52 protein-coding genes (1 of these 52 cut by a window edge) are annotated in these 57178 nt (G+C 63.4%); 29 read left to right on the top strand and 23 right to left on the bottom strand.

Annotated elements, in window-relative coordinates; all coding sequences use genetic code 11:
- Nucleotides 1-52, top strand: the final stretch of a protein-coding gene (locus tag GGQ67_RS00260; protein ID WP_183898186.1) for an ABC transporter permease. Its footprint begins 836 nt before the window's first position; 52 of the gene's 888 nt are visible here — the last part of the coding sequence; its start codon lies beyond the left edge, outside the window; its stop codon occupies nucleotides 50-52.
- Nucleotides 45-1130: a quaternary amine ABC transporter ATP-binding protein gene (locus tag GGQ67_RS00255; protein WP_183898185.1), complete on the top strand. Its 1086-nt coding sequence runs from the start codon at nucleotides 45-47 to the stop codon at nucleotides 1128-1130. The genes GGQ67_RS00260 and GGQ67_RS00255 overlap by 8 nt, the downstream gene beginning before the upstream one ends.
- Nucleotides 1131-1216: 86 nt before the next feature.
- Here GGQ67_RS00255 and GGQ67_RS00250 read toward each other — a convergent pair whose 3' ends face one another.
- Nucleotides 1217-2392 carry a hypothetical protein gene (locus tag GGQ67_RS00250; protein ID WP_210279487.1) on the bottom strand — a complete coding sequence of 392 codons (1176 nt, stop codon included), beginning with the start codon at nucleotides 2390-2392 and terminating at the stop codon, nucleotides 1217-1219.
- Between the two features lie 400 nt (nucleotides 2393-2792).
- Between GGQ67_RS00250 and GGQ67_RS00245 the strand changes: the two genes are divergently transcribed.
- Entirely contained in the window at nucleotides 2793-3866 is a 1074-nt protein-coding gene (locus GGQ67_RS00245; protein ID WP_183898184.1) for an ROK family transcriptional regulator, read from the top strand.
- Nucleotides 3867-3871: 5 nt separating this feature from the next.
- Here GGQ67_RS00245 and GGQ67_RS00240 read toward each other — a convergent pair whose 3' ends face one another.
- From GGQ67_RS00240 to GGQ67_RS00215, 6 genes are all read right to left on the bottom strand, one after another.
- Nucleotides 3872-5116, bottom strand: a complete 1245-nt coding sequence (locus GGQ67_RS00240) for an ROK family transcriptional regulator (RefSeq protein ID WP_183898183.1) — start codon at nucleotides 5114-5116, stop codon at nucleotides 3872-3874.
- 131 nt (nucleotides 5117-5247) lie between these two features.
- Nucleotides 5248-8268: an alpha-mannosidase gene (locus tag GGQ67_RS00235; protein WP_183898182.1), complete on the bottom strand. Its 3021-nt coding sequence runs from the start codon at nucleotides 8266-8268 to the stop codon at nucleotides 5248-5250.
- Between the two features lie 27 nt (nucleotides 8269-8295).
- Entirely contained in the window at nucleotides 8296-9138 is an 843-nt protein-coding gene (locus GGQ67_RS00230) for a carbohydrate ABC transporter permease (protein WP_183898181.1), read from the bottom strand.
- Entirely contained in the window at nucleotides 9135-10067 is a 933-nt protein-coding gene (locus GGQ67_RS00225; protein WP_183898180.1) for a carbohydrate ABC transporter permease, read from the bottom strand. The genes GGQ67_RS00230 and GGQ67_RS00225 overlap by 4 nt, the downstream gene beginning before the upstream one ends.
- Nucleotides 10068-10152: 85 nt before the next feature.
- A complete protein-coding gene (locus GGQ67_RS00220) occupies nucleotides 10153-11436 on the bottom strand; it encodes an extracellular solute-binding protein (protein ID WP_183898835.1) in 1284 nt (427 codons plus the stop codon).
- 481 nt (nucleotides 11437-11917) lie between these two features.
- Nucleotides 11918-13246: an aminotransferase-like domain-containing protein gene (locus GGQ67_RS00215; protein WP_183898179.1), complete on the bottom strand. Its 1329-nt coding sequence runs from the start codon at nucleotides 13244-13246 to the stop codon at nucleotides 11918-11920.
- Between the two features lie 102 nt (nucleotides 13247-13348).
- Between GGQ67_RS00215 and GGQ67_RS00210 the strand changes: the two genes are divergently transcribed.
- From GGQ67_RS00210 to GGQ67_RS00190, 5 genes are all read left to right on the top strand, one after another.
- Nucleotides 13349-14323, top strand: coding sequence for a type 2 periplasmic-binding domain-containing protein (locus tag GGQ67_RS00210; RefSeq protein WP_183898178.1), 975 nt, complete (start codon nucleotides 13349-13351; stop codon nucleotides 14321-14323).
- A 40-nt stretch (nucleotides 14324-14363) separates the two neighbouring features.
- Nucleotides 14364-15254, top strand: a complete 891-nt coding sequence (locus tag GGQ67_RS00205) for an ABC transporter substrate-binding protein (RefSeq protein WP_183898177.1) — start codon at nucleotides 14364-14366, stop codon at nucleotides 15252-15254.
- Nucleotides 15251-16183, top strand: coding sequence for an amino acid ABC transporter permease (locus GGQ67_RS00200; RefSeq protein WP_183898176.1), 933 nt, complete (start codon nucleotides 15251-15253; stop codon nucleotides 16181-16183). The genes GGQ67_RS00205 and GGQ67_RS00200 overlap by 4 nt, the downstream gene beginning before the upstream one ends.
- Complete coding sequence (locus tag GGQ67_RS00195; protein WP_281393471.1) at nucleotides 16180-16959, top strand: amino acid ABC transporter ATP-binding protein; 780 nt, start codon at nucleotides 16180-16182, stop codon at nucleotides 16957-16959. The genes GGQ67_RS00200 and GGQ67_RS00195 overlap by 4 nt, the downstream gene beginning before the upstream one ends.
- 105 nt (nucleotides 16960-17064) lie before the next feature.
- Entirely contained in the window at nucleotides 17065-18246 is a 1182-nt protein-coding gene (locus GGQ67_RS00190) for a M20 aminoacylase family protein (protein WP_183898175.1), read from the top strand.
- Between the two features lie 111 nt (nucleotides 18247-18357).
- Here GGQ67_RS00190 and GGQ67_RS00185 read toward each other — a convergent pair whose 3' ends face one another.
- From GGQ67_RS00185 to GGQ67_RS00165, 5 genes are all read right to left on the bottom strand, one after another.
- Complete coding sequence (locus GGQ67_RS00185; protein ID WP_183898174.1) at nucleotides 18358-18807, bottom strand: helix-turn-helix domain-containing protein; 450 nt, start codon at nucleotides 18805-18807, stop codon at nucleotides 18358-18360.
- 167 nt (nucleotides 18808-18974) lie between these two features.
- On the bottom strand, nucleotides 18975-19259 hold the full coding sequence (locus tag GGQ67_RS00180) for a membrane lipoprotein lipid attachment site-containing protein (RefSeq protein ID WP_183898173.1): 285 nt from the start codon (nucleotides 19257-19259) through the stop codon (nucleotides 18975-18977).
- A gap of 137 nt (nucleotides 19260-19396) precedes the next feature.
- Entirely contained in the window at nucleotides 19397-20557 is a 1161-nt protein-coding gene (locus tag GGQ67_RS00175; protein WP_183898172.1) for a fumarylacetoacetate hydrolase family protein, read from the bottom strand.
- Between the two features lie 196 nt (nucleotides 20558-20753).
- Nucleotides 20754-22598, bottom strand: a complete 1845-nt coding sequence (locus tag GGQ67_RS00170) for an IlvD/Edd family dehydratase (protein WP_210279486.1) — start codon at nucleotides 22596-22598, stop codon at nucleotides 20754-20756.
- Between the two features lie 135 nt (nucleotides 22599-22733).
- Nucleotides 22734-23645 (bottom strand): helix-turn-helix domain-containing protein, encoded by a 912-nt coding sequence (locus GGQ67_RS00165; protein ID WP_183898171.1) that lies wholly within the window; start codon nucleotides 23643-23645, stop codon nucleotides 22734-22736.
- 86 nt (nucleotides 23646-23731) lie between these two features.
- Between GGQ67_RS00165 and GGQ67_RS00160 the strand changes: the two genes are divergently transcribed.
- From GGQ67_RS00160 to GGQ67_RS00140, 5 genes are all read left to right on the top strand, one after another.
- Entirely contained in the window at nucleotides 23732-25006 is a 1275-nt protein-coding gene (locus GGQ67_RS00160) for an ABC transporter substrate-binding protein (protein ID WP_183898170.1), read from the top strand.
- A gap of 67 nt (nucleotides 25007-25073) precedes the next feature.
- Nucleotides 25074-25934: a carbohydrate ABC transporter permease gene (locus GGQ67_RS00155; RefSeq protein WP_183898169.1), complete on the top strand. Its 861-nt coding sequence runs from the start codon at nucleotides 25074-25076 to the stop codon at nucleotides 25932-25934.
- The gene (locus GGQ67_RS00150; protein WP_018901638.1) at nucleotides 25931-26767 is read left to right on the top strand and encodes a carbohydrate ABC transporter permease; all 837 of its coding nucleotides are present in this window, start codon (nucleotides 25931-25933) and stop codon (nucleotides 26765-26767) included. Before GGQ67_RS00155 ends, GGQ67_RS00150 begins: the two co-directional genes overlap by 4 nt.
- A 14-nt stretch (nucleotides 26768-26781) precedes the next feature.
- Entirely contained in the window at nucleotides 26782-27867 is a 1086-nt protein-coding gene (locus tag GGQ67_RS00145; protein WP_183898168.1) for an ABC transporter ATP-binding protein, read from the top strand.
- A gap of 54 nt (nucleotides 27868-27921) precedes the next feature.
- Nucleotides 27922-29925 carry an aldo/keto reductase gene (locus GGQ67_RS00140; RefSeq protein ID WP_183898167.1) on the top strand — a complete coding sequence of 668 codons (2004 nt, stop codon included), beginning with the start codon at nucleotides 27922-27924 and terminating at the stop codon, nucleotides 29923-29925.
- A 66-nt stretch (nucleotides 29926-29991) separates the two neighbouring features.
- On the opposite strand, the gene GGQ67_RS00135 is transcribed toward GGQ67_RS00140, so the two are convergent.
- Entirely contained in the window at nucleotides 29992-30297 is a 306-nt protein-coding gene (locus tag GGQ67_RS00135) for a hypothetical protein (RefSeq protein ID WP_183898166.1), read from the bottom strand.
- A 354-nt stretch (nucleotides 30298-30651) separates the two neighbouring features.
- Between GGQ67_RS00135 and GGQ67_RS25450 the strand changes: the two genes are divergently transcribed.
- Nucleotides 30652-31824 (top strand): beta strand repeat-containing protein, encoded by a 1173-nt coding sequence (locus GGQ67_RS25450; protein ID WP_183898165.1) that lies wholly within the window; start codon nucleotides 30652-30654, stop codon nucleotides 31822-31824.
- Nucleotides 31825-31876: 52 nt separating this feature from the next.
- Here the strand turns inward: GGQ67_RS25450 and GGQ67_RS00125 are convergent, their stop codons facing one another.
- Nucleotides 31877-32578, bottom strand: a complete 702-nt coding sequence (locus GGQ67_RS00125) for a GntR family transcriptional regulator (protein ID WP_183898164.1) — start codon at nucleotides 32576-32578, stop codon at nucleotides 31877-31879.
- 121 nt (nucleotides 32579-32699) lie between these two features.
- Between GGQ67_RS00125 and GGQ67_RS00120 the strand changes: the two genes are divergently transcribed.
- The 12 genes from GGQ67_RS00120 to GGQ67_RS00065 all read left to right on the top strand — a co-directional run bounded on the left by GGQ67_RS00120 (nucleotide 32700) and on the right by GGQ67_RS00065 (nucleotide 43639).
- Nucleotides 32700-34214 (top strand): aldehyde dehydrogenase family protein, encoded by a 1515-nt coding sequence (locus GGQ67_RS00120; protein ID WP_183898163.1) that lies wholly within the window; start codon nucleotides 32700-32702, stop codon nucleotides 34212-34214.
- Nucleotides 34215-34365: 151 nt separating this feature from the next.
- Nucleotides 34366-35316 carry a sugar ABC transporter substrate-binding protein gene (locus GGQ67_RS00115; RefSeq protein ID WP_112820326.1) on the top strand — a complete coding sequence of 317 codons (951 nt, stop codon included), beginning with the start codon at nucleotides 34366-34368 and terminating at the stop codon, nucleotides 35314-35316.
- Between the two features lie 69 nt (nucleotides 35317-35385).
- Nucleotides 35386-36405 carry an ABC transporter permease subunit gene (locus GGQ67_RS00110; RefSeq protein WP_183898162.1) on the top strand — a complete coding sequence of 340 codons (1020 nt, stop codon included), beginning with the start codon at nucleotides 35386-35388 and terminating at the stop codon, nucleotides 36403-36405.
- Complete coding sequence (locus GGQ67_RS00105; protein WP_183898832.1) at nucleotides 36405-37142, top strand: ATP-binding cassette domain-containing protein; 738 nt, start codon at nucleotides 36405-36407, stop codon at nucleotides 37140-37142. Before GGQ67_RS00110 ends, GGQ67_RS00105 begins: the two co-directional genes overlap by 1 nt.
- Nucleotides 37143-37179: 37 nt before the next feature.
- Nucleotides 37180-38016, top strand: coding sequence for a 5-dehydro-4-deoxy-D-glucuronate isomerase (gene kduI, locus GGQ67_RS00100; RefSeq protein WP_210279509.1), 837 nt, complete (start codon nucleotides 37180-37182; stop codon nucleotides 38014-38016).
- A complete protein-coding gene (gene kduD / locus GGQ67_RS00095; RefSeq protein WP_183898160.1) occupies nucleotides 38013-38768 on the top strand; it encodes a 2-dehydro-3-deoxy-D-gluconate 5-dehydrogenase KduD in 756 nt (251 codons plus the stop codon). Before kduI ends, kduD begins: the two co-directional genes overlap by 4 nt.
- Before the next feature lie 3 nt (nucleotides 38769-38771).
- Entirely contained in the window at nucleotides 38772-39107 is a 336-nt protein-coding gene (locus tag GGQ67_RS00090; RefSeq protein ID WP_425503742.1) for a cupin domain-containing protein, read from the top strand.
- 196 nt (nucleotides 39108-39303) lie between these two features.
- Nucleotides 39304-40335, top strand: coding sequence for a Gfo/Idh/MocA family protein (locus GGQ67_RS00085; RefSeq protein WP_183898158.1), 1032 nt, complete (start codon nucleotides 39304-39306; stop codon nucleotides 40333-40335).
- 1 nt (nucleotide 40336) lies between these two features.
- Nucleotides 40337-41416, top strand: coding sequence for a Gfo/Idh/MocA family protein (locus tag GGQ67_RS00080; RefSeq protein WP_183898157.1), 1080 nt, complete (start codon nucleotides 40337-40339; stop codon nucleotides 41414-41416).
- 141 nt (nucleotides 41417-41557) lie between these two features.
- Nucleotides 41558-41824: a DUF2934 domain-containing protein gene (locus GGQ67_RS00075; RefSeq protein WP_183898156.1), complete on the top strand. Its 267-nt coding sequence runs from the start codon at nucleotides 41558-41560 to the stop codon at nucleotides 41822-41824.
- Nucleotides 41825-42100: 276 nt separating this feature from the next.
- Nucleotides 42101-43021: a diguanylate cyclase domain-containing protein gene (locus GGQ67_RS00070; RefSeq protein ID WP_246400050.1), complete on the top strand. Its 921-nt coding sequence runs from the start codon at nucleotides 42101-42103 to the stop codon at nucleotides 43019-43021.
- A gap of 87 nt (nucleotides 43022-43108) precedes the next feature.
- Nucleotides 43109-43639 (top strand): carboxymuconolactone decarboxylase family protein, encoded by a 531-nt coding sequence (locus tag GGQ67_RS00065; RefSeq protein WP_183898154.1) that lies wholly within the window; start codon nucleotides 43109-43111, stop codon nucleotides 43637-43639.
- A 24-nt stretch (nucleotides 43640-43663) separates the two neighbouring features.
- Here the strand turns inward: GGQ67_RS00065 and GGQ67_RS00060 are convergent, their stop codons facing one another.
- From GGQ67_RS00060 to GGQ67_RS00040, 5 genes are all read right to left on the bottom strand, one after another.
- Nucleotides 43664-45130 carry an FAD/NAD(P)-binding protein gene (locus GGQ67_RS00060; RefSeq protein WP_343056433.1) on the bottom strand — a complete coding sequence of 489 codons (1467 nt, stop codon included), beginning with the start codon at nucleotides 45128-45130 and terminating at the stop codon, nucleotides 43664-43666.
- A 130-nt stretch (nucleotides 45131-45260) separates the two neighbouring features.
- Entirely contained in the window at nucleotides 45261-46115 is an 855-nt protein-coding gene (locus GGQ67_RS00055; RefSeq protein WP_183898153.1) for an ABC transporter permease subunit, read from the bottom strand.
- Nucleotides 46112-46903: a taurine ABC transporter ATP-binding protein gene (locus GGQ67_RS00050; RefSeq protein ID WP_183898152.1), complete on the bottom strand. Its 792-nt coding sequence runs from the start codon at nucleotides 46901-46903 to the stop codon at nucleotides 46112-46114. The genes GGQ67_RS00055 and GGQ67_RS00050 overlap by 4 nt, the downstream gene beginning before the upstream one ends.
- 65 nt (nucleotides 46904-46968) lie before the next feature.
- A complete protein-coding gene (tauA, locus tag GGQ67_RS00045; RefSeq protein WP_183898151.1) occupies nucleotides 46969-47982 on the bottom strand; it encodes a taurine ABC transporter substrate-binding protein in 1014 nt (337 codons plus the stop codon).
- Nucleotides 47983-48159: 177 nt separating this feature from the next.
- Entirely contained in the window at nucleotides 48160-48744 is a 585-nt protein-coding gene (locus tag GGQ67_RS00040) for a HutD/Ves family protein (protein ID WP_183898150.1), read from the bottom strand.
- A gap of 77 nt (nucleotides 48745-48821) precedes the next feature.
- Here GGQ67_RS00040 and GGQ67_RS00035 point away from each other — a divergent pair, with 77 nt between their 5' ends.
- A complete protein-coding gene (locus GGQ67_RS00035; RefSeq protein ID WP_183898892.1) occupies nucleotides 48822-49016 on the top strand; it encodes a hypothetical protein in 195 nt (64 codons plus the stop codon).
- A 91-nt stretch (nucleotides 49017-49107) separates the two neighbouring features.
- Here GGQ67_RS00035 and hutU read toward each other — a convergent pair whose 3' ends face one another.
- The 4 genes from hutU to hutI form a co-directional block, all read right to left on the bottom strand.
- Entirely contained in the window at nucleotides 49108-50796 is a 1689-nt protein-coding gene (hutU, locus tag GGQ67_RS00030; RefSeq protein ID WP_183898149.1) for a urocanate hydratase, read from the bottom strand.
- 57 nt (nucleotides 50797-50853) lie between these two features.
- Nucleotides 50854-51654 carry an N-formylglutamate deformylase gene (hutG, locus tag GGQ67_RS00025; protein WP_183898148.1) on the bottom strand — a complete coding sequence of 267 codons (801 nt, stop codon included), beginning with the start codon at nucleotides 51652-51654 and terminating at the stop codon, nucleotides 50854-50856.
- Nucleotides 51655-51853: 199 nt separating this feature from the next.
- The gene (gene hutH, locus GGQ67_RS00020; RefSeq protein WP_183898147.1) at nucleotides 51854-53389 is read right to left on the bottom strand and encodes a histidine ammonia-lyase; all 1536 of its coding nucleotides are present in this window, start codon (nucleotides 53387-53389) and stop codon (nucleotides 51854-51856) included.
- Nucleotides 53386-54648 (bottom strand): imidazolonepropionase, encoded by a 1263-nt coding sequence (gene hutI / locus GGQ67_RS00015; RefSeq protein WP_183898146.1) that lies wholly within the window; start codon nucleotides 54646-54648, stop codon nucleotides 53386-53388. Before hutI ends, hutH begins: the two co-directional genes overlap by 4 nt.
- A 121-nt stretch (nucleotides 54649-54769) precedes the next feature.
- On the opposite strand from hutI, the gene GGQ67_RS00010 reads away from it, so the two are divergent.
- Both GGQ67_RS00010 and hutC read left to right on the top strand, forming a co-directional pair.
- Nucleotides 54770-56131 carry a formimidoylglutamate deiminase gene (locus tag GGQ67_RS00010; RefSeq protein ID WP_183898145.1) on the top strand — a complete coding sequence of 454 codons (1362 nt, stop codon included), beginning with the start codon at nucleotides 54770-54772 and terminating at the stop codon, nucleotides 56129-56131.
- A 57-nt stretch (nucleotides 56132-56188) separates the two neighbouring features.
- Entirely contained in the window at nucleotides 56189-56908 is a 720-nt protein-coding gene (gene hutC / locus GGQ67_RS00005) for a histidine utilization transcriptional repressor HutC (RefSeq protein ID WP_183898144.1), read from the top strand.
- Nucleotides 56909-57178: the final 270 nt, after the last annotated feature.

Here is a 57178-nt window from a genome sequence, read left to right as displayed (position 1 = left end):
CCAGGCCTACGGTCTGCGTCTGCAGAAGCACCGGGAGGTCGTCCATGGCTAGCCAGTCGATCAATATCCGCAGCCTTTACAAGATCTTCGGCCCTCGCGCGCGCGATTTCGTCGAACCCGTCATGCGCGGGATGTCGAAGACCGAGCTCAACCGGGAACACGGTCATGTCCTCGGCCTGAAGGACATCAACATCACCATCCCCGGTGGCGGCATCACGGTCATCATGGGTCTGTCAGGCTCGGGCAAATCCACGCTGATCCGCCACATCAACCGCCTGATCGATCCGACCGCGGGCGAGGTTCGCTATGGCGACGTCGATGTCTGTCGCATGGACAAGGAGCAGCTGCGCCAGTTCCGCCAGAAGAAGACCGCCATGGTCTTCCAGAAATTCGGCCTGCTGCCGCATCGAAACGTGTTGCAGAACACTGTCTACGGCCTTGAAATTCAAGGCGTCGGGAAGGACGAGCGCGAGGAACGCGCGCAGCACTGGATCAAGCGCGTCGGCCTCGAAGGCTTCTCCAATCACTATCCCAATCAGCTGTCGGGTGGGATGCAGCAGCGCGTCGGCCTTGCCCGCGCGCTGACCAACGATGCCGAGATCCTGCTCATGGACGAGGCCTATTCGGCGCTTGATCCGTTGATCCGCGTCGACATGCAGACCGTGCTGCTCGACCTGCAGAAGGAGCTGAAGAAGACCGTGGTCTTCATCACCCACGACCTAGACGAGGCATTGCGGCTTGGCGACCGGATCGCCATCCTCAGGGACGGCGAGGTGATACAGCAGGGCACTTCGGCCGATATCGTGCTGAGACCCGCCGACGAGTACATCACCGCCTTCGTCAAGGAAGTGAACCGCGCAAGGGTCATCCAGGTCGATGCCGTCATGGCGCCGCCAACAGCATCGGCCAAGTCCGCCCTGCGCATTCCCGCCGGCACGACCGTCGAGGAAGCCCTGCGGCAGCTATCGGCCGCGAACGCGACAATGGCCGCCGTCGTGTCCGGCGATGGACAGGAGATCGGCAGCGTCAGCATGGGCGAACTGATCCGCTGCCTCGTCGGTCAGGAGCCGGGCACATCGCAGCAGGCCTCGCCGGCGGCCGTGGCCGAGGCGATGTCGGCGATCCCGTGATCGGCGGCGAAGCAGTGTCGCACTGACTTGAAGGGTGCGCGGTCGGCGAAAGCCACGGCCGCGCATTTCTCTTTCAGCCCAATCGCTTAGGTGCGCGCGATCCAGTCCTGGTTGAAATCGGCGAAGGATGCGGCGGGGAGCGGCCCGGCGGTCATCAGCGTGAAGTCGAACGCGGAACGCAGATCGGAGCCCAGCACGTATTGGCGGTGCACGCGCAGGAGGTCTCGGCGGATCTTGCGATAGTGTTCCTTCGTCAGCATGTGGCGCATGCGGATCGTGGCGATCGACGCCTGCGGCGCGTCGGCGTGTCCGCACAGTGCCACGACTCGTGACTTGTAGAAATGGATGACGTCGGTCAGACAGTGGATCTCCAGCCAGAATATCTGGCTGTTCCGCGCGATCGCGCCAACTCTTGCCCGCAGGCTCCTGGCGGATCGCAACAGGGCACATTGCAGAATGGCGCCGCCGAGCGTTACGAAGACCACCCGCTTGTCGGCGAAAAGCTCGGGCTCATCCTCCACCAGCATGCCGACGACATGGCAGGCGACGCTCGATCCCATGCTGTGCGAGGTGATCACATACTCGTCCGCATCCTCGCGCAACGCGTCCCGCACGCGCGCCTTGCACCGGTCTAGCCATCGAACGATGGCGGGATCGTCGAGCTTTGCCAGTGCGACAGCCAGATCCCAGTCCGCGAAGAGATGCAGCGTGTGGAATCTGGCGGCGAAGGTAAGGAAGACGAAGCGGAAGAAGACAACGGCGAGCAACACGCTCCAGAGCAAGTTCCAGCGCTGAAGGCCGAGAAGAGAAGGAGCGGCTGCGATCGTGGCGCTGAGCGCCAGCGCCAGCAGGACCAGCGCGAATGGAAATACGAAGAACAATCCGAAGCGCCAGGCATGCCGGAAATAGCCGACAAGCCCGCCCTGGACGATGACGCGGGCGGCGCTCGCGTATCCCGACGCGAGGCGCTGTATCAGAGCCTTGTCGCTATATCTGCGCACGAGTTCGTTGTGGTCGAAAACGAAGACGCGGGTCGACGTCGTTTCCTTCTCCGCGCCGCAGCTGACGTCGAATGGACCGCCCTCCCTGAAGGCGCCGACATTCACGTCGAGGCTCCACGCCTTGGCGCTCTGCCTGGCGGACCTTGCGTAGCGAGCGTGGTGGGCTTTCGAATCGAGTGGCTCGAAACCGGGAAAATGCAGAACGACACGTTTTTCCACGGGAGGGGTGGCCACGGGGTTGATGGCGGTTTTTTGATTCAATGTTTATGACCCTGGCGGAAAATCGGAATGCGACGACCGGCCTCTTGTCGGTGGGCCATGTCGCTCTTACGGGCGATGACGGACGGTAGACCACTGACATCCTCGGGGGCGCGCCAGTCCAGTCGCGAGGACTGAAACAGAAAACCCTAAAAAATGAGTGGTTGTTTCGAAGCTCATCTACGAGCCGACCATGGAAACAACAAGGCCTTTCACCATTCTTTTCATCAAACGCGGAGACTTTCCGCGACAAGGTCGACATTTTTCCGGTATCGCGTTGCATATCGGCGACGGCTTTCTTGCTGCTCATGGAAAATTGCGCGATATTTCAAGGGATTGGATTGCGCACAAGAGGGAGGCTGTCGGTGACCCGCGCCACGACCATGGTTCAAGGATCTCGCGGTTGAAGACGGCGCGGCGGCTTTCCGTTTCCGGCACGCCGAGGGCGCGCGGCCCGTCGGACGGACGTCCCGGCATAAGCCCTGTCGATATCGCCGATCACAACTCCCGAGCGACGCTCGGCCTTCTGCGCCGCTTCGGCCCGCTGACGCGGCAGGAGTTGTCGCGACGCCTCGGGCTCACGGAACCTGCGATCGCCGGGATAGTCCAGCGCCTGGCGACTTCAGGGCTTGTTACCGGCCGTAAGCGTGCCAGCGCGACGCGCTACGCGGCGCTGGAGTTCACGCTCTGTCCCGAGGCCGCTTCCTCGCTTGGTATCCGGATCACCCCGGAGGGAGGGGAGATCGTCGTCATCGACCTCTCCTGCACGATCCGCGCACGCATCGGCTTCACCGATGTCGACGAGATCGGCGAGGCGATCACAAGCATTCGGCATGCCGTGTCGGGCAGGCTTGCCGGCTGCGGCGTCGCGCTTGCGCCCGGGACCGTCATCGATCGCGCCGCGCTTGCAGACAGCATCGGCCAGACGGGCGGGCCGCTTTATGTTCTCGACGACAGCGAAGCCGCGATCGGCGCGGAGCGCGCGCTCGGCATCGGCGACCCGGAAGGCGGGCTGGTGACCATCCTGATCGACGAGACGGTTCGTGCCGGGCTTCTCATCGGTGGCCGGCCGTTTCGCGGTATTCATGGGCTTGCCGGCCAGATCGGCGACATGCGGTCGGGCGTGGATGGCGCGACGCTGAACGAGGTTGCGACGCTGCCCTCGCTTGAACGCCACATTGCGGCCGCAAGCGCCTCGCCGGATGCCTGGATCACGGTTGCCGCTCGCCACCTTCACGAAGCGGTTCTGGCGATCTCCGGCTTCATCGCGCCGGGCGCGATCCTTATCGGCGGATCGCTGCCCGATGGCATCCTGGCGTCGGTGATATCGAGCATGGCGCGGGAGCGGGAAGAGAAAATCCGCGATCTGGTGATCGCTCCCTGGATACCGGTGGTACAGCCGGCGACGCATCCGAAAGACGGCGTGGTGCTGGGCGCCGCCCTTCGACCTTTCAACGACACGCTGTTTCCCGCCTGACGGCGTTATCCGACCGCGACCTCTTGCGTTGCCGCGGGCCATCGTCCCGGCCCGTTCGCGAGGCCACCGATCGGATTGCGGAACCGCTGCGCCGGTTCGGCCGACGGCAGCCCGAGACGATGCGCGAGCGGAATCGCAGCGGCGCCGAGTGCCGCCGCATCCTCCGAGCCAGCCGCGCGATGCAGCGACGGCGCGTTGGCGCCGAGACGGCCAATCTCGTCATGGACATAAAGCAGCAGCTCGTCGATAACACGCACGGGAAAGCGACCACCGATGAGAACGCCCTCGGGATCGACGATCATGCCGATATGAACGACCGCCTGGGCGATCTTGACGCTGACCTTCCGCAGCCATGCGCTGACAAGCGCCCGCCCGCTTGCATCGAGCGTCAGCAGGTCGGCCGGCGTGGAAGCCTCGACGCCATTGCGCTTCAGGTGATCAAGCAGGATGAACAGCGAGAACATCTCGCCGAGCGGCTGCGTGCTGCCGGCGAACGGGCCGTCGTCGAACAGCACTGGCAGCCAGCCGATTTCGCCGCCGATCCCGCTGGCGCCCTTGTGGCGGATGCCATCGATGACAAGGCTGCCGCCCAGACAGGCATTCGCGAGGATGTAGAAGAAGCTGCCGATCTCGGTGCCGAGCCCGTATTCGATTTCGCCTAGAGCCGCCGCGTTGGCGTCGTTGTCGATGAACACGGGGTGGTCGGAGATCGCCTCCAGCGCGCCGCGCACATCATAGGCGCTCCAGCGCCGGTATTCCGTGGGAAAGCCGATGACGGGCACTTCGCCGAGCCAGTCGGGGATGGCGAGGCCGATCCCGGCCAGCCGGCTTTCCTCGATAACCTTGCGCCGCCGGAAGGAGGAGAGCGCGTCGGCCATCAGCGCCGCGAAATCATCCGGCAACAGAAACCGCGCCTCGTGATGAATGCGGCCGCGCACCGTACCGACAGCGTCGACGGCGACGATGGTGAGGTGATCGCGGTCGATATTGGCGCCGATCGAAAACACGCCTTCTGGATCGATTTCGAGCTCGATCGCCGGCTGCCCGCGCAACCCGTGCCGGCGGCGCGCCTCCATGACAAGACCCTCGTCGAGCAGGCGCTCGACAATGCGTGTCACGGCCTGCTTGGTCAGCCGCGATCGCGCCGCCAGTTCGCTGCGCGAAATCGGCCCGCCGCGATGGATCGCGCTCAGGATCATGGCCCGGTTGGCCGCCGCCGCCTGCTCAGGATTGGAACCCGAAACCTGCAACTTCCGTCTTCTCCCTGGGGCGCTGGACCTGTTGAATCGCTACAAGATCTATCGAGACTAAGTCATTGTGTCGTAAACGGAAAGAGCCCAGCCACTCGGTGACCGGGCTCCGACGATCCACTTGACGTCGCTTAGCGCGAAATGCGCCAGCTCTTGACCTGGAACGGCATCAATCCATCGACCGGCACGTCGCGCATCGGCTCTTCGAGAATGCTCACCGTTCCCTCGTTGCGCCATCCCTGCGGCAGCGTCAGACCGAAGGCGCCGCGGCGGCCGGCGGGCTCGTAGACGCGCAGGATCAGGCCATCGCCATCCTCGCACGGCTTGATCGCCGACAGCGCCGCGTCGATACCCTCGGTCTTGATCGGCTGCCACGCCCCGACGGCGCGGTCGGAGACGGCCATCGCCAGCAGCGGCTGGTTGAGGTCGTCGGCCTCCTCGCGCACGCCGCCCTCATGCCAGGAGCCCTCATGCGGCATCAGCGAGTAGGTGAAGCTCTGCAGCCCCTCATCGGCCAGCGGGTCGGGATAGATGGGCGAGCGCAGCAGCGAGAGACCGAGAACGTTGCCCCGGATGCTATGCCCATACTTGGCGTCGTTGAGGATCGCGACGCCGAAACCCGGCTCCGAGAGATCGGCGAAGCGATGCGCCGGCGCCTCGAACATCGCGGCGTCCCAGGAGGTGTTCGAGTGGGTGGGCCGCTCGACGACGCCATAGGCGCATTCGCAGGTGGCGCGCGCGTTGCGCACGGCAACATCAGTCAACGTCCGCAAGAAGGCCCGGCGGTCGTGCCAGTCGAGCTCGGTCTGGATGTCCAGCCGGCGGGCATTGGCGCCGAGCGACAGGATCTGGGTGATGCGCGAATGGCGCCAGGTGCGGACGATCTTGATCGCGGCCCGATGGGCGGTATTTTCGATCAGCTCGATGCTGTCGAGCGCGGTGATCTCCTCGCCTCGCGCGGCATAATCCTCCTCGACGTCCCAGGCGTCCCAGTTGCGCGGCTTGTCCGCCGGATAGACGAACAGCCGGTTGCCGGCGCCTTCCAGCGCCTCGCGGCCGCTCGGCTTGTGCAGGATGCTCGAAATCGAACCGTCTTTCGCCAGCGTCACCTTCAGCGTTTCGTTCTCGAGGTGGCTGCTGCTGGCTGAAAGGCCCGGCCGGGCCTTCAGCGAGGCAATGTCGATGACGGCGATGGCGAGCGGCGCGATGCTGTCGCGTGACGAGACGTGGCTGCCATCGGCCAGCGTCAGCCGCATGGGCCGTTCGTCAAGCGACGGATTGACCACCAGTACATTGCTGCCGCTTCCCGATGGCAGCTGTTTGGCGATGGCCGCGAGGGCGCTCGCCTGCGCCGCCTGGCCGTCGGCGATCACGCCGTCGAGCTCGTTGGCGCTGTCGGCATAGACTTCGGCGATCGAGGAGCCCGGCAGGATGTCGTGGAACTCGTTCTTCAGCACGACGCGCCATTCGTTCTCCAGCGAAGCAGGTTTCTCGCCGCCCATCAGATACGCCAGCCCGGCGAGTGTTTCCGCCGTGATCAGGCTGCGTTCGGCCTTGCGGTGCAGGCGCTTGACGACGCTCTGGCTGGTCAGAGTCGCGCGGTGCAGCTCGAGATAGATCTCGCCCTGCCAGGTGGTGAGCTCCTTTTCTGCGGCACTCTTGTGCGCGCCCTCGAAGAAATCGTGCACCTTCGTCCAGCGCGCGGCGGGCAATGCCGGGAAGGCGCGCAGCTGTTCCTCGCGGGCGATCATCTCCGGCGTCACGCCGCCGCCGCCATCGCCATAGCCGACGGCCAGAAGCGTCGTTTCGTGCTTGTCCTTCTGCTGGAAGTTCCGCCAGGTGGGCACGAAGCAATCCGGCTGCACAAAGCCGTTATAGCCGTGCATCGGATTGTCGAAGGTGTGGGTCAGCACCCGGCTGCCGTCGAGGCCTTCCCACCAGAAGAGGTCGGCCGGGAATTTGTTGGTCTCCGACCAGTTCACCTTGATCGTGAAGAAGCTCTTCATCCCGCCCTGGCGTAGAAGCTGGGGCAGGGCGCCGGAGAAGCCGAAGCAATCGGGCAGCCAGCACACGGTGTGGCGAACGCCGAATGTCTTTTCGAAGTAGCGCTGACCGTAGAGGATCTGGCGGCTGAGGCTTTCGCCGGTCGGCATGTTGGTGTCGGGCTCGACCCACATGCCGCCGAGCGTTTCCCATTGCCCTTCCTTCACGCGCTCGACGATGCGCTTCAGGAGTTCGGGATCGTCCTCGGCGATCTGGTTGTAGTAATGCGCCGTCGACTGGTTGAAGCGGAAGTCGGAGGACTGCTCCATCAGCGAGAGCGCCGTGTGGAAGGTGCGGCGCATCTTGCGGCGGGTCTCGCGGTAGGGCCACAGCCATGCGAGGTCGATATGCGCGTGACCGGTCAGCGCGATCTCGCCCTGCGGCGGGAAGCGCTCGCGCAGCTGCTTCAGTTCCTTGATCAACGTGTCGTAGGCCGCGACCACGCTGGCGCGCTGTCCCTGGTTGAGACTCTCGGGGGCGGTTTCGAGCTCGGGCAGCCGCCAGATCTTCTGCTGCCCGACCGATGGCGACATGCGCGCGATATAGGCTGCCGTCGATGACGGCCAGTCGAGACCGCGCATGGCCGCCTCGGCGATATCGATCAGATGCGGAATGACTTCGTGTCCCTCCAGCGTATCGACCGCCTCCGAGATCTGACGCAAGAGCAGCCACAGCCGGTCGACCGGCCCATCCAGCCACAAGAGGTTTGCCCGCTCGAGCCTGGGCGCGCGGACGGGCTCGCCGAACGGCAGGCGCGCGACCGTCTCCGAGGAGATTTTGATCCGGGGCGACGTCAGGCGGAATTCCTGGTGATAGGGATCAAGGCCAAGGCGCGTTTCGTTGCCGGCCTCGTCGGTGATGGTGATCAGGCTTTCGCCGCCGAGATTGAGGCTGAGACGCGTCTCCTCGACCGGCCAATGTTCCGGCACGCGCGCCGAGGCGGCGAAGCTCACCGTGCCATCCTTGCGCGGCCATGCGGCGCCGATCGCGATCGGTTCGCCGTCGAAGGTCCAATCGCTGATCTGGACGGTTTCACGGGCGCGCCAGTGTTCGAGTTCCGACATGCGGACGCGGATGCGGTCGAGGCGTTGGGCAAGCGTAAGCGACATGATCATATCCTGAGGTTTGAAAAGACATCAGCCCTTGACGGCACCGGCCGTCATGGCGCCGAGAATGAGGCGTTGGAGCGAAAGAAATGCGACGATGGCGGGGACGACCGACACGAGGCAGGCGGCCGCCAGAAGCTGGATGGAGCTGTCGTTCTGGGTACCGGCATACTGGAAGATGCCGACGCCGATCGGCATCAACGCTTCCTTGCTAATCAGCAGGAACGGCACGAGGAATTGCGACCAGCCGGCGATGACGGAGATGATGAAGGCGGACGCGATCCCCGGCGTCGCCAGCGGCAGAATGATCCGCCAGAAGACGCCGAAATGGCTGCAGCCATCGATCAGCGCCGCCTCGTCGAGGCTGCGCGGGATGCCGTCTATGAAGCCCTTCAAAATCCATGTGACCATCGGCACGGCAAGCGCGATATAGACCATCGTCGCGCCGAAATGGCTGTCGGTGAGGCCGATCTTGGCCATGTAGCGGTAGAGCGGCACCATGATGACGAGTGGCGAGATCATCTGGAAGGCAAGCAGCACCATCATCCACGGTCCCTTGCCGCGAAAGGGAAAGCGCGAGAAGGCATAGGCCGCCGGCAATGCCACGATCAGGCAGCCGATCGCGCTCGCGGATGACAGAAGGAGCGCGTTCCAGAGATAGCCCGCGAACTTGTCGGAGGAGAGAATCGCGATGAAATTATCCAGAGTCGGCGATTTGGGGATCAGCCTGGAGACACCGAGAAAAACCTCCTTGCGGGTGCGCAGTGCCAGCGACAGCAGCCAGACCAGCGGCCAGGCGAAGAAGAGGAAGGTGATCAGCAGGAAGAGATAGCTGAAGAAATCGCCGATGCGTTCCTGTCTCGAATTGATCATTGGGGTTCTCCCTTCGGCAGGAAGCGGGCGTAGACGAGCGCCAGGCCGAGGCTGATGACGAGCATCAGGATCGACAGAACCGCGCCTGCCGCCAGGTCGTAATTCCTGAAAACCACGTTGAAGGTATAGAGCGACAGCACCTCCGTCGCCCGGCCCGGGCCGCCGCCGGTCAGCGAGATGATCGCATCGAAGGTGTTCAGCGTCTGGATGGTGATCAGGATCATGTTGACTAGGATCGCCGCGCGCAACTGCGGCAGGGTGATGTAGATCATCCGCTGCCAGGGATTGGCGCCGTCCATTTCGGCGGCTTCGTAGAGCTCCGGGTCGATCGCCTTGATGGCGGCGTACATGACGACCATCGAAAAAGCCGTTCCGCGCCAGACGTTGGAGATGACGACCGACCACATGACCATGTTCGGATCCGACAGCCACTGAACGGGCGAGGCGCCGAGCATCCTGAGCAGGCTGTTGAGGCCGCCGAAGGGCGCTTCGTTGAACAGCATCTTCCAGATGATGCCGCCGGCTATCCCGGGTACCACCCAGGCGACCAGCGCCGTGGTGCGCACGATGGTCGAGCCGAACAGGCCCCGTTTTTCGCTGCGCACGACGACCTGTGCGATGAACAGGCCCAGCACCTGTTGGGCAACGACGCTGGAGGCGGTGAAGACAAGCGTCACCCAGAGGATCTGCAGCAATTCCGGCTTGGAGAGCGTGTTGGCGATCGTCCGCAGCGTGTATTCCTCGTCGTTGCCGACGATCGATATGTTGGTGAAGGCAAGGCGGAAGACGTCGATCAGCGGGTAGAGATAGAAGATCCCGAGAACCAGGATCAGCGGCATCAGCCAGGGCGCGGGCGAGGGGTAGAATTTTCGCGCCGCAAGCCTGCTTCCGGTAGGCGCAGTCTCGGCGGCAATGCTGAGATTGGTCATCGATCCGTCCGGTCATCTGTCATTGACGATGGCATTCCGTCATCGGTGGCGCGGGTGAGGTTGCCCCGCGCCACCGATCATCAGCTCAGCTCCGTTTGAAGGCGGTGAGCGAGGCGGTAAAGGCTTCATCGACGGCGGCTTCCGTCGCCTGGGTGCCGGTCAGCACCTTGCCCATCATGATCTGGATCTGGTTCGATATCTCGGGATAGACGGCGGCCCCCGGCCGCGCCTGTCCCACCTTGAGCGCCTCGGCGAAGGTCTTGTTCGCCGGCGTCGAGAACACCTCGTACTTCTCGTAGAGATCGGCGCGCGTCGGCAGCTGTTCCTGCAGCGCGTTGGCCGGGCCCATGTAGATTTCGCGGGCGAGGTCGGCGCAGGCCTTCACCTTGGCGGCATCCTTGCTGAAGGCGGCGACAGTCCAGCCGCCGGTGCCGGTCGAGCGCTCATTGGCGGTCGGGCCGGGGAGCGGCGAGAAGGTCCACTTCGCGAATTCCTCCTCGTCGAGCGCGGTCTTCAACTGCGCGTACTGCCAGTTGCCGCCGACGAACAGCGCCGTCGTTCCGGCGGCCGCGGCGGCATTGAAGTCGTCATAGCTGCCGAGCGTCGCGACGCGCTTGGGTGCCGCACCCGATTCCACCAGATCACGGTAGTAGTTCACGGCCTTGATGAACTTTTCGCGGTTGTCGCCTTCGCCGAAGATCGGCTTGCCCTGATCGTCGACCAGCTTGCCGCCCTGACCCCAGAAGTTGGCGAGCCAGTCGAAGGTCGTGCCTTCGTAGCGACTGCCGTTGAAAAGGATACCCTCCATGCCCTCGTCTACCGAACGCAGCGCCGCCTTCTTCAGGTCGTCCCAGGTCTGCGGCGCGTCGGGCACGATTTCCTTGTTGCGGTAGAGGACGCGCAGGTCGGTCGACCACCACCAGGCATAGATGTTGCCGTCGTCGCCGGTAATGCCCTCGCGGATGAAGGGAAACAGCTGGCCGATCTCTTCCTTGCTGAAGTACGGCGAGAAGGATTGCAGCACGCCGGATTTCTTGAAGAGCGGCAGCACGAAGGAATCGACCGCGGCGCAATCGGGCGCCGACCCGGACTTCGCCTGCTCGAGCATGCGGGCCTGCTCCTGTCCGATATCACCCGACATCATCTGCAGCTCGATCTGCCAGTCCGGACGCTTGGCGATGAAGTCGTTGAAGAGCTTGCTGTAGCCCTCGGCATAAGCAGGCTCGTTGTTGCGCGGTCCGTCGGTGGTCATGCGGAAAATCAGCTTGTTGGGCGCATCGGCCTTGCCGACGATGTCGCCCGTGATCAGGTCCTGAGCCGCCGCGACAACAGGCGCGGCCAGGAACGAACCCGCCAGAAGGGCGAGCATGATTGCCTTGTTCTTCACCAGTCTTTCCTCCCGATTCAGGATCCCATCCGAGCCGCTGCCTCCACAACAGCGGATCTCCTCCGATCCGCCGACTAGATTAAGTCACTTTTCTTTTGTGTCAAGCAGGTGGCAATGTGCGCGAGGGTGCACGCGTGGCGACAATGAGGGCATGCGCGGTTTGGGGCCTTGCATTTGCCGCCGCGGAAAAGCATTTTCCGATGAAGTGAAAGCCATCGTGAGGAAGTCTAATGCGCGCGGTTCACAGGTTCGTATCAGCCGGAGCAGTGATAATTCTGGCCGTGCTGGCGTCCGCATGCACGACCGGCGCCAACTACAACGCGGCGGACAACTACTATAATCCTCGAACGTCGGTGAACCCGGCTTGCGCCGATGGGTTCAGGCCGACCAACAACTGGACGTGCAGCTACTGACTTTCACGCCAGGCGATGGTCGGTCACACGGGTATCGCTGCGTCTGCCGATCAATCGTGCGACGCCGCAAGTGCGATCGAATCCGCAACCTCGATGCAGCGATCGGACAAGGTGGCGGTCGCCACGCGAAGGTAGTTTCCCGGCAGCAGGGAGAATTTCGTGCCGGGATGCACGGCGATCCTGCGTGCTGCAAGCGTCACCATCGCGAAGGGCTCCGAGGAGACCGGCACCCAGGCCGACAGGCCGGCGCCATGGGCCGCGTCTATGTTTCGATCGCGCAACGCCTGCACCAGGTCATGTCGCCGCTGCGCATATATCGCGCGCGCTGTCCGCACCGTCTCCTGCGTGGCCGGGTCGCGGATCAGCCAGGCGCCCGCCGCCTGCAGGATGCGGCTCGTCCAGCCGGCGCTGAAGCTGCGGAACGACTGGATCTGCTCGACGATCGGCCGCGAGCTGGAAAGGACGGCCAGGCGCAAATCCGGGCCATGGGTCTTTGACAGCGAGAAGATGTGGATCACCCGGTCAGGGAAGATATCGCCCATCGATTGTCTCGGCGCATCGGAAATGTCGCCCACACCGTCGTCCTCCACGATCAGCGTGTCGGCATCGCGCAGCACCTCGGCCAGGCTTTGCATGCGCGAGGCAGTCACGGTCTGGCCGGTGACCGAATGGATGCGTGGCTGAAAGACGAAGGCGACCGGGCGATAGGCCATCGCCTGGCGCAACGACGAGGGCAGCGGGCCCTCATGGTCGCACTCGACCGGGATGACACGCGCGCCGCGATCCTCGAGGATATCGAGCAGGCGCATCGCCGTGGGATTTTCGATCGCGACCGCGGCACCGGGCATGACAAGCGCGTTCATCAGCGTGTAGACGGCGTTGTAGCCGCCGTTGGTGGCGAGAAACGCCTCGGGCTCATAGGGCCATGTTTCTCTTACCGCCGTTTCGAGTTCGGGCAGAATGCGGTTGCGCTCATAGCTGTTCAGGTTTTCGGCGGATGCGCCATAGGCCATCGCACGCTCGAGCCTCGGCAGAAGCGTAACGTCGGGAACGGCGGCCGTCAGGTTCAGCACGTCCTCGCCATAGTTACCGGAACTCGCCAGCCGCTCGGGCTTGGCGACGAAGCGGTCGCCGCTCACCCATGTTCCGTTGCGCCCGCGACCGCTGATGATCTTCTGGCGCCGCAACTCGCTCCACGCTTCGGAGATCGTGGCCGGGCTGATGCCGAGCGCGAATGCCAGGTCGCGAATGGCCGGCAGCTTGGTGCCGACCGGGAGCGCTCCGCCCCTGATCAGTGCGCTGGTCTCGAGCGCGATGCCGCGAATTGTCCGATCGGTTATTTTTTGGGCAAACCAGGATGCGTCCCGACTATCGCTCATTTTTTACACCATATTTAATGTTCAATAACGTAATAACATTTGATCAGTATTATTTGAACATTTAACGATGCGCCATACAAGAAATTTTGAGAGTGAATGCAGATGCCGATCACACTTCGCCTTGCCCTTCGCGACTGGGACTACATGACCCCTCTCATTCTCGGCGACGTCTCGTCGTCGAAGCTCGACGTCAAGGTCGAGCGCATCGGCACCCTGGTCTCGCATGTCGGCAAGAGCGACACCTGTGACGCGGCCGAAATGTCCTTCAGTCGCTATACCCAGCTGCGTTACGATGGCGATCACAGCGTCGTCGGCATTCCGAACTTCATCATGCGCGGCTTTCGCCATCGCTGCATCATAACCATGAAGGACAGCCCGATCACTGAGCTGTCGCAGCTTGCAGGCAAGCGCATCGGCGTCACCGGCTGGCGTGATTCCGGCAACACCTGGACGCGTGCCGCCCTGCGCCGCGAAGGCGTTCAGGTGGAGGACGCGATGTGGTATGCTGGCCGCCTGACGGAAGCGCATCCTGTTGTCGATCGGCTCGACGGCTTCGGTCGCCCCGGCCGGATCGAGGCCGCCCCCGGCGAACGCCCGATGGTCGATCTGCTGCGCGAAGGCCAGCTCGACGCGATCTTCACGCCGTTCATGCCGGACGGCTATTTTGCCAATGGTTCACCTTTCCGGCAGGTTCTCGCCGATTTCCGTAGCGCCGAGCGTCGATATTTCGACGAGGTGGGATATGTACCCGGCATGCACCTCATCGGCATCAAGGCGGAGATCGTGGAAGAGAACCCCTGGATTATCGCCGAGCTGAGCCAGCTGATCGAGGAATCGCAGCGGATGTGGCTGAGCAAGCGCCGCAAATATGCCGATACGTCGCCGTGGATGTTCGACGAGCTTCTGAAGACCTCCCTCGAACTCCCTGCGAACTGGGATGAAAACGGTCTCGCCGCCAACGAGAAGATGATCGCCGATTTCTCGGCCGAGCTGCACGCCCAGGGCATTCTTGCCCGCGAAATGACGCCGCTCGAGCTTTTCCCGTTCGATACCGACGGCAGCCGTACCACCGCCTAAACGCATGCAACCACGACAGCATCAATAAAGGGGAATGAACATGTTGCTGAAGAAAATGACCTACCTCGTTCTGGCAAGCGCCGTGGCCTCCAGTGCCGCGATGGCTCAGGATGCGGCCGTGCCAAAGCCGGCGCTCAATGCCGAACTGAATGCAAGACTGCCGGATGCGATCAAGGCATCCGGCAAGATGATCTCCGTCAACAACGGTTCGTTCCCTCCCTACGAAATCGTCACCGGCACGGAAATGACCGGTGCCAGCGCCGATCTCACCGAAGCACTCGGCGCCGTCCTTGGCGTCAAGATCGAGCATGAGACGGTTGGCGGCCTGCCGGCGCTGCTCGCCGGTGTCAATTCCGGCCGCTACCAGTTCGCCTTCGGCCCCGTTGGCGACTACAAGGACCGCGAAGCATCCAACGACTTCGTCGACTGGGTGCAGGAATTCGTCGTCTTCGCGACCCAGAAGGGCAACCCGAAGGGCATCACCTCGCTCGACACCGCCTGCGGCCAGCGCATCTCGGTCATGGCCGGCGGTTCCGCCGAGCGGGTGATCAAGACCCAGTCCGACAAGTGCAAGGCCGACGGCAAGGGCCCGGTCGAAGTCCAGTCCTACACCGATCAGCCAAGCTCCATCCTCGCCGTGCGCTCCAAGCGCGCCGACGCCTTCTTCTCCTCGCAGGCGCCGCTCACCTATTTCGTCAGCCAGGCCAACGGACAGCTGGAACTGACCGGCGTCGGCCAGAAGAACGGCTTCGAGGACATCTTCCAGGGCGCCGTCGTTCCCAAGGGCTCGCCGCTCGGCCCTATCCTGATCGACGCCATCAAGGTCCTGATCGCCGACGGCAGCTATGCCGCCATCATGAAAAAGTGGGGCCTTGAGAACAACATGATCAAGGAACCCGGCCTCAATCTCGGCGGGCAGCTTCCCAAATGAGCACCAACACCACGACCAATGCACCGCCTTCGGGCGGTGCTGAGTTCCGCGACGTCGTCACCGCGCACACGCCGTTCAGAACGGGACGCCTCGTTCTCTGGGCGGTCATCGCCATCGTCGTCATCGATTTCGTCTGGATCGTCGCCAACAACGAGAATTTCGGTTGGCCGGTCGTAGCCCAATACTTCTTCGATCCGACCGTCATCAGCGGCCTCTATGTCAGCCTTGGCCTGACTGTCATCGCCATGATACTCGGTGTCGCGCTCGGCCTGATCATCGCGATCATGCGGATGTCGAAGGACCGGTTGGCGAGCGGCTTCGCCTCGCTGTTCATCTGGTTCTTCCGCGGCACGCCGCTGCTTGTCCAGCTGATCTTCTGGTACAACATGTCGACGTTGTTTCCGCAGCTGTCGATCGCCATCCCCTTCGGCCCCTCGCTCATCAGCTGGGACACCAACGCGGTGATCACGCCGATGACGGCCGCCATCGTCGGCCTGGCGCTCAACGAAGCGGCCTACATGGCCGAGATCATTCGCGGCGGCTTGCTGTCCGTCGATCGCGGCCAGGCGGAAACGGCCGAAGCCTTCGGCATGACCAAGGGCAGGGCGCTGTGGCGGATCATCATTCCGCAGGCCATGCGCTCGATCGTCCCGCCGACAGGCAACCAGCTGATCAGCATGATCAAGGCGACCTCGCTCGTCAGCGTCATCGCCATGGCCGATCTGCTCTATTCCGTGCAGTCGATCTATAACCGCACCTTCGAGATCATCCCGATGCTGCTGGTCGCCGTCATCTGGTACCTGCTCATCACCTCGGTGCTCAATATCGGCCAGAGCTACATCGAAGCCTATTACGGCCGTAGCGAGCGCCGCAATGGCGCAACGGCCAAGCCGGCCGCCGTCGCCGCCGCAGAGGAGGCAAGCCATTGACCGCCGTCTCCAATACCAAGCCGCTGGTCCAGGCGCGCAATGTCCACAAGTCCTTCGATCATCTCGAAGTTCTGAAGGGCATCGACCTCGACATCATGCCCGGCGAAGTCGTCGTCGTTCTCGGCCCGTCGGGTTCTGGCAAGTCGACCTTCCTGCGCTGTATCAACCACCTCGAATCCATCCAGAAGGGCTATATCGAGGTGGATGGCGAGCAGATCGGCTACCGGGTGCGCAAGGACCGGCTGGAGCGACTTTCGCCCAACGGCATCGCCCGCCAGCGCCGCAAGATCGGCATGGTATTCCAGCAGTTCAATCTCTACCCGCACATGACGGTGCTGCAGAACATCATCGAGGCGCCGGTCGGCGTCCACGGTGAGAACCGCAAGGCCGCGATCGAAAACGCGAAGCAGCTTCTGCAACGTGTCGGCCTGTCGGAGAAGGCGGATGCCTATCCCCGCCAGCTCTCCGGCGGGCAGCAGCAGCGCGTGGCGATCGCCCGAGCGCTGGCGATCAAGCCGAAGCTGATGCTCTTCGACGAACCGACCTCGGCACTCGATCCGGAGCTCGTCGGCGAGGTGCTCTCGACCATGCGCGATCTCGCCAAGCAGGGCCTGACGATGGTCGTCGTCACCCACGAAATCGGCTTCGCCCGCGAAGCGGCTGACCGGGTGGTGTTCATGGACGGCGGCGTCGTGGTCGAGCAGGGCAAGCCCGAGGATGTGATCGGCAATCCGCAGCATCCGCGCACGCAGGCCTTCCTGTCGCGCTTTCTCTGACGTCCGGCTCGTCCGGCCGAGTGCCGCTCGTGATGCAATCGAAGACCCGGCCGGCCCTGTCGTGGGGCCGGCAGCGGACCACGCATGCAAAGAATTGGAACGGACATGACCATCGACAACGATTTCGCCCGCCTTTCGGATTTCGAGCCCATGGACGCCGAACTGCGCGCCATCCGCCAGCATCTTCACGCCCATCCCGAACTGTCGTTCGAGGAGACGGAAACCGCCCGCTTCGTCGCAGAAAAGCTCGAGGGTTGGGGCTATGAAGTGACCCGCAATGTCGGTGGCAACGGCGTCGTCGCCCGCATGACGCAGGGCGCCGGCAAGAAGAGCATCGCGATCCGCGCCGACATGGACGCCCTGCCGATCACCGAGCAGACCGGCAAGCCCTATGCCAGCCAGGTTCCGGGCAAGATGCACGCCTGCGGCCACGACGGCCACACGACGGTGCTGCTGGGTGCCGCCGAATATCTGGCGCGCACCCGCAAGTTCAACGGCACGGTCAACCTGATCTTCCAGCCCGCCGAAGAGGCCGGCGGTTTCAGCGGCGCGCAGGCGATGATCGAGGATGGCCTGTTCGAACGCTTCCCGTTCGACGCCATCTTCGGCCTGCACAACCACCCCGGCGCCCCTGAAGGCAGCTGGCTGATGCGTTCGGGTCCGTTGATGGCGGCCGCCGACACGGTCGAGATCAGGATCACGGGCAAGGGCGGCCATGCATCGCGCCCGCACCTGACGATCGATCCCGTCGTCGTCGCCTGCAACCTCGTCGTCTCGCTGCAGTCGGTCATCTCGCGCAATGTCGATCCGACGCAGACGGCTGTCGTCACGGTCGGCGCCATCCATGCCGGCGAAGTGGCCAACGTCATCCCCGAAAGCGCGAGCATGCTCTTGACGGTGCGCTCGTTCGATCCGAAGGTTCGCGAGATCCTCGAAAAGCGCATCCGGGCGCTGACCACGTCGCTCGTCGAAGGCTTTGGCGCGACCGTCGAGATCGACTACGCCTACGGCAATCCCGTCGTCGTCAATTCCGAGAAGGAAACCGAGTTCGCCCGCATGGTGGCGGAGGAACTGGTTGGCGAGGGCAATGTCGCGCTTTGCCCGCTGATCCCAGGCAGCGAGGACTTCTCGCACTTCCTCCAGCACAAGCCGGGCAGCTTCCTGCGCCTTGGCAACGGCATGAACTCGGCGATCCTGCACAGCGCGAAATACGACTTCGCCGATGACAGCCTGACGGCCGGTGCGGCGATGTGGGCGCGCCTGACGGAACGCTACCTCGACGCGTGATCGTCCCGTATCGAAATCCATGACCAAACGAAGAAGGGGCGCCCGAAACCGGCGCCCCTTCTTTCATGTCACGCAGCCCGAGGCGCGGATGCGCCGCCGGCGGGAAATTCGTTACTGGCTGGACGGGGTGCCGGATTTCTCCAAGGCCGCCTGGGTCTGGGTCTGGGTCTGCGCCATCGCCTTGACGAGCGCCACGATCTTTTCGCGCAACTGCACGTCGGTGATCTTGATGAACGCCTTGTTCAGCGCGAGCCCTTCCTTGGAATTAAGGAATTCCGCGACCGGATCGGTCGTCACAGTCAGATCCAGTCCGGCGAGCGACAGGGGCTCCGACGGGTCCTGCTGAAAGAAGAAACTTGGCGTGGTGTTCATGACTTCGGCGATGCGCTGCAGGCGGCTGGCGCCGATTCGGTTCATTCCCTTTTCGTACTTCTGCACTTGCTGGAACGTCACGCCGATCTGCTCGGCCAACCTTTCCTGACTCATTCCCAGCAACTGCCTGCGCACTCTGACTTGGGAACCCACATAGCTATCGATTGCGTTCGGTGTCTTTGCATTCATCCTGTATTTCCTATGCCGGAATCGAAGCGAAACAGTCCCCGGCAAACCGGCTCTTCCCAGCAATGACAGTTTGTCTTAGCAAGCGATCAAATTCAACCGCAGGATTATGACGATAAGGTGATCTGTTCGTAAAATGCCTGAAGATTCACGCTATGAGTGCGTGTCGCTCAATCTCTACCGCCGAAACGGATCGGTCGGATGACGCGGTGCACAATCTTCAGGGTCCGGTCGGGCTGGATCATGTAGGTTTCCTCGACCTCCTGGCCATACTGGTCGATGAAGCTGTGCGGGAAGGTGGAGCCGATCGGCGACTTCGTGAGCTTCGTCCGGGGCTGGCCACTATAGATGATGCTGCCGGGAATGGGCGTGATGCCGGGTGCGGAATAGTCCTTGCCCGTCGTGCATCCTGCCAGAAGAGCCAGTGCGACAATCGCAACCACAGTCCGTTTCATCGCACCCTCACATATTCGCTTCGCTTTCACCGTGAATATATGGTTGCGGCCGGGAATGGACAGGCGGTGCCGGCTTATCCCGGATGTTTTTTGATGGCGGCACGACGCCGCCATCCGAGCTTGCCTGCGCTATGCGCCTAAAGCAGCCCGCGTTTCGCCAGATTGGACATCAACGCGCTGATGCCGAAGGTCCATGGCGGGCAGTCGTCGGAGCGGCGGACCGTGTTGACAAGCGCGCCGAGCCCGGCCGACGAAATCTCCACGACGTCGCCGATCTTGTGGGTGAAGCCCTGGTTCGGCGCGTCGCGGTCCTGCGTCGGGGCGAACAGCGTGCCGAGAAACAGCATGAAGCCGTCGGGATACTGGTGATGCGCGCCGCAGGTCTGGCGCACGAGATCGGTCGGATCGCGGCTGATCTTCGACATCGAGCTCTTGCCGTGCAGCACGAAGCCATCTTCGCCGGTGACTTTCAGGTCGAGTTCGGCGCTACGCACGGCGTCGAGATCGAAGCTCTCGTCGAGCAGGCGGATGAAGGGGCCGATCGCGCAGGAGGCGTTGTTGTCCTTGGCCTTGCCGAGCAGCAGCGCCGAGCGCCCCTCGACATCGCGCAGGTTGACGTCGTTGCCAAGTGCGGCCCCCCTGATCTCGCCACGGCTGTTGACCGCGAGCACGATTTCCGGCTCCGGATTGTTCCAGGTCGAGACCGGATGCAGGCCGACATCGGCACCCCAACCGACGGAGGAGAGCACCGGCGCCTTGGTGAAGACCTCCGCATCCGGGCCGATACCGACCTCGAGATATTGCGACCACATGCCTTCCTCGATCAGCGCCTGCTTGACCTTAGCCGCTTCAGAAGATCCGGCCTTGAGATTGTTGAGGCTGCCGCCGATCAGGGTGCTGACACGCTCGCGGATCGCGGCCGCCCGGTCAGGATTGCCCGCCGCCTTCTCCTCGATCACGCGTTCGATCATCGACTGCGCGAAGGTGACGCCGCAGGCCTTGACCGCCTGCAGATCGACCGGCGCCAGAAGATAGGGGCGCGAGGCATCCGGCTTGCCGGTGCTGTTTGCGGCGATCTCCTCGAGTGTTCCAAGCGACTTGCCTTTAGCCGAGCGGACGAAGGCCACGAGATCGGACCGCTCCAGAAGCGCGCTCACGGTTGCCGCCTCCTTCGAGGTGATGTCGATCACCTGTTGATCGCGGATCGTCACGATGCTGGGGCCGTCGGCGGCAGGATTCCAGGCGCGGCCAACGAACAGACCACCCGTGGCGGCGGCGTCGAGAAGGGGATGAGGCATGATAATTTTCCGTCACGCGAGCGATGGACGCGCTCTATGAGCCAAGGATGCGCCGCCCTCCAACCCAGCGGCAGCAAAATCGATCACATTCGCCGACGACGGGCAAGGCCGGAATACGCGGGAACGATCGCCGATCAGCGAAAACGCTCACGGGCCGGCGCCTCTCCGGTCACCGGCCCATGATTGATGTCGCCGCTTAGTGGTTGTCGCGCGGGATACCCTTGGTCTGCGCGATCCGCTGATACTTCACCGCCGGCTCCAGCACCGCGCCGGTTTCCATCTGCCCGACATAGGAGCGCTGGATTTCCTGCCACGGCGTCTGGCTTTCCGGATAGACATAGCCGCCGGCGGCAACCAGTTCCGCGCGCCGCCTGGCGATCTCCTCGTCGCTGATCAGGATGTTGGCGGTGCCCTTCTTCAGGTCGATGCGCACCTGATCGCCCGTCTGAAGGATCGCAAGACCACCACCGGCAGCGGCTTCGGGCGAGGCGTTGAGGATCGAGGGCGACCCTGATGTGCCCGACTGGCGACCGTCGCCGACGCAGGGGAGAGAGGAAATGCCCTGTTTCAACAGGTAATCCGGCGCGCGCATGTTGACCACCTCGGCGGCACCCGGATAGCCGATCGGGCCGGCGCCGCGCATGAAGAGGATGGTCGCGGCGTCGATGGCCAGCGACGGATCGTCGATGCGGTGGTGGTAATCCTCCGGCCCGTCGAAGACGACGGCGCGGCCGGTGAAGGCTTCCGGGTCATCGGGATTGGAGAGATAGCGGTCGCGGAACTCCGGCGAGATGACGCTGGTCTTCATGATCGCCGAGGAGAAGAGATTGCCCTTCAGCACGCGGAAGCCGGCGCGCTCCTTCAGCGGCCGGTCGAACGGCCGTATGACCTTTTCGTCCTCGATCATCGAAGCCGTGTAGTTCTCGCCGACCGTCTTGCCGTTGACCGTCATCGCGTTGGTGTCGAGGTGGCCGTGCTTGATCAACTCGCCCATGACGGCGGGGACGCCGCCGGCGTGGTAATAGTCCTCGCCGAGATATTCACCTGCCGGCTGCAGGTTGACGAGCAGCGGGATTTCCTCGCCATGGGTCTGCCAGTCGTCGACCGAGAGTTCGACGCCGACATGACGGGCAAGCGCGTTCAGGTGGATCGGCGCGTTGGTCGAGCCGCCGATCGCGGAGTTCACCTTGATCGCGTTGATGAAGGCTTCCCTGGTCAGGATGTCGGATGGCTTCAGATCCTCGCGTACCATCTCGACGATCCGCAGGCCGGTCTCGTAGGAGATTTCCTGGCGATCGCGGTACGGTGCCGGAATGGCGGCGGCGCCAGGAAGCTGCATGCCCAAAGCTTCGGCAAGCGAGTTCATCGTGGTTGCCGTACCCATCGTATTGCAGTAGCCGGTCGAGGGTGCTGAGGAGGCGACGAGCTTGACGAAGCCCTGGTAGTCGATCTCGCCGCGCGCCATCATCTCGCGCGCCTTCCACACGATCGTGCCCGAGCCCGTGCGCTCGCCACGGAACCAGCCATTCAACATCGGGCCGACGGACAACGCGATCGCGGGGATGTTCACGGTTGCCGCGGCCATGAGACAGGCCGGCGTGGTCTTGTCGCAGCCGATCGTCAGCACCACGCCATCGAGCGGATAGCCGTAGAGCACCTCGACAAGGCCGAGATAGGAGAGATTGCGGTCGAGGCCGGCGGTCGGGCGCTTGCCGGTTTCCTGGATCGGGTGCACCGGAAACTCGATGGCGATCCCGCCGGCATCGCGGATACCTTCGCGCACGCGCTTGGCAAGCTCGATATGGTGGCGGTTGCACGGCGAGAGGTCCGAGCCCGTCTGCGCGATGCCGATGATTGGTCGGCCGGACTGCAGCTCTTCCTGGCTGAGGCCGAAGTTCATGTAGCGCTCGAGATAGAGCGCCGTCATGTCGGGATTGGCCAGATTGTCGAACCAGGCCCTGGAGCGAAGCTGCGGTGTCCCGGTCTTCTCGTCGATTGCGGTGTCACTGGATGAGGCGGGTGTTTTCTCGACCACGATCATTTCCCTTGGTTTTGCTGCGGTATAGTCATGCGGTTAACCGATAGGCGCGTTCAAATAGTCATCGGCAAGAATGGCGGACTGTCGGCGCCCGAAACGGACTGAAATCACTCCGGCAACGTTTACGGCGTTGCCTCCTCAGGCCGGAACGTATTGCGAGATGAAGCGCGCGTCGCGACGGAAATCGGATGGCGACATGCCGGCGATATGGCGGAAGGATTTGTTGAAGGCGCTGATCGAGCCGAACCCGCTATCCATCGCCACCTGCAGCACATTCGCCTCTTCGTTCATCAGCATCGCCTGCGCGCGTGAAAGCCTGAGCAGGTTGACGTACTTGCTGAGCGTCATGCCCGTCGTCTTCTTGAAGAGGTTCATTGCATACTTCGGATGCAGGTCCGCGGCGCGCGCGATATCGACCGAATCGATCTCGTGCAGGAAGTTCAGGGCGATGAAATCGCACATGCGCGCGACGCTGCGCGAGGATTGCGGATAGGCCTGCTCGACATCATCCGTAGCCGACAAGCCGTTGGGCGCCAGCATCGAATAGGGGTCGAGCACGATGCGCTCGATGCGCAGAAGCATCTCCTCAACGGCGTGCTGCGCCTTGGCGGCATCGCCGGATTTCGCGTAAGCCACCCAGCGCGGGAAGTTCTCTTTGTCGGCGGCATCGGTCGCCGACGTGAAGAGAATCTCGCCCTTCATCAGCCGGCTCGAGATGTTGATCGGCAGCCGCATGCGAAAAAAATAGACCAGCGGCAGATGCCCGCCTGCATAGATCGAATCATCGCTGCTTTCGTCCATCTGGTGCGGCTGCCCGCCCCAGAACAGGCACATGTCGCCGGCCTTCATGCTGATGTCGTGGCCGTTCATGCGGTAGTGCACCTCACCGCGCATGATGTAGTTCAGCTCCACCTGCACATGCCAATGCGGCATCAGCATTGGTGGCGGATGGTTGTGAAACATCTGGAGTGCCGTCGGCAATCCCTCGATGCTGCTCGCTCCCGGCTGATAGACAGCCCTCTGCTCAATCTTACTTTCCGCCAAATCCATATTCCCTTTTTAGGAGACAGCGGCTCCCTTGCGGTTAGTGTAGTCACGTTCGCTAAGGGACGGCAATTGAAAAGGGAGGATTTTCAATGCGCTTCAAACTTATCGGTGCAACCGCTGCTGTTGCACTTCTTGCATCCGGCTCCGCATTCGCGCAGTCGGGCAATCTCACCATCTGGAGCTGGAACGTCGCCGCGTCGGCGCTGAAGTCCACGCTCGAAGGCTTCAACAAGCTCCATCCGGATATCAAGGTCACGGTGGAAGACCTTGGAAACCAACAGGTTTTCGACAAGATGCTGGCAGCCTGCGCGGCGGGCGGCGAGGGTCTGCCTGACATCGTCACGGTCGAAAACTTCGAGGCCGAAATCTTCTGGAACCGTTTCCCGGATTGCTTCGCCAACTTGAAGGACCTCGGCTATACGGCTGAAATCCAAGCGAAATTTCCTGAGTTCAAGCGCACCGAGCTTGAAGTGGGCGATGTCGCCTATGCCATGCCCTGGGATTCCGGTCCGGTCGCCGTCTTCTATCGTCGCGACTTCTATGAGAAGGCCGGCGTCGATCCGGCGTCGATCAAGACCTGGGACGATTTCATCGCCGCCGGCAAGAAGATCTCGGCCGCAAACCCGGGCGTCGTCATGGCGCAGGCCGATTTCAACGGCGACAGCGAATGGTTCCGCATGATCTCCAACGAGCAGGGCTGCGGCTACTTCTCGAGCGATGGCCAGAACATCACCATCAACCAGCCCGCCTGCGTCGCCACCCTTGAGAAGGTCAAGGAGATGAAGGACGCGGGCACGCTGACGGCCGCCATCTGGGACGAGAAGATCCAGGCCAACACCGCCGGCAAGGCCGCCAGCCAGATGTATGGCGGCTGGTACGAAGGCACCGTGCGCTCGGGCTCTCCCGATCTCTCCGGCAAGTGGGGCGTCTACATGATGCCGAGCCTGACGGCGGACGGACCGCGCGCGGCCAATCTCGGCGGCTCGTCGCTGGCGATCGCCGCCAACTCGGCCAACAAGGAAGCCGCCTGGACGTACATCGACTACGCGCTCGGCACCAATGAGGGCCAGGTCGCGATGCTGAAGTCCTTCGGCCTCGTGCCGTCGCTGCTGTCGGCGGTGCAGGATCCGTTCGTCAACGAGGCGCAACCCTATTGGGGCGGCCAGAAGGTCTGGGCCGATATTCTCTCGACCCTGCCGAAGATCGTGCCGAGCCGCGGCACGCAGTTCCAGACGGATGCCGACGCCATCTACAAGGCGACGCAGACCAAGTATTTCGCCGGCGGCTACCCGGACGCGAAGGCGGCGCTCGACGATGCCGCCAAGCAGATCGAGACCGCCACCGGCCTTCCCATCGCGGAATGAGTGACGATGCCGGGCATCCTGTGGGTGCCCGGCTTCCATCTCTCGCTTCGACTTTGAGGAGAATGAAATGCCGATCCGGAACCGGAGCGCATATCTGTTTCTTGCGCCCTATCTGCTGGTCTTCGCCACGTTCTGGCTATGGCCCATCATCAGTTCGTTTCTGATCTCGTTTCAGAATACGCGCGTAAACCCCTGGAAATTCAGCGCTTCCATCAATTGGGGACGCCTGATCGGCGATCCCGCCTTCTACAATGCGCTCTATAACACGCTGATCATCCTGGTGATCCAGGTGCCTGTCATGATCGCGCTTGCGACGCTGATGGCCGTGCTCCTGAACTCGCCGCTCCTCAAGGCGCGCCCGCTGTATCGCTTTGCCTTCTTCGCGCCCGTCGTCGTCGGCGAGGTGGCCTATGCCGCGGTCTTCCGGCTGATGTTCAGCATCGATTTCGGCATCGTCAACAAGCTGATCACCTCGGTCGGCCTGTCTCCCGTCTCCTGGTTCGACAATGCCAATGCCGCTATGGCGCTCGTCATCATCGCCGTCACCTGGCGCTGGGCGGGCTACAACGCCATTATCCTGCTCGCCGGTCTGCAATCGATCCCTGACGATGTCTACGAGGCGGCGACGCTGGACAAGGTCTCGAAGACCAAGCAGTTCATCCATATCACCCTGCCGCTGTTGAAGCCGATCATCCTGTTCTGCGTCATCCTGTCCGTTATCGGCACGATGCAGCTCTTCGCGGAACCCTTCCTGATCACCAATCGCGGTGGTCCCGGCGGCGGTACCGAAACGCTCGGCCTGCTGCTCTATCGCCAGGGCTTCCTGTCGCTGAACTTCGGCTACGCGTCCGCGATCGCCTACACCATGGCCATCCTCGCCATCACCATCTCGCTGCTCAATCTCTGGGTCGGGAGGGAACAGAAATGAAGTCCAAGTCCCAATCCAAGATGCTGCAGACCGTTCTCCTGCATGTCGTGCTGACGCCGCTTGCGATCGTCTGGCTGTTTCCGATCTGGATGATGTTCGTCTTCTCGACTATGCCCGATTACGGCATCTTCAGCCCCGACATCGTGCTCTGGCCGTCGACGAACTTCGTCGAGAACTTCAAGAACCTGCAGGCCGATACCGATTTCGTCCGCGCCATGTTCATCTCGGTCGTGGTCGCCTCGGTCTATACGTTCCTGTCGGTGCTTCTGACCTCGATGGCGGGCTGGGCACTGGCGCGCTATCGCTTCGTCGGCAAGTCGATGGTCGTCGCCATCATTCTCGGCACCATCACGCTGCCGTTCGCCGTCGTCGTCATCCCGCAGTTCATCATGGTGGCCCGCGAGTTCAAGCTCGCCAACACCTGGGTGGCGCTGATCGTCCCGCCGCTGTTCAACTCGCTCGGCGTGTTGTTCATGCGCCAGGCCTTCTCGATGATGCCGGCTGAGCTCTTCGATGCCGCGCGCGTCGAAGGGGTCAAGGAGCGACAAATCTTCCTGCGCATCGCCTTGCCGCTGGCACGCCCGACGATGGCGGCGCTCGCAATCATCCTCTTCCTGGCGTCGTGGAACAACTACCTCTGGCCGCTGCTCATCAATTCCAAACCCGGAATGATGACCGCGCCGGTGGCGCTCGGATCGCTGATCGGTCTCACCAAGGTTTCATGGGGCGGCATCATGGCCGGCGCCATGCTGCTAACGGCGCCGATCCTCGTGGTCTTCGTGTTCCTGCAACGTCACTTCATCGCCGGCATTTCGGCCGGCGCAGTCAAATAGTCGGGGAACGCCTGATGTCTGAACTTTCTTTGAAAAACGTGGTCAAGCGCTTCGGCGCGCTCGAGATCATCCATGGCGCCGATCTCGAGGTGAAGGATGGCGAGTTCGTCGTCTTTGTCGGCCCGTCGGGTTGCGGCAAGTCCACGCTGCTGCGCATGATCGCCGGGCTCGAGGATATCTCCGGCGGCGAGATCAACATCGGCGGCAAGGTCGTCAACGATGTCGAGCCGGCCGATCGCGGCATCGCCATGGTCTTCCAGTCCTATGCGCTCTATCCGCACATGACGGTCGAGGAGAATTTGAGCTTCGGCCTGCGCATGAACGGCAATCCCAAGGCGGATACCGAAAAGCGCGTGACGCATGCCGCCAACATCCTGCAGATCAACGAGCTGATGCAGCGGCGGCCCAAGCAGCTCTCCGGCGGCCAGCGCCAGCGCGTGGCGATCGGCCGCGCCATCGTGCGCGAACCGCAAGTCTTCCTGTTCGACGAGCCGCTGTCCAACCTCGATGCGGAGCTGCGCGTGCAGATGCGCGTGGAAATCTCGCGCCTCCACAAGCAGCTGGGCACCACGATGATCTACGTCACCCACGACCAGACGGAGGCGATGACGCTTGCCGACAAGATCGTCGTGCTCCGGTCCGGCAACATCGAACAGGTGGGTGCGCCGCTCGATCTCTACGACGATCCCGCCAACCAGTTCGTCGCCGGCTTCGTCGGCTCGCCGAAGATGAATTTCCTGAAGGCGCAAGTGGTGGAGACGGGAAGCGGAACCGCGACCGTCGCCATCGCCGGCGAGCCGAACGTGCGCCTGACGCTGCCGATCACCTCGGCGGTCGAGAGGGGGGCGGACGTCACTGTCGGTATCCGGCCGGAACATTTCAGCGACGCCGGGCAGGGCGACACGGATCTGACCGTCTCCATCGACGTCGCCGAACACCTCGGCAACACCAGCTACATCTACGCCACCACGAAAGGCGGCGAGCAGATGATCATCGAGCGCCCGGAATCGCGCACGGCTGCCCAGCGCGATACGCTGACGGTGGGGCTCACCGCGAAACGCGTCTTCCTGTTCGACAGCGCCGGCAAACGCCTGCGCTAAACAATTCCATCCCAAGACTTGCAACTGACCGACATGAAAGAAGAGGACTTTCCCATGAGCTCAGATCAACCGATCCGCTGGGGTATCATCGGCCCGGGCACAATCGCGCGCACCTTTGCCGATGGCATCGCGCATTCGCGCACCGGCAAGCTCGTCGCCATCGCCACCCGCAACCCGGAAAAGCCGGGCCTCGCTGAAAACTTCCCCCGCGCCCGCATCGTCAAGGGCTATGAGGCGCTGCTCGAGGATAGCGAGATAGACGCCGTCTACATCGCCGTGCCGCACACCGGTCACGCCGAATGGGCGATCAAGGCGATCCGGGCAGGCAAGCATGTGCTGGTCGAAAAGCCGATCGCGCTGACGGCCTACGACGCCGACGCCATCTATCATGAAGCCAAGAAGGCCGACGTTTTCGCGGGCGAGGCCTTCATGTACCGAGTCCATCCGCAGACGGCCAAGATCGTCGAACTGGTGAAATCCGGCGCGATCGGCGCCCTGCGCATCATCCGCACAAGCTTCGGCTTCAACATGGGGACGTTCCGCCCGGAACACAGGCTGTTTGCCAACGAGACCGCCGGCGGCGGCATTCTCGATGTCGGCGGCTATCCTGTCTCCATGGCCCGGCTGATCGCGGGTGCTGCCGAAGGCAAGCCGTTCCTGGAGCCGGAAAAGGTCGCGGGCGTCGGCCATCTCGGCCAGTCCGGGGTCGACGAATGGGCGTCCGCCGTGCTGCAGTTCCCCGGCGGCGTCATCGCCGAAGTCTCGTGCTCGATCATGGCGAACCAGGACAACACGCTGCGCATCATCGGCTCGGAAGGCCGCATCGAGGTCAAGGACTTCTGGTTCGCGTCGGGCCACAAGGGCGGCGTCGGCAAGATCGAGCTGTTCAAGGGCAACGAGCAGCAGACGATCGAGGTCAAGGAAGATCGCTGGCTCTATTCCTTCGAAGTCGATGCGGCGGGCGATGCCATCCGCTCCGGCCGGCAGGAATTCACCTCTCCCGGCATGGGCTGGGCCGATTCCGTCGGCAATCTGCGCGTGCTCGACCAGTGGCGCGCGTCGATCGGCCTGGAATACAGCGTCGAGAAGGCGGCAAAGCGGGTGACCAATCTTGCCGGCGACAAGGTCACGCTCGGCAACAGCATTCCCAAGCGGTCCATCCCCGGCATCTCCAAGCCTGCCTCGGTCGTCACGCTCGGCTTCGAATTCTTCCCGAACTTCGCCGCCGCCTCGCTGACACTCGATGCCTTCTATGAAGCCGGCGGCAATGTCTTCGACACCGCCTTCATCTATGGCGGCGGCAAGACCGAAAGCATCTTCGGCGACTGGCACACCAGCCGCAACGTCAACCGCGAGGAGATCGTGCTGATCGGCAAGGGCGCGCACTCGCCGCTGGTCTATCCAGATATCATCGCCAAGCAGCTCGACCAGTCGCTCAACCGCCTGAAGACTGATTACGTCGACATCTACTTCATGCACCGCGACAACACCGACGTCCCGGTCGGCGAGTTCGTCGATGCCATGGACGCGGAGGTCAAGCGCGGCCGCATCCGCGGTATCTTCGGTGGCTCCAACTGGACCCGTGAACGCATGGACGAGGCGGCGGCTTACGCGGCGAAGAACGGTAAGCTGGCGCCGGCAGCACTGTCGAACAACTACTCGCTCGCCGAAATGCTCGACCCGATCTGGGCCGGTTGCGTGACGTCGTCGACCGACGAATGGAAGACGTGGCTCAACGAGCGGCAGGTGCCGAACTTCGCATGGTCGAGCCAGGGCCGCGGGTTCTTCACCGACCGTGCCGGCCGCGACAAGCACGACGACGAGGAAATCGTCCGTTGCTGGTATTCCGACCGCAACTTCGTGCGCCGCGACCGCGCCATCGAGCTGGCGGCCAAGCTTGGCCGCAGCCCGATCCACATCGCGCTCGCCTATGTCATCGCGCAGCCGTTCCCCGTCATTCCGCTGATCGGACCACGTACGATCGCCGAGCTGGAGGACAGCCTCTCGGCGCTCGATATCAAGCTGACGCGGGATGAGGTGAAGTGGCTCGAGGCATAGTGCCTCGTTCTCGAGGATGATGTGAGAAGGCGGGAATTCGGGCTCCGGATTCCCGCCACGCCAGGATTAGCGCCGCAACGCGTCGATGACGGCCTGATACTCGTGGGCAAGCGAGATTGCCGCTTTTGCAACCACCGGGTTGATCGAATTCCGGTCAACCGCCTTCGAGCACGTCTCGAACAGGCCGCGCAACTCGCATTCGATCCCGGACAGTTCGGGATATTGCCGCACGAGCACCTGCGGCAGCAGTTTCGCTTTCGTTTTCATGGACTTGGCGCCGAGCCATATATCCGGCGAGGCGATCGTCGCGTTCAGGATGGCCGTCTCAAGCTGTCCGGTGGCACTCACGATATCGGTGACCAAGGCCGTCATTCTTCCCTCCAACCAAAGGAACCCCGCTGTAGCAATGCATATCTCGTGCCAACAGCTAATATGCCGCCGAGCTGGGGACGCATGCTTGCCGTTCGGTTGACGGAGCGGCCCCCGGCATATGAAAACGGCACGCGGATGCCGGAATATTAGTCGTTCGTTAATTAGATTTTCTCGCGCCGTCCCCGTCCCAGGAACCGACCGGTACCTTGGAACTTTACCCTCACGTGATGGTTGAATGGTTGTAGATCACGCTTGATCTCGCCTTGACGATCTGAAGTGCGCACTTCCGCTTTTGACCGGGGCCTCTTGCCCCTGGGGTTCATGCCCTTTCAGGACATAACGGAGGAGAAAATGATGTACTTGAAGTCAACGATTGCCATATTGGCCGCCGGCTGCGCGAGCGTGCTGGTTCCACCGCAGGTCGCGGCTTTTGATATAGGCGGCTCGAACGGCATCAGCGTCAACAGCAGCGGCGGCGGGCTCAACGTGTCCGTCGGCGGCGCCAACGGTGTCAACGCCACGGTTGGCGGCGGTTCGAATGTCGCGAATGTCTCCGTCGGCGGAGCGAGTGGCGTGAACGCCAATGTCGGCGGCAATTCCACTGGTGGCCTCGGCGTCAATGCGTCGGTTGGCGGCTCCGGCGGGATCAATAGCGCCACCTCGGTCGGCGGCAGCAATCCCACGGGCGGCCTGGGCGTCGGCACGACCGCGACGATCGGTGGATCAAGCGGCATCAATGCCGATGTCGATGCAACCGTCGGCGGCTCCAATCTCGCTACCGTGGGCGCTATCGCCAATGTCGGCGCGGGTGACAACACGCTTGCCAATATCAACGCCAATCTGGCTGTCGGAGGGGCTTCGACAGGCGCAAGCGATGGCACGCAGCCGAGCCTCGTCGATCTCGGCACGACCGCAAGCATCGGCGGCACGAACGGCGTCAACGCGGATGTCGGCGCGACCGTCGGTGGCTCCAACCTTGCAACCGTCGGCGCGGTCGCCAATGTCGGTGGCGGCGACAATACGCTAGCCGACGTCAATGCCAATGTCGCGATCGGCGGCGGATCGACTGGCTCGGGTGGGGGCGGTTCGACAACCGGCAGTCTGGTCGATGCTGACGTGACCGCGAGTGTTGGTGGCACGAATGGTGTGAACGCGGATGTCGGCGCGACCGTCGGTGGCTCCGGTCTTCCCAGCGCCGCCGCCATGGCCAATGTCGGACTGGGCGATAACACGCTCGCCGAAATCAGCCTCGCCATCCCGTCCGGCGCTGGATCGGGCGGGACGGATCCGGGCACACCCGGCGTCCCCGGTACGCCCGGCATTCCCGGTGGTCCGGGCGCCGGCAACAACCCCGGCGATGACGCCAATGGCGATACGGGCGAGCGCGGCCGCAATCTGGCGATGATCAACGACATGTCCGCGAGAGATCGTGCCAAGGCCAAGGCAAGCTGCAAGGACGTCGTTAGGTCCGGCGGCTTCGACGCCGGCCTCGTCAGCCTCTGCAAGATGGTGATGGCAAGCCGCTGATTTCGCTGAAATTGGAAAAAGGGCGTCGGTTTCGGCGCCCTTTCTGCATTGCTTATTCGAAAAGGTCGGGATGATCCGCTTCGATCTGCGGCAGATCCGACAATATCCCGTTGAGGTGGGTGCGCATGGCCGACGCGGCGGCGTCCGCATCGCGTCCATCGATCGCCGTGATGATCGCCTCATGTTCGGTGATCAGCCGCATCATGGAATCCGGATGGCGAAGCTGCAGATTGCAGACCCGGTCCATATGAGCCTTGATGTCGGAAATGGCGTTCCAGGCAAGACCGCAGCCGGCGCCTTCGGCAATTGCGATATGAAACTGTTCGTCCTCTCGCCTGAATGCGTTGTGATCGTGCGCCTGCATGGCGGCCCGCTGCCTGCCGATGATCGTGTCGATCCGGCGACGCGTCCAGCTGTCGAAACTCTCGCTGGCGCGGCGCGCCACCGCGGTCTCCAGCGCCTCGCGCACGAAGCGCGCCTCCATCATCTGCCGTGCCGAGATTCGGACGACCACGGTGCCTCGGTTGGGGCGCACATCGACCAGCCGTGATTTCCCGAGCGCGATCAGGGCCTCGCGCACCGGCTGGCGGGAGACACCCATGCGCGTCGCGATCTCCTGCTCGGAAAGCCGCGTGCCCGGCGCCAATTCCAGCCTGATGATCTGCTCGCGCAGGTCGCGTTCCACCTGTGCCGCAGCGGTTTCTCCGGTCTCAATCTTCAAGGATTCGAGGTTCATGTCTTTCGTCGCCGTCATCCGTTGACATCCAATTTAAACCACCATACAGTACCATACAATTCAAACGCAACATAAATCCGGTGGTCCAAAACCGGGTAAAAAGGGAGGGCTGGCACGATGTGTCGGCTTGAAGGGAAACGTGCTGTCCAATTTCATTGCGCCTGATTCCAGTGATCCGCGGCTGAACATTAAATCCCGCTACCAGATGCTTGTCGATGGCAAGTCGGTGGATGCCGCATCCGGCCGCACGATTGACCGTGTCAGCCCCGGTCACGTGGGCGTCGTCGTCGGCACCTGGCCGGAGGCTTCGGCCGATGATGTGCGCCTGGCCGTTGCCGCCGCCCGCCGCGCTTTCGATACAGGCCCCTGGCCGCGCATGTCGGGCGCGGAGCGCTCGCGGCTGATGTTCAAGGTGGCCGACCTGATCCTCAAGAACCAGGAAGAGCTGGCCTTGGCCGAAAGCCTGGAGGTCGGCAAGCCGATCGCCCAGGCGCGCGGCGAAATCGGCTTCTGCGCCGACCTCTGGTCCTATGCCGCCGGTCAGGCGCGGGCTTTGGAAGGGCAGGCGCACAACAATATCGGCGACGATCGGCTGGGTCTGGTGTTGCGCGAAGCCGTCGGCGTCGTCGGCATCATCACGCCCTGGAATTTTCCCTTCATCATTGCCTCCGAGCGCGTGCCGTGGGCGATCGGCGCCGGCTGCACCGTCGTCCTCAAGCCGTCCGAATTCACCTCGGGAACCTCGATCCGCATGGCGGAACTGGCACGCGAGGCCGGCATTCCCGATGGCGTGTTCAACGTCGTCACCGGCTACGGCGATCCGGCCGGCCAGGTGCTCGCCGAAGATCCGGGCGTCGACATGGTTGCCTTCACCGGCTCTGTGCGCGTCGGCACCAAGCTTGGCGAGATCGCCGCGCGCAGCGTCAAGCGCGTCGGGCTGGAGCTCGGCGGCAAGGGTCCGCAGATCGTATTCGCCGATGCGGATCTCGAGGCGGCCGCCGATGGCATCGCCTACGGCGTCTATCACAATGGCGGGCAGTGCTGCATTTCCGGCAGCCGGCTCTTGGTCCAGGAAGGCATTCGCGACGCGTTGATGGAGCGCCTGCTCGATATCTCGCGCAAGGTGACCTTTGGTGATCCGCTGAACGATCGCACCAAGATCGGAGCGATGATCTCGGAAGCGCATGTCGACAAGGTCCACTCCTACGTCGAAGCCGGTATCGCATCCGGTGCCGAATTGCTGCTCGGCGGCGAGCGCGTCGGCAAGGACACCGGCATCTATTACGCCCCCACCGTGTTTGCCGGCGTGAAGCCCGAGATGTCGATCGCCCGCGAGGAGATCTTCGGACCGGTGCTCTCGACCTTGACCTTCAAGACCGCGGACGAGGCCGTGGCGCTTGCCAATGCCAGCGAGTTCGGCCTATCCGCCTCGGTCTGGTCGACCAATCTCGAAAACGCCATGCAGAGCATCCGCCGCATTCGCGCCGGCCGCTGCTGGATCAACAGCGTCATCGACGGCACCCCGGAACTGCCGATCGGTGGCTACAAGAAGAGCGGCCTCGGTCGCGAACTCGGCCGCTATGGCTTTGATGAATATTCCCAGTTCAAGGGCGTGCACGTGACGTTCGGGCGACCGGCGCCGTGGTTCGGCTGACAGGGAAGTAAGAGATAGGGCGTTTCCGCTTTTGGGAGAAGGCGGAACGTCTGGGAGGAAAATCTCGGCCGGCGTGATCTTTGGTCGGAGCCCGCCAGCCGAGACTTGGGTCTTTCGACCCGCATTGCACATCCAAAGGGAGGATACGCAAATGAAATTGACCAGGTTGAAAACCGCGGCACTGGCCGCGGGTATCGCCACGATGATGACATCTACGGCATTGGCCGCCGACGTCAAGGCAACGATGATCATCTATCTCGATCCGAGCGTCCAGTTCTTCAACCCCGTGGTGAAGGGCGCCAAGGATGCGGCCGCGCAATTCGGCGTCGATCTCGACGTGCAGTACGCCAACAACGACCCGGTTCGCCAGAACGACCTGATCGAGAGCGCGACGGCGGCCGGCGTCGATGGTATCGCCGTCGCCATCTCCTCGTCGGATGCCTTCGATGAAAGCATCTGCGCGGCCGTGAAGGCCGGCATCGTCGTCATCGGCTTCAACAATGACGATCTTGAAGGCGCCAAGGGCAATTGCCGCCAGGCCTATGTCGGCATGAACGAATTCTCATCCGGCTACGAGCTCGGCAACCGGATGATCAAGGAATTCGGCCTGAAGTCCGGCGACGTCGTCTTCAATCCGCGCGAAATCCCCGAAGCGAGCTTCGCGGTCGCGCGCGGCGGCGGTATCGAGAAGGCGATGAAGGAAAACGGCATCAAGGTCGAGACGGTTCGCGCCGGGCTTGATCCGGCCGAGGCGCAGAACATCATGGCACAGTTTCTGATCGCCAACCCCGGCGTCAAGGCGGTGTTCGGCACGGGCTCGGTGACCTCGACCGTCGGCGCCGGCGCCATCAAGGACGCGGGCGTGAAGGTCCCGTTCGGCGGCTTCGATCTCGCGGTCGAGATCGTCAATGCGGTCGAATCCGGCGCGATGTTCGCGACCATGGACCAGCAGCCCTACCTTCAGGGTTACTACCCGATCGCCCAGATCGCGCTCTCGAAGAAGTACGGGCTGACCCCGACCGACGTCGATACCGGCCAGGGCGCCTTCCTCGACAAGTCGCGCATCAGCTCGGTCAAGCCGCTGATCGGCAGCTTCCGCTAACCGCGTTTCGTGGGAGCCTGCCGGCGACGCCGGCAGGTTCTCCGTCGCCAATCGATCGAGTACCAGACCGTGACACCAATCCTCGAGACAAGTGCCGCGCCCCGGTCGCGGACCCAGAAACAACCGATTATCCGGCAGATCATGGCGATGCCCGCCGGCGCGATCTTCTTCGTCTTCATGACGCTGCAGATCGTCTGCATCGCGGGCGCCTTGCTCTTTCCCGATCAGTTCCGCTATCTCTCGCCGCAGAACCTGACGATCCTGATGAAGGCGATCCCCGTGCTCGGCAGCCTGGCGCTCGGCGCCGGCGTGCTGATGATCGCCGGCGAATTCGACCTCTCCATCGGCTCCGTCTACACCTTCACCGCCATCCTGATGGCAAGCCTCGTCGGCGCCGGATTGAGCGCCTTCATCGCCGCGCCGATCGGCATCCTCGCGGGTGTCATGATCGGCCTTCTGAACGGCCATCTCACGCTGCGCTTCGGATTGCCGTCCTTCATCGTGACACTGGGTGGCCTGTTGTTCTGGCGCGGCGCCGTGTTGCTCTACAATGGCGCCGTCCAGGTGCGCTTCGATCCGGAGCCGCTCTTCACCAGCCTGTTCGCCGGCACGCTCTTCGGCATCAATGCCGCCTTCATCTGGATCGTTCTCTTCGTGATCGGCTTCCACTACCTCCTTCACCGTCACCGCTTCGGCAATCATGTCTTCGCGACCGGGGGCAATCGTGCCGCCGCGGAAGCGATCGGCATCAACACCAACCGCGTCAAGCTGGTGGCCTTCGCGATCGCCGGTGGCATGGCGGCGGTGGCCGGCATCCTGGCCACCGCCCGCGTCGGAAGCGTGCAGCCGGGGCAGGGCGCCGGACTGGAACTGCAGGCGATCGCCGCCTGCGTCATCGGCGGACTGTCGCTGCGCGGCGGACGAGGCTCGATCGTCGGCATCTTCCTCGGCGTGCTCCTCATCCACACGATCACCGACGTGCTGCTGCTGCTGCGGGCGCCGGGCTTCTATCTCGACATGTTCATCGCGACGCTGATCGTGCTGGCCGCCATCTTCAACCATCTTATCGAGCGGCGAGGTCTTGCATGATGTCGGCCCCCAATCTTCTTGAACTGCACAACATCTCGAAGAGCTTCGGCGCGCTGACGGCGCTGCGCAATCTGAGCTTCCACATCGGCGAAGGCGAAGTGGTGGGTCTGCTTGGCGACAACGGCGCCGGCAAGTCGACGACAGTCAACCTCATCTCCGGCATCCACAAGCCGACGGAGGGCTATCTCAGCGTCGATGGAAAGAAGACGGCGTTCACCTGCCGGTCGGATTCCGCCGACGCCGGTATCGAAACGATCTATCAGCATACGGCGCTGGTGGATTCGCTTTCGATCACCCGCAACATCTTCATGGGCCGCGAACTCACCGACCGCTTCGGCTTTCTACGCCAGAGTGAAATGCGCGAGATCGCCATGGAGGTGCTGCAGAACGCGGTGCACATCTCCGGCATCGACAGCCCCGATACGCTTGTCGGCAATCTCTCCGGCGGCCAGAAGCAGGCCGTCGCCATCGCCCGCGCCGTCTATTTCAAGAAGCGCGTCCTGCTTCTCGACGAGCCGACCTCGGCCTTGTCGGTGCGCGAGACGGAAGCTCTCTTGAACCAGGTGCTGAAGCTCAAGGCGGAAAACGTCTCCAGCGTGCTCGTCACCCACAACATCTACCACGCCTATCAGGTCTGCGACCGCTTCGTGATCATGAGCCATGGCACCAAGGTCTTCGATGTCGACAAGGCGGACACGACGATAAACCAGCTGACCGAATATGTCGTGCTCACCTGATCCCACCCAACAGACGGAAGGGGCATAGCCCGTGACCATGAAAGTATCAGTACGCCAGGTCGTTGGACCCGAGGATGCCGCGAGGCGCGACACGAAGGGTCTCCGCGACGGCTTCGTGATCGAGCACCTGTTTCGCCGAGGGGAGGCCAATCTCACCTACAGCCATCTCGATCGGATGATCGTCGGCGGCGTGGTGCCGGATACCAAGCCTATCGAGATCGCCGCGATCGCCGAGACCGGCACGGAACGTTTTCTCGACCGGCGCGAGGCCGCCTTCGTCAACATCGGCGGCGCGGGAATGATCAGCATCGCGGGCAAGCGTTACGAACTCGGCTTCCAGGAAGCGCTCTACGTCGGCATGGGCGAGGGTGCCTTGAGCTTCGCAAGCCGCGATCCGGCGGAACCCGCGCTCTTCTACCTCTTGAGCGCACCGGCGCACCGAACGTGTCCGACGGTGCACATCACCCGCGAGATGGCGAAAAAGGTGGTCGTTGGCTCTGCGGAAGAATCCAACGCTCGCACCATCAATCAATATGTCCACCCCGATGTCTGCGACAGCTGCCAGTTGCTGGTGGGATTGACGATGTTCGAGCCGGGTTCGGTCTGGAACACCATGCCGGCGCATTTGCACGACCGGCGCATGGAGGTCTATCTCTACTTCGGCATGCAGGAGCAGACGCGCATCTTCCATTTCATGGGCGAACCCAGCGAGACGCGGCATGTCGTGCTGAAGAACCACGACGCGGTGCTGTCGCCCGGCTGGTCGATCCATTCGGGTGCGGGAACCGGCCGCTACGCCTTCATCTGGGCGATGGCCGGCGATAACATGAGCTTCACGGACATGGACAAGGTGCCGATGGAAGACCTGCGATGAGCCTTTTCGATCTCACCGGCCGCTGGGCCATCGTCACCGGCGCCAATACCGGCATCGGCCAGGCCATCGCGGTCGGTCTGGCGCAGGCTGGTGCCGACATCGTCGGCGTTGGCCGCTCGGCGATGGACGAGACAGCGGGTGCGGTTACATCGACGGGGCGCCGGTTCGTATCGCTCAAGGCGGATCTGTCCGATACCGGCGAGGCGAAGGCTGTCATCGAACGCGCCCTTGCCGCCGGCGCCTCGCCCGATATCCTCGTCAACAATGCCGGCATCATCCGCCGCGCCGATGCGCTGGATTTCACGGAAGAGGATTGGGACGCGGTGCTCGACACCAACCTGAAGTCCGTCTTCTTCCTTTGCCAGGCCTTCGCGAAAGCAGCGCTTGCACGGCAGGCGCCGGCGAAGATCGTCAACATCGCCTCGCTGCTCTCATTCCAGGGCGGTATCCGCATTCCGTCCTACACGGCCTCGAAAAGCGGGCTTGCCGGCATTACGAGATTGATGGCGAACGAGTGGGCGTCGAAGGGCATCAACGTCAATGCCATCGCCCCCGGTTATGTCGAGACCAACAACACAGAGGCGCTTCGCGCCGATGCCGAACGAAGCGCCGATATCCTGAAGCGCATTCCGGCCGCCCGCTGGGCGAAGGCCGAGGATATGGTGGGCACGGCGGTCTATCTTGCGTCGCGCGCTTCCGATTATGTTCATGGCACGGTGCTGCCGGTCGATGGCGGCTGGCTTGCCCGATAGGAGATGATGATGGCAGATCACTACACGCTTCCCGACGACATTACCTGGACCGAAGTCGCGCCCGGCAACCGCCGCGCTGTGCTGTCCCATCGCCCCGAGGCGATGCTCGTCGCCTTCCGCTTCGAGCCCGGCGCGATCGGCGCGCCGCATTCGCATCCGCATACGCAGGTGAGCTATGTCGCCGAGGGCGCCTTCGACGTCACCGTCGATGGCGTCACCACAAGGCTGGATGCCGGCTCGAGCTTCATCGTCGCCCCCAACCTTGTCCACGGCGTCGTGGCTCTCGAGAAAGGCCTGCTGATCGACACCTTCACGCCGAGACGGGATGATTTTCTGTAGGAAGGATCGGAGTAAATAACTATTTAGATACAAAATAATACACAACAAAATCATTATCATCGATCGTTTTTTGCCGACTTGGGAACGTCCGTCTATCTTGACAGGATACCGCTTTGGCTGTCTGTCTTGTCCCGAGGAGAGCGGTGAGGCCTGATAGTTGGAGGCTTCACGCCGCAAGCGAGGAGGACGCGTTTCTATGTTGAGATTTGCCGTTGTCGGGATCGACCATGGGCATACCTTCGATCATGTGAAGGGATTGCTGGCCGCTGGCGCCGAATTCGTCGGCTATTGCCCGAAGACATCCGTTCCCGCCATTCGCGAGATGTTCGAAAAGTCCTATCCCGATGCGCCGCAGATCGATCGGGAGCAGTTGCTCGCCGATCCCTCGATCGACGTGATCTGCATCGCGGCGATCCCATCCGAGCGGGCCGATCTCGCCATCCGCGCCATGAAATCCGGCAAGGACGTGATGACCGACAAGCCCGGCGTGACGACATCGGCGCAGTTGCAGGCGGTGAAGCTGACGGTGGCGGAGACGGGCCGCATCTTTTCGATCTGCTTTTCCGAACGCCACTGCGTGCGCTCCGCCGTCAAGGCCGGCAAGCTCGTCAAATCGGGCGCCATCGGCACGGTCATCCAGACGCTCGGCATGGGCCCGCACCGGCTGCAACTGCCGACGCGGCCCGACTGGTTCTTCGATCCTGAGAAGTTTGGCGGCATCATCGTCGATATCGCCTCGCACCAGGTCGATCAGTTCCTGTTCTATACCGGCTCGACCTCAGCCACGGTCGCCGCGAGCTCCATCGGCAATTTCGGCATGCCCCACCGACCGGCCTTCCAGGATTTCGGCGAAGTGCTGCTGCGCTCCGACAAGGGTTCCGGCTACATCCGCGTCGATTGGTTCACGCCGGAGGCCTTGCCGACATGGGGCGACGGCCGGCTGACCATTCTGGGGACAGAGGGCTATATCGAGTTGCGCAAGTACGTCGACATAACAGGCCGCCCCGGCAAGGATCACCTCTTCCTCGTCAACGGCAAGGAGATGACCCACATCGATTGCAGCGACGAAAAGCTCGACTATTTCGAGGCCTTCCTGGCTGACGTTCGCGATCGCACGGAGACCGCGATGCCGCAGGCGCATGTTTACGAGGTCTGCCGGCTGTCGCTCGAGGCGCAGGCGAACGCTGTCAGGATCGGCCAAGGGCAAGCTCCGGTCGGAGGGCGCTGAGATGAGCGGGAAATTTCGCGTCGGCGTGATCGGCGCCGGCATCGCCGCGCGTCATCTGGCAGGCTTCGGCTGGAACAAGGATTTGTTCGACGTCGTGGTTCTCTGCTCGCTCGACGCCGATCGCGGCGAAGCACTTTGCCGGGAGTTCGGCATTCCTGAGTATACGCAGGATGCCGAGGCGATGATCGCCCGCGCCGATCTCGACATCATCGACATCTGCACGCCGCCGAGTTCGCATTTCAAGCTCTGCCGCAGGGCGATCGAGGCGGGCAAGCATGTGATCTGCGAGAAGCCGCTGTTTGGCTCGATCGCCGAGGTGGACGAGATGGTTGGCATCGTCGCCAAGGCCGCGGGGCCGAAGCTGATGCCGATCTTCCAGTACCGTTATGGCTCCGGTCTCCAGAAGCTGAAGATGCTGATCGATCTCGGGCTTGCCGGCGAGGCGTTCCTGACGACGATCGAGACCCATTGGTGGCGCGGCCCCGATTACTACGCGGTGCCCTGGCGCGGCAAATGGGCGAGCGAACTCGGCGGCGGCCTGCTCGGCCACGCGATCCATGCCCATGACATGCTGAACTACATCCACGGCCCCTGCGCCGAACTCTTCTCTTTCGGCGCCACCTTGGTCAATCCGATCGAGGTCGAGGACACAGCGGCGCTTTCGGTCAGGATGAAGAATGGATCCCTCGCCAGCCTGTCCATGACGCTCGGTTCTCGCGAGGAGATCTCCCGCCTGCGCTTCTGCTTCCGTGACCTTGTGGCCGAAAGTATCATCGAGCCTTATACGATGGGCCGCGATCCCTGGACCTTCAAGGCGGGCAACGACGAGCACCAGGAAAAGGTGGACGCCGCGCTCGCCCGCTACGAGGTCAGGGAGGATGGCTATACCCGCCAGTTCGAGCTCTTCCATGAGGCGCTGATCCGAAACGAGGAACCACCGGTGACGCTCGGCGACGCCCGCAATTCGCTGGAGCTGGTTACCGCGGCCTACCACTCGCAACGCACCGGCCTGCCGACATCCCTGCCGATCCTTCCCGACCACCCCCTATACCGCAGCTGGCTGCCCGAAGGCGCATGTTAGCCAGGAGAGAAGGCCGCTAGGAAGTCTAGCGCACTTATCCTGCGTGGGGACAAAGAAAGTCCCGCCGAAGTAACGACTTGCTAAGCTCCATTTGTCAGCCTTGATCCATTGATTTTCATAATCCGTTGCTCGAGGTCTTTCATGTTTTTGAGTAAAGACGATTGGATCGCCCAGCGTGCCTATGCGCTGTGGGAAGCAGAAGGCCGGCCCGATGGGCGCGGCGGCGAGCATTGGCAGCAGGCGGACCGCGAATATCGGATGCTGGAAGAGACGCGTGCCTCCGCGGACGGCAGCGATCTGATCGAGCGCTTGAAAGCGATGGGCCGGAGCATGCGGGCGGCGGAGGATCGCGAGGATCGATCGGAAACGCCAGGAAAGGCAGTACCTTCGCGCCGTTCCGCCAGATGATCCACCCCGTCGCGCGGGCGTCATTCCGCGGTGTCGTGCGTTAAGGCACCGTTAAGCACGATCGTCTGTTTCCCTTATATTTTAGTGGGAGAACGATCCCTGAAGTTAAACGTCAACCTTTGCTGAGGAATATGCACAGTCGAAGGCATGATTGCCTTCTTGCAAGTGCAGGGGCGGCAGATGTTTTTTTCGATTGTAGACGCGGTCAGGTCACGGTTCACGGGACGTCAATCCGATCGTCCTCATCCGCCCGAAATCGGCGCCGACCCGCTTTCCATGGATACATCCGCCGAGCTTGCCCATCTGAAGAAGCTGTTCGACCATTCCTCGCGTGCCGCCCGCATCGGCGTATGGGAGTGCAATCTCGCGGACGAGAAGCTGGCGTGGACCGACATGGTCTACGAGTTGTTCGACCTTCCCATCGGCCATCCGCTCAATCGCGACGAGACCGTCAAGCTCTATACCGAGCGGTCGCGCATCGAGCTCACCATGCTCCGCGATCGCGCCATCAGGGAGCGATCCGGCTTCAGCCTCGACGCCGAGATCATCACGGCCAAGGGCAATCACCGCTGGATACGCATCACCGCGACTGTCGAATGCGAGGGTGACCGCCCGGTCCGGATCTTCGGCATGAAGCAGGACATCACCGCCGAGAAGAAGCTTTTCGACGAGATCCGCTATCTCGCGGAATTCGACCTGTTGACCGGCCTGCCGAACCGGGTTCAGTTCCAATCCACCTTCGACACGCTTTGCGCGACCGAGGCGTCAAGGCAGACAGTCGCGCTGTTCCTGATCGATCTCGACGGTTTCAAGCAGGTCAACGACCGGCTCGGTCACCAGGCCGGCGACCAATGCCTGCGCGTGGCGGCCAATTGCCTGCGCACGGTGCTCGGCGGGGCCGAGCTCGTGGCGCGCATCGGCGGCGACGAATTCGCCGTGCTCCATCGCTGCGGATCGAGCGATGAGGCGGCCCGGATCGCCAGCTCGATCGTCACCTCGCTCGCGGCATCCCGCGACGACGATGGCCGCCATATCGGCATCGGCGGCTCGGTCGGCGTGGCGCTCGCCACCGGCTACCGTGCGCCGAAGGACATCTTCGCGGCCGCCGACGGCGCGCTCTATGCCGCCAAGAGCGGAGGCCGCAATCGCTTCAGTCTCGCGCAGCCCTCCTTCACGTCTCAAATCCACGCCGCATAGGGCACATGCCGCTCGCTTGTGGCTTTTCATGCGGCGCGCTTTTGCGCTAACAGCTCGATATCGACATGATCCAGCGAGCAACAAGACATGAGCCACATTCCGCAGATCGATTACGACACCGCCTCCGACGAGATCCGCGCGGCCCACGATGAGGAAGTCAGGGTTCGCGGCCGGATGACCAACATGAAGCGGACGCTGCTGCATTCGCCAGCCGCGCATCGCATCTACGCGGAATGGTTCACGCTGCGCGCCGAGCTCGCCTCGATCGGCGACCGGCCGATCTGGGTCTTCTCCCACGCGATTTCGAAGGCCTGTAACTCGAAGATCGCCATCACCTTTTTCCGCCGCGCGCTGATCAACAATGGCTTTGATCCGGACGCGCTGCAACTGTCCGAGGAAGAGGCGCTGCTCGACGCGTTCGGCAAGGCGATCGTGGTCGATTCCAACGCCATACCGAGCGAGATCTGGGTGCGATTGAAGCAACGCTACGACGCCAAGACGCTGGTCGATCTGGTCGCCTTCGCCGGTATCATGATCGCGACCGCCGTCTTCAACAATGTCGTCGAGGTCGACTTCGATCCGGAGCTGGAAGCGTTCGCCGAGGGCGCTGCTCAATAGAGCGCTACGGTTTATCGAGAAATATCAATGTGATTTGAGGCTTTTCTCGACTTTTGTATCAAGTTCTCCCGCGACGAATACCGTGTGTTCGGTGATCTGCGGCAGGCCCATCAGCTCGCCGAACGTGCCGCGTGCCAGAGGGCCTGAGATCAGCAGCGTCGGATCTGGTCGGCCGTCGCCGGCAAGCGCCTCGGACAACTCGTTGCAGGCGATGCCGAGGCCGGTCGGGTCCAACTGCAGGTGGCCGAGGTCGTGCAGTTTCTTGAGCCATGGCTGACTGTTCAGAATGCCGCCATGTGCCGGGCCGGTGGTGACGACCACCGCATCATAGGCCCGTTCCAGCAGGACGCCGTTGCGCAACCGAAGCACGACACTGATGTCATCGTCCTGGCGCCTGATCGCGGAAACGGAAGCGGCCAGCACTTCCATGCGGCCGCTTGCCACCGCCCGGTCCAGCACCTCTTCCACCTGCGGCGCGATCCGGAAGCGGTGCACGTCCCAGAAAGGGCGAAGGTGGCGGACGATCCGGCGGCGTTCCGGCACGGGCAAGGCCCGCCAGATCGCGTGCCCATGACCGCGCAGCTGATCCAGCACCGCATGCCAGGTCAGGCCCGACTGCTCGGCGTCGCGGATGGTCTGGCGAACCAGCCGCAAGAGCTGCGTGGCGCTGTGAACAGGCGCGGCCTCGAACTCCCCGAAAGGCTCCTGCTGGACCGGGGCATGTCCTCGAGACCTCAGGCCCCGTCTCGAGATCGACGTCACCGCGCCGCGGTGCCCCACGCTCTCGAGCGACGCCACGACATCGGCGGCCGTCAGCCCGTTGCCGACGACAAGCAGGCGGGCATCCGGGTGAATGGCGTCGAGCGCGCCCGGCTCCGTGGCATCGGCCACGAACCTCGGGTGGCCGGCAAGCGCCAGCAGGGCCGATGGCGTGGACGGCGAGGGGTGGCTGGTCGCGATGACAAGATAATCGGCAAAGGTCTGGCCGCCCTGGCTGTCCGAAATCCGCCAGAAGGCGCCATCGCGCTCGACATCGGTGACCAGCGCGCGCCGGTGCCTGACCGCGCCCGTCTCGACGAGCGGCCGCAGCGCTGACGCAACGTATCGGCCAAACAGCTGACGGCGCGGAAAGATCGCACCGTCCGCGCGGCGCGCGGCGGGATCGTCGGCGATCGCGTCGTTGAGCTCGATCCATTCGAGGAAATCGCCCTGATGCTCCGGCAGGAGGCTCATGCGGGCCGCCGGCACGTTGATGCGGTGGGCGGGGTCGTCCGTGTCATAGGCGAGGCCGCGGCCAAGCTCGGCGCGCGGCTCGAAAACGGTGATGGCGGGCGGATGCTCCCGGCCCTGAAGCGCCAGATGATAGGCCACGCCCGCGCCCGAAATGCCGCCGCCGATGATCGCCACCAGCGGTCGCCGACGAGCGCCGCCCGGTCCCGCCGGTGAAGAGGCCGGAAGAAAGGCCGAGGAAGGGAAGGTGTCGTCATTCACGATCAGCGGTCCATTTCGGTCTGTCTCTCGGCATTGGTAATCTAGGTCTCGGTCGGCCGTCTGGCAACGCCGGCCGATCCCTGCTCCAAGATAGAGTAACCGACCGCCGCCAAGCGGGGATGGCGCTAGCCTAGCTCTTCCCCTTCCATGGCACGAGCACGGCTTCCAGCATGCGGATAGCGGCGCTGAAGGAGAAGGCGCAGGCGGCGATGATGCCGATGCCGACGAAGACGACGTCGGTCGCCAGAAACTGCGACGCCGACATGATCATGTAGCCGATGCCTCGGGTCGAGGCGATCAGCTCCGCTGCCACCAGCGTGCCCCAGCCGATGCCGAGCGCGATCCGCAGACCCGTCAGGATCTCCGGCAGCGCCGAGGGAAGCACGATGCTGACCAGGATCTGCCACGGCCGGGCGCCGAGCGAGCGTGCGGCGTTGACGCGTTCGATCGGCAGCGAGCGCACGCCGGCCTGCGCCGAAAGGCAGATCGGCGCGAACATGGCGAGCACCAGGAGCGTCACCTTGGAGGTCTCGCCGATGCCGAGCCAGATGATCATCAGCGGCAGATAGGCAAGCGGCGGCAGCGGCCAGTAGAACTCGATGGGCGTATCGAGCACGCCCTTGATCCAGCGGTTCAACCCCATCAGCAAGCCCAAGGGAATGCCGACGACGGTGGCGATGGCGGCGGCGGTGACGATACGAAACAGGCTCGCCGAGACGTGCTCGTAGAGCGAGGCGCCGGCATAGCCGTCATTGTAGATCGCGCCTACCTGCGTCCAGACCTCCTGCGGCGTCGGCAGGAAGAGACGCGGCACCAGCGCCAGCTTTGCGACCAGCCACCAGGCAGCCAGAAGCACCAGCGCGGTTGCGATGCTGATCAGCACCGTTGGCTTTTCGCCCGCGCCGAAGCCTTTCATCTTCACGAGCCTGGGCTGGTCCGCGGGAGTACCGATGACGACGCGGCCGGTTTCTGTAAAATCGCTCATTCGGCTGCACTCCTCAGCTCTTCCGACCCATGCAGGATGTCGCGGATTTCCTCGCGCAGGCTGGCGAATTCAGGCGATGTCTTTACCGCCCGGGCATCCCCCGTTTCAGCGAAGCGACGGACGAAATCGAGGTCGAAGCGGGCGACGATGCGGCCCGGGCGCGGCGACATCACCACGACCTGTGTGCCCAGAAACAATGCTTCCTCGATCGAGTGGGTGATGAAGAAGATGCGGGTATGCGTCTCCTTCCAGATTGAGACCAAGAGCTCCTGCATCTGTTCGCGGGTCAGGCTGTCGAGCGCGCCGAAGGGCTCGTCCATCAGGAGCACGTCGGGTTCGGTCGCTAGCGCTCTGGCGATGCCGACGCGCTGGCGCATGCCGCCCGAGAGTTCATAGGGGAAGGCGGCTGCGAAATCCTTGAGGCCGACGAGATGAAGCAGTCGTTCGGCCCGTTCGCGGCGGGCGACTTTCGGCACGCCGGCGAATTTGAGGCCGAGGGCGACATTGTCGATCACCGTCTTCCAGGGCAGCAGCGTATCCTTCTGGAAGACAACGCCGCGATCGGCACCCGGCGAGGTAACGGGCCGCCCATCGAGCGTGATCGCTCCATCGGACAGCGGCAGGAAGCCGGCGATGGCGTTGAGCAGCGTGGACTTGCCGCAGCCCGAGGCGCCGAGCGCGACCACGAAGCTGTTTTCGGGAATGGCGAGCGAGACGCGGTCGAGCGCATGAACCGTCCGGCCGTCTCGTGTCTGGAAATAGACGCTCGCGTGATCGACTTTGAGCATGTCAGGTCTCTTCGAAAATGAGGACGCCGGCGCGGTGCCGCGCCAGCGTATCCGCCGAAATCGGCTTAGTTGCTCGGCTTGGTCAGCGCGTCAGCGGTGACGAAGGCTGCGTAGCTCGGCAGCACTTCGCCGACCTTGCCCTGCTCCTTCAGGAAGGTGGCGGTATCCTTGAGGATCTTGGCAGCACCGGCCTTCTCGCCGCCGCCGAGCCATGCGTCGGATGCCTGGACGTCGGGCGTCAGAAGCGTCAGGTTCTTCAGCGCCGCCGCCTGCTGTTCGGGCGTGCCGCCGAGCGCCTTGGCGAGCAGCTTGGCGTTTTCGCTATCGGCTTCCCAGGCTTTCTTGTCGTTGGCGAAGGAGGCGTAGTAGGTGTTGATGACGCCGGCGAAGCTCTTCAGGAACGCCGGGTTTTCATCGGCGAATTTCGAGGCCGCGACCCAGGCCGAGAAGGTCGGCGCGCCCTTGTCGGCGACATCCTTGGAGGTCACCAGCACCTTGCCCTTCTTCTTCAGTTCGCTCAGCGCCGGATCCCAGACGAAGCCGCCATCGATATCGCCGCGATTGTAGCTGGCGACGATCTCGGGCTGCGGAATGGCGAAGACCTGCACGTCCTTCTCGCTGAGGCCGAGCGACTTGATCAGCGCCAGGAGCTGGTAATGGTCGGTGGAGACGGGGGCTGCCGCGAGCTTCTTGCCCTTGAGATCGTCGAGCGAGTTGATGCCCGAACCATCGCGCACGACCAGCGCCTCGTCGATGCCCGAGATCGAGGAGAGGTAGAAGGCCTTGACGGCAAGGCCGCGCGAGGTTGCCGCCGCGAACGGGCTGGAGCCGACATAGCCGACCTGCACGTCGCCGGAGGCGATGGCCGCGAAGATCTCGGCGCCGGAATTGAACTTGCGGAAGTCGATGTCGTAGCCCGTCGCCTTGGCGAACTCGCCATTGGCGATGGCAACCGACGACGGCAGTGCGTCCGTCTGATAGGCAACGACGACCTTCTTGTCGGCTGCCTGCGCGAGGAACGGCGCGGCTACCGCCGCCACGCCAAGTGTAAGTCCCGCGATGAGACCCTTGATATTCATGTTTCGCCCCCAGATGCCGCGCTTGTGCGCCGGCTCAACGTGTTTCGACGGGAAAACACTAAGGCGGGCCATGGTTGGCACACAGATAAAACTATCTATTTTATAGAGTATAGCGACAATATTGTTTTGCGCCTGATTTGCCCGGTGGACAATTGCGGCTTGTCGGTCGTTGCCGCGTCAGGCGGCATCCATGGTGATGAGGTAGCAGAGCGCCTGGCCATCCATCTCGAGCGAAATGCCTGTCGCATCCTGCAGCAGCAACGTGTCGCCTTCACCAAGCGAGACCTCTCCATCCGGCCAGGTGAGATTGACCGCGCCGCGATGGCAGAACACCAGCAGCGTGCCGGATGCGCCGCCGAATGTGACTTCACCATCGACGACGACACGTTCGACGCGGTGCCACAGACCACCGCGACGCGTCATGACGTTGAGATCCGTGATCGGCCCGGATTTGAGTGTTGCCGACACCGCGACGTCGGCGGGGAAGGCGAGGGGCGCGCTCTCCTGCGTCAACAACACTGGAGCACGACCGTCGATCGCAAGCGACATGCCTTCGCCGTCGAGGATCGACAAGGTCCTGTCGATGCCGGGGAAGATCGAGAACGGCCCATCGGTTGCGACCGTCGCCATGCTGATGCGCCAGTCGAACTCCGAAAGTGCCGCCCCCTCCGGCGAAATCGCAATCTCCACCGTCTCCCCGCCGCCGTTCTTCCACGGCATGCGGCGATAGCTGCTGGCGGTCAGGATTGTGGCGCGGGGCATTGGATCTCCGGAGATTGCAAATGGGCGGGGCGTGGAGGACACTCACGGGACTGCAGGTGAATGGTGGAACCGTCAACATGGCAAAGGACGCCCGGATCGATCAACCGGAAACGGCGCCGAAGAAGCGCCGCATCGGTTTCATGGAGGGCATGATCAACGTTCCTGACGACTTCGACACGATGATGGCCGAGGAAATCGAAGACATGTTCTATGGCGGTGACCTTTTTCCTCCTGAAGACCCAATCAAGCCGATCGTAACAGACAAGGAATGAGCGGGGACGTTCGAGCGAAGGCTGATTGCATCTTCTCGACCATCCTTCAATATCCGGGCCTCATACCTTTCTGAGGCCCGGCCTCTCTCTATCAGTTCCCGAGAATCCCCGGCAGCCGCAGGCCCTTCTCCTTGGCGCAATCGATCGCGATGTTATAACCGGCATCGGCGTGGCGCATGACGCCGGTGGCCGGGTCGTTCCAGAGCACGCGTTCCAGGCGCTTGGCCGCATCGTCGGAGCCGTCGGCGCAGATGACCACGCCCGAATGCTGGCTGAAGCCCATGCCGACGCCGCCGCCGTGATGCAGCGAGACCCAGGTGGCGCCCGATGCGGTGTTGAGGAGCGCATTGAGGAGCGGCCAGTCGGACACGGCGTCCGAGCCGTCCTTCATCGCTTCCGTCTCGCGGTTCGGCGAGGCGACCGAGCCGGAGTCCAGATGGTCGCGGCCGATGACGACGGGTGCCGAGAGTTCGCCGTTCTTGACCATCTCGTTGAAGGCCAGCGCCAGGCGGTGGCGATCGCCGAGGCCGACCCAGCAGATGCGGGCCGGCAGGCCCTGGAAGGCGATGCGCTCACGCGCCATGTCGAGCCAGTTGTGCAGGTGCTTGTTGTCGGGGAGCAGTTCCTTCACCTTGGCGTCGGTCTTGTAGATATCCTCGGGATCGCCCGAAAGCGCTGCCCAGCGGAACGGGCCGATGCCCCGGCAAAACAGCGGGCGGATATAGGCCGGCACGAAGCCGGGGAAGGCGAAGGCGTTTTCCAGACCCTCATCCTTGGCGACCTGGCGGATGTTGTTGCCGTAGTCGAGCGTCGGCACGCCTGCATCCCAGAAGGCGACCATGGCTTCGACGTGCTTTTTCATCGAGGCGCGGGCGGCGGCCTCTACGGCCTTCGGATCGCTTTCGCGCTTGGCCTTGTGCTCGGCGACGGTCCAGCCGATCGGCAGATAGCCGTTGAGCGGGTCGTGGGCGGAGGTCTGGTCGGTGACGATATCGGGGCGTGGGCCGCCGGCCTTCATGCGCTTGACGAGCTCGGGGAAGATCTCGGCGGCGTTGCCGAGCAGGCCGACGGACTTGGCTTCGCCTGCCTTGGTCCACTTGTCGATCAGGGCGAGCGCTTCATCGAGCGTCTTCGCCTTCTCATCGACATAGCGGGTGCGCAGGCGGAAATCGATGCGGGTTTCGTCGCTCTCGACCGCGAGGCAGCAGGCGCCGGCCATGACGGCTGCGAGCGGCTGCGCGCCGCCCATCCCGCCGAGACCACCCGTCAGGATCCACTTGCCCTTGAGGTCGCCGTTGTAATGCTGGCGGCCGGCTTCGACGAAGGTCTCGTAGGTGCCCTGCACGATCCCCTGCGTGCCGATATAGATCCACGAGCCGGCGGTCATCTGGCCGTACATGGCGAGACCCTTCTTATCCAGCTCGTTGAAATGGTCCCAGGTCGCCCAGTGCGGCACGAGGTTGGAATTGGCGATCAGCACGCGCGGCGCATCCTTGTGGGTGCGGAACACGCCGACCGGCTTGCCGGATTGGACCAGCAGCGTCTCTTCTTCCGTCAGCGTCTTCAGTGTCGCGACGATCTGGTCGAAATCCGCCCAGGTGCGGGCGGCACGGCCGATGCCGCCATAGACCACCAGCTCATGCGGGTTTTCCGCCACCTCGGGGTCGAGATTGTTCATCAGCATGCGCAGCGGCGCTTCGGTCATCCAGCTCTTGGCGTTGAGCTCGGGGCCACGAGGGCTTCTGACATCGCGAATGTTGTGGCGTGGATTGCTGGTCATTGCGGTTCCCCTTATCCGGGTTGGATGGCTTGTTGTTTCAGGCTTGTTTCTTGAGGCTTATTTCTTGAGGTTGGGCGCGATCGCGGCGATGCGCTCGAGGATGTCTTTCAGATGACCGCGCAGGCGCTCGGCCTTGCCGGTGTCATAGGCGAAGGGCGGCTTCTCGGTCTGAAGATGGGTGGACTGCGCCAGCTCCATCTGGATCGCATGCACGCCGGTCTCCGGCCGCCCGTAATGCCGCGTCGTCCAGCCGCCCTTGAAGCGGCCGTTGAGGATGCTGTCGTAACCCGTAGCCGACGCGGTCGCGGCAACGACCGCCTGCTCGATCCTGCTGTCGCAGGTCTTGCCCATATCGGTGCCGATATTGAAGTCCGGCAGCTTGCCTTCGAAGAGGAAGGGGATGTGCGAGCGGATCGAGTGGCAATCGTAGAGGATCGCGACGCCGTGGATCGCCGTCACCCGCTCGATCTCGGCGGCGAGTGCCACATGATAGGGCGCGTGGAAATCGCGCAGCCGCTCGGCGATATCGGCCTCGTCGGGCGTCTCGCCGTCCTTCCAGATCGACAGGCCGTCGAAATCCGTCGTCGGCACCAGGCCGGTGGTGTTCTGGCCGGGGTAGAGGCTGTTGCCTGCGGGATCGCGGTTGGCGTCGATGACGTAGCGATGGAAGGTGGCGCGGACTGTGGTGACGCCATCAAGCAAGCCGTCGTAGAGATCGTGGATGTGCCAGTCGGTGTCGGCGAGCAGCTTGCCGTTGTCGTTCAGGCGATCCCAGATGGCAGACGGCACGTCGGTGCCGGTGTGAGGGAAGCCGAGGATGACGGGCGATGTGCCCTGGCGGGTTTCGTGGGTGGTCATCGCGAAGCCCCCTCCCCAACCCCTCCCCACAAGGGGGAGGGGCTTACGGTCGAGACCGGCCTCACCCTTGCGGCAGGAACCTCAGGCGCTGAGTTGAACGAACGGGCGAAACCAGCGCCACGGCTTAGCCCCTCCCCCTTGTGGGGAGGGGTTGGGGAGGGGGCTGAACCCCAGAACTCGACATTCATCATCATCACCATCACGCCTCCAACACCGGCAGAATGCCCGAAGACACCGCCGCATTCAGCCCACCCGAGGCCACCAGATCGCTCGCCGCCTGCAGGTCACCCGCCATGTAGCGGTCGACCTCCAGCGTCGGCACCACTGAACGGATCGCGGCGATGGCGCTCGAAAGCTCCGGGCTGGTGGCCAGCGGGGCGCGGAATTCCACACCCTGGGCCGCCGTCAGCGCCTCGATGCCGATGATCGAGAACAGGTTGTCGGTCATCTGCAACAGGCGGCGGGCGCCGTGGCAGGCCATGGAGACGTGGTCTTCCTGGTTGGCCGAAGTCGGGGTGCTGTCCACCGAGGCCGGGTGCGACATCTGCTTGTTCTCCGACATCAGCGCCGCCGACGTCACTTCGGCGATCATCAGGCCGGAGTTGAGGCCGGGCTTCTTGGCGAGGAACGCGGGCAGGCCGTAGGAGAGGGCCGGGTCGACGAGCAGCGCGATGCGCCGCTGGGCGATGGCGCCGATTTCGCAGACGGCGATGGCGATCTGATCGGCGGCGAAGGCGACCGGTTCGGCGTGGAAATTGCCGCCGGAGACGACGGAATTGTCAGACAGCACCAGCGGGTTGTCGGTGACCGCGTTGGCCTCGATCTCCAGCGTCCGGGCGACCGAACGCAGGAGATCCAGGCAGGCGCCGTCGACCTGCGGCTGGCAACGGATGCAGTAAGGATCCTGGACGCGCTCGTCGCCCTCGATATGGCTCTGGCGGATGACCGAGTTATCGAGAAGGGCGCGCAGCGCAGCGGCGGTGTCGATCTGGCCCTTGTGGCCGCGCAGCGTGTGAATGTCGGGGTGGAACGGAGCGGACGAGCCCATGGCGGCGTCGGTCGACATTGCGCCGGTGATGAGCGCCGCCTGTGCGGCGCGGTGGGCGCGGAAGAGGCCGGCGAGCGCCAGCGCGGTGGAGGTCTGGGTGCCGTTGATCAGCGCCAGGCCTTCCTTGGCGGCGAGCACCACGGGTGTCAGGCCAGCCTTCTCGAGTGCCGCGGCGCCGGTCAGGCGCTCGCACTTATAGAAGGCTTCTGCCTCGCCCATCATCACGGCGGCCATATGCGCCAGCGGCGCAAGGTCGCCGGAGGCGCCGACGGAGCCTTTTTCCGGGACAACAGGGATGACGCCCTTTTCCAGCATGCCCTCGATCAGCCGCACCAACTCCAGCCGCACGCCGGATGCGCCGCGACCGAGCGAGACGAGCTTGAGGGCCATGATCAGGCGGACGATGTTTTCAGCAAGCGGCGCGCCGACGCCGCAGCAATGCGACAGGATGAGATTGCGCTGGAGCGTCGCGACGTCGGCGCTGTCGATCTTGATCGAGGCGAGCTTTCCGAAGCCGGTATTGATACCGTAGACCGGCGCGTTGCCGGCGGCGATCTCGGCGATGCGCGCGGCGGCCTTGTTGATGCCGGCGTCGAAGGAGCGGTCGAGCACTGCCGGCTCGCCGGTCCAGTAGATCGTTTCCAGATGCTTGAGCGATACGGAGCCGGGATGAAGAGTGATGGTCAACGGTCGATCCTTTCGCCCTTGAAGACGTGTGCGTGAAGCGGGTTGAAGCCGATGCGGTAGACGAGTTCGGCGAGGCTCTCGACATCCCAGATGGCGAAATCGGCGGACTTGCCGGTTTCGAGCGTGCCGGTTTCGTCGATGAGTCCGAGGGCGCGGGCACCTTCGCGGGTGGCGCCGGCGATGCATTCCTCGACGGTGAGGCCGAACAGGGTGGCGGACATGTTCATGGTCAAGAGCAGCGAGGTCAGCGGCGAGGTGCCGGGGTTGCAGTCGGTGGCGATGGCGATGTGGGCGCCGGCCTCGCGCAGCGCCTTGACCGGCGGCTTCTGCTTTTCGTTGATGGCGTAGAAGGCGCCGGGCAGGAGCACGGCGGCGGTTCCGGCCGCGGCCATGACGACGGCGTCGTCGGCGGTGAGATATTCGAGATGGTCGGCGGAGAGCGCCAGATAGGAGGCGGCGAAGCGGGCCCCGCCGAGGTTGGAGAGCTGCTCGGCATGGAGCTTGACGGGGAGGCCGAGCTGCTGGGCGCGATCGAAGACGCGGCGCATTTCCTCGACGGAAAACGCAATGCCCTCGCAGAAGCCGTCGACGGCGTCGACCAGACCTTCGGCATGCGCCTGTTCGAGGCCTGGCAGCACGACATCGGTGATGTAGTCGCCGTTGCGGCCCTTGTATTCGACCGGCGTGGCATGGGCACCGAGATAGGAGGTGACGACGCGGACCGGGCGAAGATTGCCGAGAGCGCGGGCGGCGCGCAGCATCTTCAGCTCGGCTTCGATGTTCAGGCCATAACCGGACTTGATCTCGATCGTCGTCATCCCCTCGGAGAGAAGCGTGTCGAGACGCGGGAGCGATGCGGCGACGAGGCCGTCGACGGAGAGCGCGTTGGTGGCTTTCACGGAGGAGACGATGCCGCCGCCGGCGCGGGCGACCTCTTCATAGGTCGCGCCATCCAGCCGCATCTCGAACTCGCGAGCGCGGTTGCCGCCATGGACGATGTGGGTGTGGCAATCGACGAGACCCGGCGTCACCCAGCGGCCTTCGAGATCGGTGATCTCGGCGCGCTCGATCGCCAGGACCGGCAATTCGCTTTCCGGGCCGGTATAGGTGATGCGGCCGGATTCGACGACAACAGCGCCCTTCTCGACAACGCCCAGGCCTTCCTTGGCCGGATCGAGCGTTGCCAGGCGGGCGTTGCGCCACAGGTGCGGCCGAGCCTCTGCCGAGGTCTGCCTGTCTGGAAAATTGTTCCCGTTCATCAGCTTTGCGCCTTTCCTTACGCCTCAACATGTATATACATAATAAACAGGTGACAAGGAAAAATTTGGGCGTATCTCTGGAAAAGAAAGAGATGCTTCCGCAGAAGGAGAGAAAACGGTCATGGCTCAAACAGTTGCGACGACACTCCACGCGCGCGCCGCTCTTCTGCCGGAGGGATGGCGGGAGAATGTCCGGCTGACGCTCGACGGTGGACGCATATCGCGCATCGAGACATCGGTTGATGCGGAGCCTGCCGACGAACGCCATCATACGCTCGTTCCGGCCATGGGGAATCTCCACAGCCATGCTTTTCAACGCGCCATGGCGGGCTTGGCCGAGGTAAGGGGCCCCGCCAACGACAGCTTCTGGAGCTGGCGCACCGTCATGTACAAGTTCGCCTTGTCGATGACGCCTGATCATGTCGAGGCCGTGGCCTCGCAGCTCTACATGGAGATGCTGGAGGCCGGCTTTTCCCGCGTCGGCGAGTTTCATTATCTGCACCATGACAAGGACGGTCGGCCTTACGCCAACATCGCGGAACTGGCCGAACGTGTCGGCGCGGCGAGTGCGACGGCGGGCATCGGGCTGACCCTGCTGCCGGTCTTCTACGCCCATTCCGGCTTCGGCGGTGCCGAGGCGATCGAGGGCCAGCGCCGGTTCATCAATTCGCTCGACAGCTTCGCGGCGTTGATGGACGGCTGCCGGAAACTGACATCGCGGCTGAGCGGCGCCGAACTCGGGCTTGCGCCGCACAGCCTGCGGGCGGCCACGCCGGAAGAGCTCACCAAGGTGGTGCCGATGGCGGGCGAGGGGCCTGTTCACATCCACATCGCCGAACAGGTGAAGGAGGTCGAGGACTGCATTTCATGGTCCGGCGCCCGGCCGGTCGAATGGCTGCTCGACAATGCCGATGTCGACGACCGCTGGTGCCTGATCCATGCCACCCACATGACCGACAGCGAGACCCGCGAGATGGCGCGGCGCGGCGCGATCGCCGGCCTCTGCCCGATCACCGAAGCCAATCTCGGCGACGGCACCTTCCCGGCGCCGCTGTTTCTGGAAGAGGGCGGGCGTTATGGCGTCGGCTCCGATTCGAACGTGCTGATCTCGCTCCCCGGCGAGCTCAGGCAGCTCGAATACTCGCAGCGCCTGGCGCTGAAAGCCCGCAACGTCATTGCCACATCCGGCGGCTCGACGGCGCGAGGTCTCTTCGACCATGCGATCACGGGCGGCGGTGCGGCGCTGAAGGCGCCGGGCGGTTTGGCGGTCGGGCACCACGCCGATATCGTAGCCCTCGACACGTCGGCTGTGCCTTATCTCGCCGGCGATCAGCTGCTCGACCACTGGATGTTTGCCGGCGGTGTCGCGGTCGACAGCGTCTGGGCGTTGGGTGAGAAGAAGGTCGAAGGCGGCCAGCATATCGGCCGCGAGGCGATCAATCGGCGCTTCCTGAAGGCAATGAGCGAATTGCTGGCGGCCTGACGGCCTTCCCCGACTCGGACATTGCCGATAGACCGGGAAGAAAAGCGGAGCGTGACGATGGATCAGGGCAGGGACATCACCTTGCATCAGCGGATCGTGAACGACATCGAAGGCCGCATCGTCTCTGGCGAGTGGCCGCCGGGTCACCGCATTCCGTTCGAGCTCGAGCTCACCAAAGCCTATGACTGCTCGCGCATGACGGTGAACAAGGCGTTGACCCAGCTCGCCAAGGCCGGCCTGATTGAACGCCGCAAGAAATCCGGCAGCTTCGTCACCCAGCCGCAGGCGCAATCGGCCGTGCTGGAGATCCACGACATCGCCGCCGAGGTGAAATCGCTGAACCTTGCCTATTCGTTTTCGGTCGCCAGACGCGCCAAGCGCAAGGCGGACGCCGACGATAACAGGCGCCTCGAGCTGCAGCCGGGCTCCTCCGTCGTCGAGGTGGTCTGCATCCACCATGCCGGTGGACGTCCCTTCTGTCTCGAGGAGCGCCTGATCAGCCTCGCCACGGTGCCCGAGGCCGAGGATGCCGACTTCGCGAACCTGCCGCCCGGCGCCTGGCTGATCAACCAGATCCCATGGTCGAGCGCCGAACACCGCATTCAGGCGGTTGCGGCGGGAGGCGAAGCAGCGACGTTGCTCGACATCGCGCGCAATACCGCCTGCCTCGTGGTCGAGCGTCGCACCTGGAGCAATGTCGGCCCGGTTACCCATGTGCGGTTTACCTATCCCGGCGACAAACATGCGCTGGTGGCGCGGTTTACGCCGGCGTCTTGAGGTTTGGGGCGTCGGGAACGTCGTTACGGCCTACTTTAGCGTTTTGCCGAGCCATACCCCCCTCTGCCCTGCCGGGCATCTCCCCCACAGGTGGGGAGATTGGCTGGGCGCAGCCGCTCGCTCTACCTTCATTGTTTGATTGGGGAGCAAGCGGCGAGCCGATCTCCCCCCTTGTGGAGCCATTGCAAAATCCCACCGTTGTGATTCTCTGTCTTAACGATTAGCGGAGATGATGGGATGTCGGTTCGAGATGGTGGCCAGTTCAGTTTC

Origin of the sequence: Rhizobium metallidurans (genome assembly GCF_014196505.1) — a bacterium.
GTDB classification, from domain to species: Bacteria; Pseudomonadota; Alphaproteobacteria; order Rhizobiales; family Rhizobiaceae; genus Rhizobium; species Rhizobium metallidurans.
This window is presented reverse-complemented; position numbering and strand designations above follow the sequence as displayed.

What these genes read in the sequence shown, in the direction of transcription:
- GGQ67_RS00255 (WP_183898185.1), top strand. Translation starts at nt 45, where the DNA reads ATGGCTAGCCAGTCGATCAATATCCGCAGCCTTTACAAGATCTTCGGC.
- GGQ67_RS00235 (WP_183898182.1), bottom strand. Translation starts at nt 8,268, where the DNA reads ATGTCGCTTACGCTTGCCCAACGCCTCGACCGCATCCGCGTCCGCATG.
- GGQ67_RS00230 (WP_183898181.1), bottom strand. Translation starts at nt 9,138, where the DNA reads ATGATCAATTCGAGACAGGAACGCATCGGCGATTTCTTCAGCTATCTC.
- GGQ67_RS00225 (WP_183898180.1), bottom strand. Translation starts at nt 10,067, where the DNA reads ATGACCAATCTCAGCATTGCCGCCGAGACTGCGCCTACCGGAAGCAGG.
- GGQ67_RS00220 (WP_183898835.1), bottom strand. Translation starts at nt 11,436, where the DNA reads ATGCTCGCCCTTCTGGCGGGTTCGTTCCTGGCCGCGCCTGTTGTCGCG.
- GGQ67_RS00215 (WP_183898179.1), bottom strand. Translation starts at nt 13,246, where the DNA reads ATGAGCGATAGTCGGGACGCATCCTGGTTTGCCCAAAAAATAACCGAT.
- GGQ67_RS00210 (WP_183898178.1), top strand. Translation starts at nt 13,349, where the DNA reads ATGCCGATCACACTTCGCCTTGCCCTTCGCGACTGGGACTACATGACC.
- GGQ67_RS00205 (WP_183898177.1), top strand. Translation starts at nt 14,364, where the DNA reads ATGTTGCTGAAGAAAATGACCTACCTCGTTCTGGCAAGCGCCGTGGCC.
- GGQ67_RS00200 (WP_183898176.1), top strand. Translation starts at nt 15,251, where the DNA reads ATGAGCACCAACACCACGACCAATGCACCGCCTTCGGGCGGTGCTGAG.
- GGQ67_RS00190 (WP_183898175.1), top strand. Translation starts at nt 17,065, where the DNA reads ATGACCATCGACAACGATTTCGCCCGCCTTTCGGATTTCGAGCCCATG.
- GGQ67_RS00185 (WP_183898174.1), bottom strand. Translation starts at nt 18,807, where the DNA reads ATGAATGCAAAGACACCGAACGCAATCGATAGCTATGTGGGTTCCCAA.
- GGQ67_RS00180 (WP_183898173.1), bottom strand. Translation starts at nt 19,259, where the DNA reads ATGAAACGGACTGTGGTTGCGATTGTCGCACTGGCTCTTCTGGCAGGA.
- GGQ67_RS00175 (WP_183898172.1), bottom strand. Translation starts at nt 20,557, where the DNA reads ATGCCTCATCCCCTTCTCGACGCCGCCGCCACGGGTGGTCTGTTCGTT.
- GGQ67_RS00170 (WP_210279486.1), bottom strand. Translation starts at nt 22,598, where the DNA reads ATGATCGTGGTCGAGAAAACACCCGCCTCATCCAGTGACACCGCAATC.
- GGQ67_RS00165 (WP_183898171.1), bottom strand. Translation starts at nt 23,645, where the DNA reads ATGGATTTGGCGGAAAGTAAGATTGAGCAGAGGGCTGTCTATCAGCCG.
- GGQ67_RS00160 (WP_183898170.1), top strand. Translation starts at nt 23,732, where the DNA reads ATGCGCTTCAAACTTATCGGTGCAACCGCTGCTGTTGCACTTCTTGCA.
- GGQ67_RS00155 (WP_183898169.1), top strand. Translation starts at nt 25,074, where the DNA reads ATGCCGATCCGGAACCGGAGCGCATATCTGTTTCTTGCGCCCTATCTG.
- GGQ67_RS00150 (WP_018901638.1), top strand. Translation starts at nt 25,931, where the DNA reads ATGAAGTCCAAGTCCCAATCCAAGATGCTGCAGACCGTTCTCCTGCAT.
- GGQ67_RS00145 (WP_183898168.1), top strand. Translation starts at nt 26,782, where the DNA reads ATGTCTGAACTTTCTTTGAAAAACGTGGTCAAGCGCTTCGGCGCGCTC.
- GGQ67_RS00140 (WP_183898167.1), top strand. Translation starts at nt 27,922, where the DNA reads ATGAGCTCAGATCAACCGATCCGCTGGGGTATCATCGGCCCGGGCACA.
- GGQ67_RS00135 (WP_183898166.1), bottom strand. Translation starts at nt 30,297, where the DNA reads ATGACGGCCTTGGTCACCGATATCGTGAGTGCCACCGGACAGCTTGAG.
- GGQ67_RS25450 (WP_183898165.1), top strand. Translation starts at nt 30,652, where the DNA reads ATGTACTTGAAGTCAACGATTGCCATATTGGCCGCCGGCTGCGCGAGC.
- GGQ67_RS00125 (WP_183898164.1), bottom strand. Translation starts at nt 32,578, where the DNA reads ATGACGGCGACGAAAGACATGAACCTCGAATCCTTGAAGATTGAGACC.
- GGQ67_RS00115 (WP_112820326.1), top strand. Translation starts at nt 34,366, where the DNA reads ATGAAATTGACCAGGTTGAAAACCGCGGCACTGGCCGCGGGTATCGCC.
- GGQ67_RS00105 (WP_183898832.1), top strand. Translation starts at nt 36,405, where the DNA reads ATGTCGGCCCCCAATCTTCTTGAACTGCACAACATCTCGAAGAGCTTC.
- kduI (WP_210279509.1), top strand. Translation starts at nt 37,180, where the DNA reads ATGAAAGTATCAGTACGCCAGGTCGTTGGACCCGAGGATGCCGCGAGG.
- kduD (WP_183898160.1), top strand. Translation starts at nt 38,013, where the DNA reads ATGAGCCTTTTCGATCTCACCGGCCGCTGGGCCATCGTCACCGGCGCC.
- GGQ67_RS00090 (WP_425503742.1), top strand. Translation starts at nt 38,772, where the DNA reads ATGATGATGGCAGATCACTACACGCTTCCCGACGACATTACCTGGACC.
- GGQ67_RS00085 (WP_183898158.1), top strand. Translation starts at nt 39,304, where the DNA reads ATGTTGAGATTTGCCGTTGTCGGGATCGACCATGGGCATACCTTCGAT.
- GGQ67_RS00080 (WP_183898157.1), top strand. Translation starts at nt 40,337, where the DNA reads ATGAGCGGGAAATTTCGCGTCGGCGTGATCGGCGCCGGCATCGCCGCG.
- GGQ67_RS00075 (WP_183898156.1), top strand. Translation starts at nt 41,558, where the DNA reads ATGTTTTTGAGTAAAGACGATTGGATCGCCCAGCGTGCCTATGCGCTG.
- GGQ67_RS00070 (WP_246400050.1), top strand. Translation starts at nt 42,101, where the DNA reads ATGGATACATCCGCCGAGCTTGCCCATCTGAAGAAGCTGTTCGACCAT.
- GGQ67_RS00065 (WP_183898154.1), top strand. Translation starts at nt 43,109, where the DNA reads ATGAGCCACATTCCGCAGATCGATTACGACACCGCCTCCGACGAGATC.
- GGQ67_RS00055 (WP_183898153.1), bottom strand. Translation starts at nt 46,115, where the DNA reads ATGAGCGATTTTACAGAAACCGGCCGCGTCGTCATCGGTACTCCCGCG.
- GGQ67_RS00050 (WP_183898152.1), bottom strand. Translation starts at nt 46,903, where the DNA reads ATGCTCAAAGTCGATCACGCGAGCGTCTATTTCCAGACACGAGACGGC.
- tauA (WP_183898151.1), bottom strand. Translation starts at nt 47,982, where the DNA reads ATGAATATCAAGGGTCTCATCGCGGGACTTACACTTGGCGTGGCGGCG.
- GGQ67_RS00040 (WP_183898150.1), bottom strand. Translation starts at nt 48,744, where the DNA reads ATGCCCCGCGCCACAATCCTGACCGCCAGCAGCTATCGCCGCATGCCG.
- GGQ67_RS00035 (WP_183898892.1), top strand. Translation starts at nt 48,822, where the DNA reads ATGGCAAAGGACGCCCGGATCGATCAACCGGAAACGGCGCCGAAGAAG.
- hutU (WP_183898149.1), bottom strand. Translation starts at nt 50,796, where the DNA reads ATGACCAGCAATCCACGCCACAACATTCGCGATGTCAGAAGCCCTCGT.
- hutG (WP_183898148.1), bottom strand. Translation starts at nt 51,654, where the DNA reads ATGACCACCCACGAAACCCGCCAGGGCACATCGCCCGTCATCCTCGGC.
- hutI (WP_183898146.1), bottom strand. Translation starts at nt 54,648, where the DNA reads ATGAACGGGAACAATTTTCCAGACAGGCAGACCTCGGCAGAGGCTCGG.
- GGQ67_RS00010 (WP_183898145.1), top strand. Translation starts at nt 54,770, where the DNA reads ATGGCTCAAACAGTTGCGACGACACTCCACGCGCGCGCCGCTCTTCTG.
- hutC (WP_183898144.1), top strand. Translation starts at nt 56,189, where the DNA reads ATGGATCAGGGCAGGGACATCACCTTGCATCAGCGGATCGTGAACGAC.